The organism is Streptomyces sp. NPDC048671 (assembly GCF_055587045.1).
On record NZ_JBVJHB010000018.1, the window covers coordinates 113,516 to 170,556 of the forward strand.

A 57,041-nucleotide genomic window follows, 5' to 3' on the forward strand; every position below is an offset into this window, starting at 1 on the left:
GTTCCTCTTCTGCCGCGTAGAGGCGGCCGTCGACGATCAAGGCGGCGGCGGTGTCGTGGTGGAAGTTCAGCCCGAGGACTGCGGGCATGGTCGTGTACCTCCGGTCTGGAGTCATGCGGTCGGAATGCGGGCAGGCAGGAGAGCGGCGCCCGAGTCGGTGTACTCGTGGCAGCGAAGGCAGAACCGGAAGTGATGGCCTCGGGGAGCGAACACTTTGGCTGCGAAGTCCTCGTCCCAGATGCTGAATTCGCTGTCGACCTTCGCCATGGCGTTGAAGCAGCGGTAGCAGGAGCCGTCCATCTCGATCATCAGGTGCTGGTCGAGGTAGCGGTCGCAGATGCCGCGCAGCTCGTTCGCCGGCTGGCCGACGTCGACGTGGTGCACGTGGTTGGTGACGTGGATTGCGCCGTACGTGTCGCACAGCCTCGCGAGCTCCACGAGACGGGAGGAACTGATGCCTTCCAGCACGCTGTTGACGACCACGGTCTTGCCGGCTTCGCGGAGACGGGGCACGACGGCGTGCACTTCGGCGTAGTTCTCGTGCTCGTCGTCGCAGCCGATGAGGATCTGGTCGTACGAGCGGAGCGTGGCCTCCATGATCCGCAGGTTGCGGGCCAGCGTGATGGCGTTCGTGCCCAGAACCATGACCTTGTCCGGCAGGCGTGTCCGGGCGGCTTCGCTGAGAGCGGGGAAGTCCCGGTGCACGGTGGGTTCGCCGCCGTTGATGTGCAACTGCTGGAAAGGGATGGTCTCCAGCCGGGTCAGGATGGTGGAGAACAGCTCTGGGGCCATGTTCTCGCCTTGGGCGCCGTCGGCGAAGATACAGAAGTTGCAGGAACGGTTGCATTTCGTCGTGATCTTGATCTTCGCCGTCTTCAGGGCGCGGGGCTGGGACGCACGCGCGGGCATGGCGGGGCTCCTTGTGTCAGGGGTGGATGGCACTGGGCGGGAGGCTCAGGAATTCCTGCACCGTGGACTTCTGCCGGTGCCAGAGCGCGAGGGTGGTGCGCAGGGTGTCGGGGGTCGTCGGTCCGGTGGGGATCAGCCCGGCCATTCGGGCGGCCAGGCGTTGGGCGGGAGTGGCCCCGTCCTCCGCGAGCGCGTTCAGGGTCTGTGCGGCGGAACGGAGTTCCTTCGCCTCCCGCCGGATCAGGTACTCGGTCGCGACACCGGGCGGTGGATCGAGGTAGTACAGCCAGCGGGCGACACGTACGCGGAGCATTCCGGCGGTCATTGCCCAGTCGGTTGCAGCGGACTCCTTGCCCTGGTCAGGAGGGTGGTTTGCCTGCGGAATGCGGCGCATGGCCGCTTCCAGGGAGACGTGTGCCGATCGGAGCAGGTGGCGCGGGCTGCGGAGTCGCCCGTCGGGTCCGTCTTCGGAGTGCCGGAGAAACAGCTCGGCGTACGCGTCCAGCCCGTCCGGGCGCCACTGGGTGAGCGCGGCGGTCTTGCCGGGGCAGCGCGTCCGTGTCGCGAGTGCGGCGGCGGCGAACCAGCAGGGGGCGAGGTAGTGCCAGGCCACGCAGTGACGCCGGTACGCGGTGATGTCCTCGACCACGTTGTCCGTACTGTCTGCCGCGAGCTGGTACCGGCCTCCGAGCCTCGACTGGAGGATTGCCCGGTAGAAGCGTTCGTCGATCTCGCACCAGGGGGCCATCTGGGCCCGGGACCTCCAGCGTTGCAAGTCCCGGGCGCTACCGCTGATCAGCGACCAGGTCGCCAGCTCAGGTGCGCAGACGAGCCGTCCGTCCGCTTCGGGCACGGTGAATGCGAACCCGGGAGGATGCTCCAGAAGCCGCCCGTGGGAGACCTCCCGGCGGACCGCGGACTTGTGCGCGGCGGCCAGACGGTGATTCCACTCCTCCCAGTTCGCGGGTGCCTCGGGAAGGAGGACACGCACGTCGATGTCGGAGTGGGGAGCCAGCAGATCGGCCGGCTGCCACTTGTGCGTGAGCATCACGGCCCCGACCCCGTGGGCGTTCAGCTCGTGTTCGTACAGCGTTCCGAGACCCGGGTAGAGCGGCGGCGCTTCGGCCTCGACCATCATCGCTCCCCGGTGGAGGATCGGGTGCACGAGGGCTGCGCCGCGTCCGAGGGGAGGACGGGGAGCAGAGGCAGCAGGACCGGGGTGCCCTCGGGACGCTCCATCCGGTCCCAGCGAAGGTCGTAGTCGACGTAATGGAAGCCCTGCCAGGCGTCGTTCGTGTTGCGGTCGAGCATGGCCTGGAAGAGGTGGGCGAAGGCATCTCCGAGGGTGCTGTCGGCGAGGTGGGGCTTCAGGGGGATGTCACGGTTGTGGAGGATGCAAGGGCGGGCCACACCGGTGGGCGTGATCTTGATGCGATTGGCGTCGGAGCACGTGGCACAGCTGGAGTTGGAGATGAAGCCGATCGAGCCTGCCCAGCCGTCCGGACGGAGATACTGCCCGGGGCTACGGACCCCGAGCTGTTCACGAGAGACCTCCCCCGCACCCGCGAACCATTCGTGGAGACGATCACGGACGTCCGCCTCGTTGATGAACTCGGTGTCGAACAGCGCCTGTGCGGGCCCGATGTTCTGGAGTTCGATCAGACGGACGGCGACAGGTAGGTCGCGGGCCAGCTCGGCCACGGCGAAGGCGTCGTCCAGGTAGGTGCGCTGGAGGACGCAGTTGATCTTCACCCGCATTCCGAGGGAGAGGGCCTCGTCGAGGGTGCGCATAGTCGTGCGCGGATCGCCGCCGCCCATGATCGTGGCGGATCGCGTCGGGTCGAGGCTGTGGAGGCTGAGGTTGAGGTACGTCAGTCCGGCGCGGTGCAGCTTCTCCACGCTCAGCCCGCGGCGTAGGTTGCCGTGGCTCGTCATGCCGATCGCGGCGTCGGACCCGAGGCCGTCGGCGAGGCCCTCGATCACGTCGAGGATGTCCGCCCGCAGGGTCGGTTCGCCGCCGGAGCAGTGCGCCTTCCGGATCTTCCAAACCCCGGCTTCGGCGGCGATGGCCGCGTAGTCGGCGGTGGTCAGGGGGCGGTCTTTGTGCCCGTAGTCCGGCATGCAGCGGGGCTTGCAGAACACGCAGTCCAGGTTGCACAACGAGTTCAGGGTGAAGGCCAGGTAGGGGTGGTTGCGGCCGGTAGCCGCGAAGGCGGCAGCCAAGTCACGGTGGCGGGTGGTGGGCATCGGTCAGTCTCCTGCGAGAGGGGAATGGGCGTCGGGTACTTCGGCCAGGCCGTTGAGCGGCTGGCCAGCAAGAAATCGGCGCAGGTTGTCGGCGAAGAACGCGACCGCCCCGTCCATGTACGTGTGGCAGAGCGTCGAACTCTTCGGCGTGAGCACGACCCGGGGGTGGAGCCGCAGCGGATGGCGAGGGGGCAGGGGCCTCGGGTCGGATACGTCCAGCGCGGCGCCCCGCAGGTGGCCGGTATTGAGGGCGGCCAGGAGGGCCGACTGGTCGACGGTTGTCGCACGGCCGAGGTTGAGGAAGACGGCTCCCGGCTTACAGGACGCGAAGAGGCCGTGGTCGAAGAGATGGTTCGTGGCCCGGGTGGCCGGCAGCAGGTCGACCACCACATCGCTGACGGCAACGGCCTGGTGCACCGCCGAGGCGTGCATCCAGGTGATCCCGTCCCGCGCTGCCACAGGCGGCGTCCGGCGTACTCCGATCACGTCCATACCGAAGGCGCGGGCGGTGCGGGCGAGGTGGCCTCCGATGCTGCCGCAGCCGACGATGGTCATCGTCGACCCGGCCAGGTCGAAGAACTCCTCGGCGAGGTCGTCCTTCCACCAGGTCCGGTTCCGCTGAACGCGCTGGCTCGTGAACAACCCGCGAGAGAAGCCCAGGATCAGCCCCATGGCGTGCTCGGCCATGGGACGGCCGTGGAACCCGTACGAGCGGGTCAGGGCCACCCCGGCGGAGTGCGCCTCGGCAACGGGCAGATGGTCGGTGCCGGCGGCCGGGGATGCGATCCAGTTCAGATGCGGCGCGCCGACCAGCCACGATGGTTCGAACCGCCAGCCGAAGTAGATGCTGACTTCCGCCATCCGGTACGGCACGTCCTCCTCGGCGGCCGTACGGAAATCCACACCCGGGAAGGAAGCACGTAGGAAACGCTCGTGCTCGGCGGACAACCGCCAGAAGGAGTGCGGGGATTCCAGGCTGATGAGTACCACCGTCCGGCTCATCGGCCCCTGCATTCCTCGGTGGACGACGGGGCCAAAGCCCATGGGGCGATGCGGCCGATGGCGGAGCCGATGTTGGCCTCGTAGTCGTGGCGTGAACGCACCAGAGCCGCACCGGCGTTCCGGAGCCGCTCGCGCTCTCTGGGCAGGGTGGTCAGGGCTCGGTGCAGGGCGGACGCCAGGGACTGGGAGTCCCTGGGCGCGGCGGTGAATCCGGTCTCGCCTTCGATGACGGTCTGGGCCAGTCCGCCGGCGCTGGTCGCGACGACCGGCCCCGCCCCCGCCGCGAACGCTTCCAGAGGTATCCGTCCGAAAGGCTCCTCGCGCGAGGGAACGACGACCGCGTGCAGCGCGGGGCTATGCAGCCAGGAGCGGATGGAGGGGGTGAAGCGGGTGATCAGCGTCGCGTCCAAGCCGTAGGCGCGGATACCTGCTGCCAGGTGCCTCTGGTACGAGCTCAGGTGCTCGTGATCACCCGACGTGACCGCCGCCAGGAGTAGATGTGGCAGGCGGACCCCTCGTTCCTTCAGAACGTGCAGTGCCTCCAGGAGGTCTTCGAACCCCTTGGTGGGCACCGCGCGCCCCATCGCCAGCAGGAAGCCGGCTCGGGCTTTGAAGGGCAGGGGCCGAACATGCGTCGGCCTGGCCATCTCCTCTCGGATCAGCCCGTTCGGGATGTTCACGATGCCCGCCCGCGGGATGGCACAGTTCGTGACGAGGTGGGTTTGCATGTGGGTGGAGATGGCTCCGATACGACCGCCCTGGGCGGTCGCCGCCCGCAGGGCCTCACGTTCCCAGCGGATTCGGGACAGGTCTCCAGGCCGCGTCAGGGCCGCTGCGGAGCGGGGGATGAGCAGCAGGTCTGTGGTCGGTGGCGTGTAAGCCGCGAGGCCGAGGAAGGGAACGTCGAGGCCGACGAACAGGCAGCGGCTCGTGCGATCGGCGACGCGTGCGGCAGCCTTCCCCGCCAGGGCGCACAGGTGCATGGAGCCGCGGACCGAATCCGGGGGCATCTGGACCTCGGGAATCGTGATCACCTCGGCCTCCGCCTCGTCCAGCATCAGCTGGACCTCGCGGATCCACCGCCGATCGTGTGCGACCGCTGTTTCAGAGACGGGTGGGGAGATCACGGAGAGGCGGCCCGTCGGTAGGAGGCGGGCGAGCGCCGTGAGGAAGGCACGGTTACTGAAGCCGGTGCCCGACTCGGCGCCGTACAGGCCCTCGTGAAGGGCGACGACTACGCACGGATAGCGAACGGCCGTCGCCACTTCAGCGGACGGGGACGGCGGGGTCGCATGGTCGATGCGCACCGTGTGGTGCCTCCTTCGAAGACAGGATCTTGCAGGCGCGGGCATCAGAGCGTTCTCGCAGGCGAAGAGCTGGACGCGCGCGTCAGCCGGCACCAGGCGCGGGTACCGTCGGCGCCGGTCGTCAGGGACCAGGCGTCGGCCAGTGCCTCGACGAGGACCAGGCCCCGCCCCGATTCGGCCTGCTCCTCGGGCGCCGGGTGAGAGGTAGGCCCGGGTCGAAGGCAGCCACCGTCGGTCACGGTGATTTCGACCTCCAGGCCACCGACGACCGGGCTCCTGCGGTCCACGCACAGGACCAGAGGCGGGATCCCTGAGGCGAACGCATTCGTTGCGAGTTCCGACCCGATCAGTCGGGCGTCGTCGAGCAGGTCCGCCTCGGTGCCGAGGAGCGCCACGGCGACGGCTTCCCGAGCGACCGCAGCCGCCCTCGGCCCGTACGGCAGGTCCGTGATCAGCGTGGTCGTACCGCCGCCATCGGCGTACCCGTGTGACGGCGCGGAGACCGGTCGCTCGGTGGCGCGCTCCAGCACACTGCCCGGACGGTCTCGGGAGGTGCTCGTGTGGTTTCTCAAAGCCCACCTCTTTCTCCGCCGGCGTCGAAGGCGGCGCCTTCCGCCGTGACTCAAGAACACCGGAGGAGGCCGCTCGTGCAGCACCCGATCAGTCGGTCAACTCGGTCAACTTCCTTGATAGGCAGGAGATTCGGCAGCTTCCTGCCCCACCATGGGGAGCGCGAATTGGTCGACGAACCCCTGGGACGCGAGGTGGTCGCACGTGGCACAGCAGGCAGGGGGACCGAACGCCGTGCTGTCGGGCTGCCTCGACGAACTCGGATGGAGCCCCAAGGCGCTTGCTCGCAAGCTCAACAGGGTGTTCGGAGCGGGCACCGTCGCCGAGTCGGCGCCGTACCACTGGAGGGACGGCGGTTCCCTTCCGCGTTCGCCGTTGCCGATGATGGCTGCCTACGTGCTTTCCCAGGAGTTGGGCAGAGCCATCTCGGTGGCCGAACTGTGGCAAGGCCGCGCGGGCGACTCCTCGGCTCTCGTCCCTGCGGACACGGATCTCGCACGGCCCTGGACCGTGCAGGGCATGGAGGCGATCGTGGAGGACTGGGTGATGGGAGGGCTCGTCGACCGGCGCCGATTCCTCGCGATTTCAGGCGCGGGACTCCTCGCGATCGTCGCCCAGTACCTTGACGGAACGGCCGGGCGAGGCCAGTACGCGCCCCGGATAGCTCCGTCGAACGGCGCCGATCCACTTGTCGACCAGGTCGAGCAGCACCTGCCCATGCTCCAGTTGCTTGACGACGAGCACGGAGGAGCGCGACATCTCCCATACGTAGGTGCACAGTTCCGTGCGGTGGGGCTACTCATTCACGATGGTGGTCACTCGCCCGTCGTGACGAGCAGGCTTATCCGCGCGCTCGCGGAGATCGGCCAGCTGGCCGGCTGGATGGCCTTCGACGCCGCCGATCACGGCCTGGCGCAGCGCTACTTCGCCACGGCGCTGAGAGCCGCGCATCAGGCCAACGACCTGCCCCTGTGCGCGCACATCCTGGGCGACCTGTCCTTCCAGGCAGCGAGCCGAGGACACCCAGCGGACGCAATCGCCCTCGGCGAGGCCGCCCGCCGCGCCAGCGAAGCCGCTCCGCCCGCCGCCCGGGCATCCGTCCTTTCCCGGCTCGCCTACGCGTATGCCGCCGCCGGCCGTGACAACGACTTCGCACATACCCGTGGCTCTGCCCGAGAACTGATCGCAAGTCGGGACGGCAGCCAGGAGGAGCCCCGGTGGATGTACTTCCTGACCGACAACCACCTGGACTGCCAGGCCGGCTACGGCTTCATTCAGATGGGGCGCGCGCGGCAGAAGGCGGACGGCGGCACGAACGCCCGACGATTCCTTGCGCAGGGGACCGAGATGCTCCGGTCCGGGGCATACGACGTTCCGCGTGGCGATCCCAGCCAACGTAGGGCCATGTTCGAGGGTGCCTGGCTGGCCTTGGGGCACAGCGCTCACGGAGACCTGGAGGCGGCCTGCGAAGTCGGACAGATCGCGGCTGACCGCCTTGACGCTGTGCGTTCACCGAGGAGCGCGGCCCTACTGCACCAGCTTGCTGCGGACCTCCGCCGCCGCCAGCGCAACCCACACGTCCGCAGCTTCCTGCCGGTCCTCGAAGACGCCCTCGCCCGACATGCTCCATCCACGCCACCCGGCCGTTAATGTCGAGATCATGAACGCAGGGGAGCGCGTTGTCGTTGTCGGGGCTGGGGTGGCAGGACTGACCACCGCCGTCATTCTCGCCGAGGCCGGGGCATTGGTGCGAGTGATCGCCGAGCAGGTGCCCGGTGTCACCTCGCTGGCCGCCGGGGCGATGTGGGGCCCGTACTTGGTGGAGCCGAAGGACAAGGTCGACCGGTGGGGGCAGCGGTCCCTGGAGGTATTCCGGGAGCTGGCCGAGGACCAGGCTACGGGTGTCCGGCTCACCAGCGGCATCGAGGCATCGCGTACGGCCGAGTCTCCGCCGGACTGGGCTACGACCCTCCCGGGGTTCCGGCCGTGCGAGCCGACCGAACTTCCGACCGGGTTCACCGCCGGGTACCGGTTCACAGTGCCGCTGATCGACATGCCCAGGTATCTCGACTACCTCCTGCGCCGGCTGCATGCAGCGAGCGGCACGGTTGAGCAGCGACGTCTGGCCTCGTTCGCGGATGTCAGTCCGGCCACCGTGATCGTCAACTGCGCGGGCATGGGGGCCCGCGGCCTGGTCCTGGATCCAGAACTGCGGCCGATCCGCGGCCAGCACGTAGTCGTCACCAACCCGGGGCTCACCGAGTTCTTCTCCGAGGACACCGGTACGTCACCGGATCTGCTGTGCTTCTACCCGCATGGAGAGACCGTCGTGCTGGGCGGCACAGCCATTGACGGCGAAGGCGGCCTCGCCCCAGACGACAAGGCGGCGTCTGACATTCTCGCTCGATGTGGCAAGGTCGAACCCCGCCTCGCCCGCGCCCGTGTCCTGGAGCACCGGATCGGCGCTCGGCCAACCCGATCCACGGTTTGCGTGGAGGCGGAGCGGAGGGAGGGCGGTGCGCTGGTCGTGCACAACTACGGTCACGGGGGTGCCGGTGTCACTCTGTCGTGGGGGTGTGCCGAGGAGGTCTGGGATCTGCTTGCTCGGAACTGACTCGGGGTCTACGACCGCCAGACGGAGAGCAGCACTCAGCTCACGGAGGCTTCCGTCCAGCAGGCGCTCGGCAAAGCGGTTGGTGCGGCGGGTGCGCTCGACAGAGTCGAGCCGTACCTCAAGGTTGGCCGCATGGTGGCCCCCTCCACGGCGACTTCGTTTACGGAGTGCCACCGCGCTTATAGCCGACCCACAGCCGACCGCCGACCTGCTCCAGCGCTTCGTCCACGACTTCCACGAGCGGCTCAATCCGCCTCGCCAGTACGTCTCGAAGGCCGTCGTGAAGGCGCATGCTGAGGTCCGGCGCCGTGGTCTCAAGACGGCGCGCCAGCCACTTCCCGCCTCCGTTCCAAGATCCGCCGATGGTCAGCGCCAACTCGCCGGTGCGTCGTACCAATTCGGTCGCAATGAACAACCGTTCGCTCTGATCTTCGTTCCCCTGAAGGTCGTCGAGAAGGTCAGTGATCGCATAGCGGCGATCATCGATCTCTTCTGCCGACACCGTGGGCGGTCCCGCCGCGGTCAGCTTCCGGGCCTCAGCGGCGACGTAGGCGCCGACCCCGTCGTGGTCGAAGAGCAGGATTCCGTCGGCGCACATCCAGAGCAGCGGTGATCTGCGCTTTCGTACTTCCCGTTCGACGAATGCGTGCCACGTTGCCTCGGTGTGCACGAACATCTCCACGGGCCACTCACCGTGTTGGACGCTTGCCCGGTACGGGGCTGGGGATCCATGAAGGAGCACCACGATGTCGAGGTCCGACATCGCCGTGCGGCGGTCCGTCACGACGCTGCCTCCGAGGAAGGCGGCCCGGGCATCAGGGTGGTGCTCCTTGATAGCGGCACGTGCGGCGTCGATCGCATCCATGCAGTAACTATTCAGCACTCTGTCTGTCGTGCGCACCGGGTTTCTATGGGGATACGGCAGGGCTGTCCCCAGGGACCGACTGCTGCTCCTTCTGGCATGTCTCCAGACCAGCGGGCACGTGCCTGGGGTGAGAAGTCGGCGATTGGTCTCGGGTTGTGGCCTTGGCCTCCGTCTGTGCTGACATTGACGCGGGATGGGGTTGACGGCCCCTACGCGGCGCCTCCGGCGACGTACGAGCGTCGCCCGTGTCCCAGTTGTCCTCTGACATGGAATGCAGTCGTTTGACAGCGAACCCAGTCGTGCGAGGTGAGCACGCTCCTGCATGCAGGAGCGTTGCCCGCGACGCTACATTGTTGAAGACGCAGACCGACGAGAATCTCACACGATCTGGTCCGATGTTGTTGAGTTGAGGACGAAGGGAGTAATCGCTGCAGCAGTGAGCGGGGAGGACAAGTACGCTCCGAGGGTGTGGAAGTCGATACGGCCAATCGAGGTGTCGGCGTGCTGGTCAACGGGGAATCGGTCGCCGAGCCGGCGGGGAATCGCCACAAGGTCACCTGTGTCGGCGAGGTTCACCCAGTATCGGACCCCGGCAGGTCGGGCGCCCTGATCGGCGATGGGTGCGGGCACCAGGTGATCAAAGATCCCGCCTGGCAGGCCCAGGGGGGAGCCCAGGGTTACGAAGCAGTCCACGGTCAGTTCGGGGTGTGCATGGAGGGCCTCGTACGCGACGACGGAGCCGAGGGAGTGTGCCAGCACCACGCGGGGGCACACTCGTCGGATCGACTCGGCTACGGCGGATCGGGCGGCATCCCGTACCTGCGGAACGTGGAGGTAGCGGCGGACCTCGCCCGCCAGCTGGACGGCGAGCCGGATGACCGTCCCGATGGGGATGTTGCGGCGTCGGGAAACCCAGGACAGGACCTGCCGCAGCGGTGCAGTAATCAGTCCCTGCCGTTCCTGGAGGGTGGGCGAACCCAAAGCCAGCGCCCAGGCGATGACCACAGACTGTTCTCGTTCATCGATGGCAAGCACATCCGGCACGACAGCCTGCCGCTCCCCGCCGTGGGTGTGATGAGCGTAGTACGCGACGTGGAGGGCGGGGAGTTGGGAGGCGCCCAGTCCGGCGGCCGTGAAGCCATGCTGAAGTTTGGGCCGCCACTGCCCTGCTAGTTCGGTGGCTGCCTGTTCCGGCGAGCGTCCGTTCAGGTGGTTGCCAATACCGTGCACTGCGACGATCGTCACTGCTCTGATCCTTCCTCCGAGTAACAGTGAACGGAGTACGCCGGAAATCGCCACGGACCGCCGGCGGTCACGCCGTCGACCTTGCTGATCTCGTACATGTGCGCCTCCAGTCGAACGACCTCAAATCCATCGGGCGTCAGTACGTCGACGAGAGCATCGTAGATTTGGGCAGTCGTCGCAGCGATGGAGCGGTTGCAGACCAGGCCGGACGAAGGCGGCAGTCCTCTCTCCCATTCGTCGACGGTGTGCAACTCCCATCCGTCTGCGCGGGCATCGCCACATAGCAGTTCGCCCGGCAACCATGCCAGGACGTGGGTGACGCGGACGGTCGGCCGCGTCGGACGGAGCCTCGGCGCCGTTGCGGAGCAGGTCCAGCCGAGGGCCGTGACATGGCCGGCCTTGCTGCCTACCAGCACGCCGTTCTCGTAGGGGGAGATCGTGTGTACCCGATCCGGGACTGGGGCCGGCGGTCCAAGGAGAGCGCCGGATTCGACATCCCACGCCTGTACCTCCGCCTCGCTGACAGCGGCCACGAGTACCGGCCTGCCGTTCACTTGGCTGACAGCCATCACCCGCGGGTCGGCCACCGGGACGGAGCCCACGAGCGAGGCCGTCACAAGGTCCCAGACCCGCACCTGATCGTCGTCCGACGATTGCTCGGCAGCGAAAAGGCGCTCGCCCTGCATTGCGACCGCTCCGATCCGGTCCAGCGTGATCGCGTGCCGCAGGGTGCTGTCAGCCAGCGACCAGAGACGAACTCTGTGTTCATTGTGGACGCTGATCAGGAGCGTCTCGCCGCCAACGGCGCCTGCGACCAGCTCTGTGACCGGCCCTTCCACGCTGGCGAAGAGATGGGAAGGCGATTCCTTGATCGTGTCCCAGACATGGATACTGCCGTCGGCACCGCCGACCACGGCCCACACCGAATCGCCGTGCGGCACAGCGGCCAACGCGGTGGCCGGGGCGGGGAGGCAGACCGTCGATTCCAGGGCATCCTCACGGACATTCCAGGTGTCGAGCTCATTCTCCGCGGTCACCGTGACGATGTAGGACGCGTCGCTGGCCGTCACGGTGGCGGCATGTCTGAGCCTGCCCAGGTCGGTCAATTCTCGATCCTCGGAGCCGGTGTTCAGGTCCCAAGCCTTGATCGTGCCGGACTCGAGTTCGGCGCTGAGTGCGATCTCCGAGCTGCCGAGCCGGATGGTGCCCAGCATTGTGGCGGGGTGCCAATGGTTTTGGCCGTGACCGAAGCGTGGGCAAACGTCAAGGTCCCACACTCGCATGTTGCCGTCGCGATGGGCGGTCAGCGCGAGCTGAAAGCGGTCAATGCGGCGGATATCCCCTAGCGCCAGCCTTCTGTCCTCTGGGCGCGTGACGACCTGGACGGTGTCACCGTTCGCCCGGACCGCGTACATGCTGGCGGTGTAGGCGACGAGGGAGAACAGCGGGGCCGGCTCGTTGGTGCGCTGGATCCGCACTGCTTGGAGCTCGCCGGCCGATGTGAGGCAGACGGGCCGCCCGTCCAGTTTGCGCAGCACCCTCGGCCCGTCATCTTGAGGTGCGGCGCAAACATAGTGGATCGCGAGGGAACCGTCCGCAGCCTCCACTGCGAGTATCGAGGAGATGGCGGTGTTCCCGGCGTTGACGGTGTCCAGGGTCTTGCCGAACGACTCATCCAGCAGGCCGATCTGGCTGATGTCTCCATTGACCCGACCAACTACAAGGACGGTTTCGTCCCCAGTGTCGGCGACCGCCAAGGCAGAGATCCCGGCGCCGTCGAGGTACGCATCGGCAACGAGCGCACCCGTGGCGAGATCGTGCAGTCGCAGTACGTTCTGGTCAGTCACCATGGCAATGACCGCCCGCTCCTCCAGATCCATGATCACCATGTGAGTGATGGCATGTCTGTCTTTCCAGTGCGTCGAGGAATACCGGAGGACGGCGCCGGTTCGGCGCGGTGTGATGTCCCACGCTTGGAGGGAGCCGTCGGTGCCGCCGAACACAGCGAAGAGCCGTCGATGGGCAGCTCCCAGGGCCAGGGCCGACACCGTGGTGCCCAACTCGTCCTTGGTGATGACGTGCAGCAGGGACTCCTCAGGCAAGCCCGTACTCCAGCGCGTGCAGAGCACTGCCTGTTCGTCTTGGAGATGGCGCGCCAGTCCGGCCGCCCGGTAGGTCACAAGGCTCTGCTGAAGCCTCGCACGCCGTGTCTCCAGCAATCCGTCCTCTCCAAAGAGGCTGCCACGACCGAATGCCTTGTGGTAAGCGGCTCCGGCTCGCCGCGCCGTGGGCGCTTGCGCCCTGTGAACGGCTCCCCAGATGCTGTTGCGGTCGGCGCGGACTAGGTACTCCGGGTGCAGGAACATCTGGTCGACTGCGGAGCCGCCCGGCACAGCGGCGGCATGATCCATAAGGTGCCGTAGCAGATAGGGTGCAGCGAGGTCCCACCGAGGCCCCTCCGCACCCCACCATCCGGGGACAGCCGACAGTAGCTCGTGGAAGAGCTTGTCGGTGAGCCCGTCGAGTTCGGCCCCGGCGTCACGGAAGTGTTCGGTGATCGTCTCGTGGAAGAACCGGTAGAGCTGACGCCCGTCCGAGTCGATGTTCGTCCGTAGATAGAAACGGGCGGTGGCCAGCTTCTCGCGGGCCTCACCCGGTGTCAGGGGGCGAAGCCCTTGACCTGCGGCCATGGCGGCAGCGGTGGCCGCTGCCGCCACAAGCTCCAGTGGCATACCCTGACCCCGCGCTTGTGCCAGCCCCACCATTACGTGCCGCATCCACGGGTCACCGTCCAGCGTGGTCCGCAAGTGCAGTTCGAGTAGGTGCGGCAGCGTCTGCGGCAGCTGGGCGACCGCCTCGGCAGGTTCCAGGGGTACACCGGCCCGCAGGAAGTCGGCGAAGAGTGCTGCCACGAGGAAGGTGCTGCGCCCGCGGCTATGAGCAATCGGAGTGGCAACCGCACGGGCTACGGACTCGCGGAGGGCCTGGTTGCTGTAGCCGGGTGCGCTGTACAGGATGTCGGCGATGTAGGTTGTGAGGTCGTTCGCAAGGGTCTCGATGCTGGAAGAGGTGTCCAGGTTAAGCACCACCCCGCGGGGGCCGGGCGCTCGCCAGAACCGCTGGCTGTCCGTCTGCGGTGGGCGCATTCCTACGAGTGCTCGGAAGGCGGGGCGACCGTCGGGGCGGAGCGTGCACAGGAGCTCGGGTAGCAGATCGCGGGTGATGCGGTCGCTCTCCAGGGCTTCGTCAACGGCATCGAGGATGAGTATTACCGGTTCTGGTAGGTCCTGGGCGATGCGTTTGAGCTGGTCGAGAACTGGCTCACAGCTAGCGGCGGCCTGCTCCGTGTCCTCGGGAGTCAGTTGGGCCATGATCGAAGCAATCACCTCGGCCATGCTCCGGTGCCGGGCATGGACCGCGACAAGAGTCGGGTAACGACGCTCCGGGCGGAACTGAGCAGGAATGCGGCCAACCAGCCCGGCGCTCAGCTCGGCGAGCTGGTTGTGCGACAGGAAGACCGTTACCCCCAGCAGTGCCGACTTTCCGACCCCAGGGCTTCCGGTGACCAGCAACAGGGTTTCGTCGCTCGCCAGCCAGGAGCGAATCTGGGCCAGCTCACGGCTTCGCCCAGTGAATAGGCAGGCCATGATCGCAGCCGCATCGTCCAGGCGGCCGGACGCCCGGGTGAGGAAGTGGACCGGGTCCAGACCGGGGTCGAACTCCGTCGCTAGTTCCCGGACTGCAAATCGCAGTCGGCTCCGAAGACGTTGCCAGCCGTCTGTACTGAACGCCGGATTGGCGAAGAACTCCGGTACTGGCAACGAGGCGGCTCGGCGCGGCGAGTGCACCACGGTCTGCGGATATCCCTCACCGAGGCGGACCAGCTCCCGTGCGATCTCGTCGGCGACAGCCTCCACCGGCACGTGGGACAAAGTCGGAGAAATGTCCCAGTGTCCCAAACGGAGCCGCTCAAACGCTTGGGCCGTGGCCTTGGTGAACCGTGCGTCAAAGGCGCTCTCGTCCGCCGTGCAGGCCGCGATCACCCAGGTCCTGCGATCGCCCTCGGGGACGTCCTGGAACAGCTGATAGTCCGTCGCGGCCCCTGCACCACAAACATCGAGCAGGAACAGGACAGGAGACTGGTTGGATCCGTGCTCGACCTCGTTCAGCCATCGACCTACATCGATCGCCGACTCCGGGAGGTCGGTCGGACGGCTCTCGTGCACGGGCAAGTACAAGACCCGGCGGCGAAGAGCCCCGTGACCAGCAAAGTGAACGATACGCGGCCGGCTCGCCGAATCGTGCCGTAGTTGCCGCCAGCTCTCCTCAGTGCTGACCCGGTCCGCGTTGATCACCGGTTCACCGACGTTCAGCCCGTCGAAGCGCGAAAGCACCGCGGCGAGTTCACGCACCTGCGGTTCAACCGACGGCAGCGGACGGAACCCCTCCGACATGGGGTTCCACTCGCCGTTGACCACGCTCTCAAAGGTCCCAACCCCGAGCAAAAGTGCTCGAACCATCATCCCCCCGTGCCCGTACGCGTCGGTCTCCAGGCTATCGGGATCGAGGCTGGTCACCCCTCACGACGAGATTCACTGTCAGAAAGCCCAGACGACTGCATTTGCTGTCAAACGACTCGATTGGATGACGAAGGACACCAGTTCGCCGGGGGCAGACAGGAAAGAGCCGCGAAAGACTGGCCAGCGAGGGCACAGAGATGTCAACGTAGACGACCCGCCAGAACCCCAGGTCAGAGTGCTGATCGGTGCGCCTGCGGCTCCCTCTGGCCGCAGCTTCTTCACTCGTCTACCTAGCTGGCGGCGCGACGCCGACAGCGGGCTCGGGCGCCTGCCGCCCGAGGTCGCCGTCGCTATGAACCGGCAGGCTCCCGTCCAGGCGCTGCCGCGCCGCGTTGCCGGCGCCCAGTACACCCGAACCCGGCTCTTGGAGGCACTCCTGAATCCGCGCTACCCGTTCGATCCCTCTTTCGCGGCTGGCGCTCTTCCCGCGTACTGGGTCAGCCCCCGACACCTGGCTGGCGATGACGGTCGTCTCTGCGATGTCGTCGCGGACAGCCTCGCAGGTCTGGGCTGGACGAGTCTGACAGCCGTGCGAGGACGGCGAGACTTCGATGAGCTGGGAGATCACCAGGTGGTGCGCAGCACCGTCCTGCACATCAGTCCCGACGCTCTTCGGTGGGCACAGTGGGTGCTGGCGGACGAGCCGTTCCACCTCGGTGGCCTGCCGGTCGCGTGGCAGGTCTCGGCCCGCTCGGACACCACCAGTTCGCTCGCGGACTGGTCCGCCTATTTCACCCCAGGCGTACCGGGAGAGGCCATCACCGAGTTTCTCCTGGCGCTCGACCAATGCAGCCAGCCCACCACCTTGTACGACGGTCCCGAATTGGTCCTCGCTGCGGCCGCCGGGCACGGTTGGCTCCGCGACGCCGACCAACCGCACGCAGCGGCGATGCACCCCACCTTCACCGCCCGCCTCAGCCTCGGCGAGGTGCCGCCCCTCATTCAGGATGCCGACCCCAGCGTCCTGACCGCCGAGGGGGACGGGCAGGTGGCGATGGGCTGGCAGGCGTGGGCTGAGCCTGCAATGGGGGCTCCGTACCTGTGGGCCGCCTCATTCAGCGCGAGCGTGCCGCACCGTTTGGTCGCCGCGTTCGCCTCCTCGCTCAGCTCCACGGCACCGGTACTGCGCCGGGTGCTGCCGGAAAGTACGCGGGACCAGATCCTGTGTGCTCCCGCCAACTGAGAAGCGTCCCACTCCGCGTAACAAAGCCGGGCCTCCCGTCTGGGCGGCCCGGCTTTGTGCTGCTCTAGCAGGTCTTGTGTGCAGCGGACTCGTGGCTGCTGGGGCGGGACTGTGTCAACACTGGGTGCTATGTCCCGCTTGCTGGCACCGCTGAGCGACGGTGCCTATCTGATCTCTCGTCGCTCCGATCGCTGAGGCTGGCAGACACGCCGGCCAGGCCGATTCCTCGCCCTGGTCGAACAACGACGCGGCCCTTCGTCAGTAGGTGTTGGCGGTGAAGGGGCGCGGGGGTGTGGCTACGAGGCCGAGCAGGCGGTTGAACTCCGTCCGGTCCTCTTCGCTCATGAGCTCGTGGGCGTTGCCGAGGTTCTTCACGGTGAGCTGCTGCATGAACGGGGCGAGGAAGCGCTGCAGTGCTTCCGAGGCGTCAGCCCATGCCTGCCGGTGCTTCACGAAGCGCTTGAACTGCGCGTCAAAATCGAGGAACTCGCTGCGAGTCGCTGTGAGGACATGAGCCTGTTCCTCCTTGCTGAACGGCCGTCCATCGCGATGGCTCCACGTGTTGGTGTCGGCTCGGTACTTGAAGTCCGCGTCGGCGAGGAGGGCGATGATGTCGGGTCGGGATGAGGTTGCGGTCATACGGGTGTGACGCTCCTTTTGGGATTGGATGGGGAGCATCAATCGTCTGGAGAATCGCCGGTTGGGCTAACCGGCGATCGTCGGCTATGTTGCGCCCGTTTCCCCGGGTCAGTGCCGGCGGCTGGAGTGGTTCGACGCCTGAGCCGCGGGCGGTGTGGCGGAGGCCGGTGTCGGGATGTGCCGGCCGTCTCGGGTGCCTGCGGTCTGGAGGTGCTCGGGTGCTGCCGCGGGCAGGTGGGCGATGCGGCGTAGGCGCCAGACGAGGACATCGCTGATGGAGTCGGCGCTGCCTAGCTCGCGTCGCCGGGCGGCGTCGGCGAGCAGTGCGCCGGGGTCGTGGCCCGCTTGGCGGGCGTCGGTGAGGGTGGCGGCCAGGGCGGGCCAGCCGGGCTCGGCCTGGATCCGTTCGGCGAGCTCTGGCAGTGCCTGGTGCAGGAGATCGGCTTGCCGCTCTCGAATACGCGGTGCCATCCGCTGGCCTCGCTGGCGGAGGGCGGCGATGGGGTGGGCCGCAGCAGCCTGGTAGGCGGTGCGTAGGTGTTCGGCGGCTTGCTGGGCTGCGGCTGCCTGCTGGCTGTGGTGCCTTTTGGCGTGCCAGTTCGCTGCGGCGATGGCGAGGAAGATGGCCATGTCGATGACCATCGCCGTGGTGGCTCCGTCTTCGCCGCGGCCGAGTGCGGGGCCACTGTGGACGAGATCGTGTGCGGCCTGCCGCAGGGCGTGGTCATGCCCGCGTGCAGCGCGGATATGGGAGCGGCTGGCCCGCTCGAACACGAACGCCGCCTCCCGGAGTTGTGCACGGGTGTGGGCCGCGGAGGTCTTGGCGAGCGCGTCCAGGACCTCACTCGCTGCGGCGATCTGTGCCGCCGCCATTCCGTCGTCGCCGTGGTCGATGATCAGTAGGGCCTGCCAGCTGGCAGCCGCAGCCCTGCGTCGAGCGAACGCGGGATGGGTCACCTGCGGCAGGGCGGGCTGCACCGGCTCGGAACCGCCCTCGGTGTCTGCTTCTGCTTGGAGGGACCAGCGTTCGCGGATGCGGGGCAGGGACAGGTCGGGTGCGAGGGTGGAGCCGGCATAGAAGACCGGCTCGTTGTCCTTGTTGCGGTCACCGGGCAGCGCGACCTTGTAGCCGAGCAGATCGCCCGAGGGTGCGATCCGCTTGCGGATCAGGAGGCCGTCGGCAGCCAGACGGTCGAAGAACTCATCTGTGGAGGCGGCGCCGGCCGACGCGCCGCGCACGGTCTCGCGCAGCTCCTCCCGCACTGTGCGCTCTCGCCCTTGGCGTTCGGCTTTGTGACGCTCGGCGCTGGTGGGCCGCATGGCCGCGGTGCCGTCGCCCGGGGCAACGCGGTACAGGTCGTAGTCGGCTTCGATGAGCCGGGCTTCGGCCTGGGCGCGCTGGCCGGAGCGGTGGTGGTCGGGGCGGCGGCCGTCCTCGCGTACGAGGGTGGCGATGACGTGGATGTGGTCGTCGGCGTGGCGGACGGCGGCCCACCGGCACCCGGCGTCGTCTGGGCCGCCGGAGTCGATGCCGGTGGCGGCCACGATTCGGCGGGCAATGTCGCCCCACTCCTCGTCGCTCAGGATGCGGTCGGTGCGAGCTGCGCGGACGGAGCAGTGCCACACGTGCTGGTCGGGCCGCTGGTCTGTGTCAAGGAGGTGCAGTGGCTGGTCGAGAAGCCGCTGGAGGTCTTCCTTCGTCGCGGAGGGGTCGCGGCCGGGGTCAGGCGCCATGTCGTCGAAGGAGGCGACCAGGTGCGGGTCGACGTGCTCTTCGCGGGTGCCCTTGCCGTAGAGGTAGTTGAGCAGGCCGCGGGTGCTGCTGCCTTGCTTGTGGATGCGGGGAATCAAGCGGCCTCGTCCATCTGGCGGTTGTTGATCCGCTCAACGGCCGCCCTGGTGGCGGTGGCCGCGCGGCGGACGTAGGTGAGGGTTTCCTCGATGCGGGCGCTGTCGATGTCGCCGCCCGAGTTGAGGGTCATGGTCATCTGATTGAGGTTGCTGCCGGCCCAGCCGAGCTTGCGGCCGGTGGCGAAGAGCTCGGTGAGGACGTCGTGGTCGGCGGCGATGGTGGCGGCGGTGCGGGTCTGGTCACGGGCGGCGGCCAGGGCGGAGTGGGCGAGGAATCCGGCGATACTCATGCCGACGGCATCGGCGCCGGCCTGGATGAGGGTGCGTTCACGTTCGTTGAGTCGGACGCTGTGGGCGGGACGCTGCTTCTTGTCGCGCGGGCGGGATTTCCCCTTGCTCAGGCGCATGTGGCTGGCCGTACTTGGCTGCGAACCGCCCTCGGTCGCAGCCCTCCCGTCCCGCGCCCCCTGGCGCTGGTCGGGCCCCGCCACCCCTGGGGCGGGGCCGGGTTCGGACGCTCCCCCTGCGGGGGAGTGTCCGAACCTCCAACTTGCTTCGCTTTGGGCTGGCGTGGCTTGGTTCTCTTTTTGATGCTCTGGGCTGTTGGTGCACGAATCCTGCATGGAGAGCAGCTCCTGGTTGAGGGGAGAGGGCAGCGGACGAGGTCGACGTACGGGCAGCGTCCGTCCCCAACGCCCGCTGGTTCGAGCGGTGAGTCGCGAGGGAGGACCGTGCGTGCCTGGTCAAGCGGCGCGAATGGGGCGGGGCCGTGGGACCAGACGGGGTGCTGGTCCCACGGCCCCCGTTCGACGTTCAGGGCTGACCGGATATCCGGTCAACCCGTGGGGACGGCGGTTTCGCAACCCTGTTCTGCCGCCAGGAGGGCCTTGAGTTCGGTGAGCCGGTCCTCGGAGATGGGGAGGTCGGCCTCGCGGATGGCGTTCCGTAGCACGGCGCGGGTGGCTGTTCCGTGCATGGCGATGGCCGCGCGGCCGATTGCGAGGAGTTCGTCCATCTCGGCACCGGGAGGACGTCCGTAGCGTTGCGCCGCAGGGACGTCGTCCTCGTGGGACGGCTCGGTGGTCTCGCGGGTGGGGACCGAATCGTGCAGGGGAAGTTGGTTCTGCACGGATCGAGGAGGCAGGGACTCAAGACGAGGGTGGGAGTCGGCGTGCTCCTCGGCTTCCTCGCTCGTCAAGTCGAAACCTGCACCCGATCGGCTGCGCGGCGGAGTCGTCTCGACGTGGCGCATGGCGCCTTCGTTTGGAGTGAAGGCGTTCCAAGGCGATGGCAGTTCGATCGTGGCCAGCTCTGTCGCGTGGCGGCGGACGGCAAGCTGGTGCAGCAGCACTTCGCGCTGGCGCTGGTTGATTCCCACAGACGCTTGGGCGACGGCGCGGGAAAGCCGTCGCGCGGTTCGCCGGCCTCGCCAGCTGGCCCGCTGATTCGGGGTTCGCTCCGCAAGGTGCGCGGCCAGGGCGACGGCCCTGCGGGTGGCACGGTCGCGGCTGATCTGCGCGGCGTCACGATCGTGTTCGGCGACCCCAAGGCGCGAGAGGCCGCGTTCGCGTGCTTCGCGCCCTATCCGGGCGAGGAGGCTGTGGGAGGCCGCCTCGGGCGTGCGGATGCGTAGTTCGATGCCCATGGCCTGGTGCCAGAGCAGTGCGGCCATGATCGGTCCCACGAAGGCCCGCACCGTGCCGCCGACCACACCTGACTCGGCGTACGCGGGGATCACCTGTACAGCGGTGATCACCCAGGTCAGGACGCCGGGCAGGCCGGGTGCTTGCTTCGGGCCGTGCAGGTTCTGTCGCGCCAGCAGGGCCGTGGCGAAGAGGGCGAGTTCCGCGGCGGCGAACATCGCGGTGCGCTCGGTGGTGCCGCTCATGTCGAGGTAGTCGGCGGCGAACCGCCAGCTGGTGTCGGCGCTGTAGGCAGTGCATCCGACCGCGGCCAGTGCGGCGACCCTGACCGCGGGTGTTCCGGGCTGTCGCTTGGCGTGGTTTCGGGGAGCGCGTCGGTGGATCAGCCAGCTGACCAGCAGCACTGTGCAGGTGGCCAGGAGGGCGGCGAGCGCGATAGGTATCGCGTTCCAGTGCCCGAGTGCGGGCATGGCAAGTTCCGTCATGCAGGGGTCTCCAAAGGGCCCGCCGCGCCGTGTGGGCAGGCGTGGGCGCGGACGGGCGGTGTGGTAAAGGTGAGCTGGTGCGGGGCGGCGCCGTGCGGTCAGGCGGCGAGCTGGCGTCTGCGGTCGGCGCCGGTGAGGACGACGGTGGTGGTCATCTCGGCGAGACGGGAGGCGACGCGGTCGCCGACGGCGTCGCGGAGCGCGGCGGTCGGCAGGTTGGTCGTGAGGAGGGTGGGGAGCAGGTCGGTGTAGCGGCGGTTGATCAGCCGGTACGTGATCTCCTCGGTCCACTCCGACTGCTTGGCTGCGCCGAGGTCGTCCAGGATCAGCAGCGGGCAGGTGCTGAGGGTGGCGAGGTCGCGCTCGGCGTCGTGGCCGGGGCGTGGGCGCAAGCGGGCGTACAGGTCGGCTGTGGTGGCTGCCTCCCACCGCAGCCGTACCCCGGCGGTCAGCAGCGAGCGCACCGCGCCGTACGCCTGGTGTGTCTTGCCGGTGCCGGTGGGCCCGGCGATTAGCAGGGACGGTCCCAGTGCGATGCCCCGGGTGCCGCTCGGGCCGGGCCGTGCGGCGAGGGCCACCTCGTCGACCCAGGCGGCAACCTGCTGGTGGCCGGCGAGCGCGTGGCGGTAGCGGGGTGGGATGCGGGCCGCGGCCAGTTCCAGCGCGGTCACCCGTTCCGAAGGGGCCTCGGCAGGTGACGTAGTTGGATCGATGCCCCGTTCGGCGAGGATCGTGCCGAGGCGGGCGGCGAGGGTGTTCATGCGCTGCGGCTCCCGGCTGGTGGTGGCTGTGGTCACAGCTGCCCTCCGTAGGCCGCCTCGACGTCAGCGGGCGCCGGGTTGGTCCATGCTCGGTGCGGGGCGGCAGCTGCCCGTGGAGCGTTCATGGCCTCGTCGACCAGGCTCGGCAGCAGCCCAGCGGACAGCCCCTTGGTACGCATGCGGTCCATCCCGGCCCTGATGTGGTCGGGGGACACCCCCTCGCCGAGCAGTTTGCTGACCACCTTGCCGAGGCGGCCGAGGACGTCGCTGGGCGGGCGGTGTTGGCATGCGGCGACGTGCTCGGCGACCAGGTCCTTGGCCGAGACCGAACCCGAGACGGCAGGGGGCGTGGGGGCGCTTGCGCTCCCCACCGGAGGTGATCCTAGATCCAGGATCCTAGGTCCTAGATCCGGACCCTGAGTCCTCACCGCAGTCTCCCAGCGTTGTGGTGAGGGCTCACTGAAATTGCCCTGACCTGCGGTTTCCCGGTTCACGGAGGGCTCGCTGCGTCCGCGTGACGCATCAGGGCGTCCACCGTGAGGGCTCACGGCCTGTTCATGGAGGGCTCCGTGAACAGGTGAGGCCGCCTCGTCCGACCGGCTGCCCTGGTGGCGCGGGCAGGCCGGGCAGCGGCTGCCGCTGGGCCGGTTGATCTTCTGGTGACGGGCCCAGGTGACGATGTGCAGGTACCGCTTGCCGTCGTCGCCTTCGTACCGGCAGATCAGACCCGCACTGTCGAGCTGCGTGAGGTCGTCCTCGACCTCCAGCGGGCCGTGCTCGGGGCGCAGGGACCAGAGGGCGCCGGCGATGACAGCGGCCTGGTCGCGGAAGCGGCCGTGGTCGTCCGCCTGCGTAAGCAGGCCGAAGAAGGTCCGCTCGGCATGGACGCTCACCGCGGCCAGCGACTCGGAGATGAAGGCTTCCGGCTTGATGGTGCGTATCCGCGCCATGTCTATCGCCCCGCCTTCGTGGGCCGAGCAGACGAGTTCGGCGACGGGGATGCGACTACGGCCACGAAGGCAGTAGCTTGTTGGGGCATGCACAGTTCCTCACCCGGTGGCGTTATGACCGCCACCGTCTTGATCGTTCAGGTACGGGCGATATCGGTAGGGACTTCTTGGCCCCCGGCGTTGGCCCGCCGGGGGCTTTTTCATGTGCTCGGAACCGCAGGGGTTTCCGGGCGCATGGCCAAGACAGCCACATCTTCCCCGCACAAGTCCAGCATTCCGCCGGGAAAGCAAACAGCTCTCGGCGAACGTGTCGTGCGCGGCTTCCTTAAAACGGTAGACCCGAATCGCCGGTTGACCAAGAAGTTGCATAAATCGGGCAGTTGGCAAGCGAATCCGTGGGCGGCGCTGGTGAGCGCGCGATGCAAGATGCCCACGTCGAGGCCACGTAGGTGCTACCAGCATGAGGGCAGCAGGTGATTTGGTCATCCGCCAATTCCGGTCTATGTTGCGCCGCTCGCAAGGAGCCTGGGGGCCAGATCTGACAAAAAAGATGCGAAACATAGCAGCACATTGCCGGTTACCCAAACCGGCAATGCAGAGCTACAACTGACCCATGCCTGAGAGTCCTTTGGGAATTGGTCCGGCTGGCGTGCTGACCGCCCGCGCCATTACCCGTGCCCGCACAGCGCGCGGATTCGCCCAGCGCCAGCTGGCCGAACGTGTCACCGCGCTCGGCCGGCCCATGACCATCACGATGCTGTCCCGCATCGAATGCAGACAGCGCCGCTGCGATGTCGACGACCTCGTCGCCATCGCAGCCGCTCTCGGCCTCTCCCCGCTCGCCCTGCTCGCCGAGACGAGTTAGCCGAACGAGCCCCAACAGCGCTCCCTGGGTGGGCCAACACCCGGCAGCCGCTACGCACATCACCTCGCCCGTACCTGAAACACCAAGGCCGGCGTACCCGTCTCCGCACGGCCGCGCCAGAGAAGGAACCTCCTTGCGCCGAGAGGCCATTCCCCCTGCCCCGTTGCCGTTCCGCCTCCGTACCGCGAAGGAGGCGATCTCGCATGGCTGAGCAGTCAGGCACCGGCGTAGCGCCGCCCCGCCTCTACCGTCCCGAGGACATCGCTGCTGTTCTCGGCTGCTCTGCCTGGTGGGTCAAGGACAGGGCCCGCCGGCGGCTGATCCCCTTCACTCGGGTCGGCCGCGCGTACCGCTTCACCGCAGAACACCTCGCAGAGATCATCCGCCTCCACGAGGAACGGCCCGCACGGGCACACCAGCCAGTCACAGCTCGGACCGTCGCCAAGACCGACGCCCAGCAGGCGGAAGCGCCCCAGCGTGCCGCGCCCACAACCCGCCTGCGGGCGCGGCCTCCGGCCCGCGCCAGGCAGAGCCAGTTCAGCACCGTCGCCTGACACGACCGCGTACCAAGGGAGAGGAGGAGCGTGGGTTTCGCGGAGAAGCGCGCGAACTACTGGCGCGGCCGGTACAAGACCGGACCTGGGAAGCACCTCACGGTCGTCGACGAGCAGGGCAAGGCGATCAAGTTCGCCACCAAGGGCGAGGCTCAGCGCGCCGCGAGCGAGGCCGAGAACAAATACCGGCGCGGCGACTGGCGTGACCCGGCACTCGGCCAGGAGACGTTCGGCGAGTACGCGAGCCGCTGGTACGAGGCCCAGGACCTGGCCGCATCGACCATGCAGAACTACAAGCGCCACATCGAGGAGCACCTGCTTCCCGACTTCGGGGACCATGCGCTCGCCGGCATCCTGCGCTCGGACGTCGACCGGTGGGAGAAGAAGGAAAGGGCTCTGTACGCGGCCTCCAGCGTCAAGACCTGGCGCTCGACGTTCCACCTGATCTACGAGGACGCGATCGACGAAGGACTGATCACGTCGAACCCGGCGACCAGGCGGCGTGGGCGGGGCAAGCGCGCGGGCCGCTCCCGTGACCGAGGCCCGGAGAAGGTCGTCACCGATCCGCTCGGCATCCTGTTGATCGCCGAACGAGCAGCACTGCTGTCCGGCCGAGATGACGAGTTCGTCGCCGTCGTCCTCAAGGGATACACCGGCATGCGCTGGGGCGAAATAGTCGGCCTGGAGACCGAGTTCACTCGACCTGGCTCCGTCCGTGTCGAATGGCAGCTGTACGAACTCGACTCGGGCGAGATGGTGCGCTGCCCGCCCAAGGACGACAGCTATCGCACCCTCGACTCGATGGACTGGCTGTCCGCCCTGGTCGCCAATCACATCGCCCGCACGAAGCCGACGCCCTGCCCCTGCCACGGTAGGACCTACATCTTCCGCGGGCAGGGCACGGCTCGTACGGGCGGCCACCACGGTGCGAAACTCGTCGACGTCGCACGCCGTGCCGAAATCTCCACGGGGACGGTATCCAACGTCCTCAACCACCCCGATCGCGTCGCTGAGGCGACGCGAATGCGGGTGGAGGAGGCCATCACGGACCTCGGGTTCGTACGAGGCGGCGCGGTGGTGGAGCCTGCGGCCCACTGGCGCAGGAACGGTTTCGCGACGTGGCTGTTCACCCCGGCGGTATCGGGCTGGTACCCGAAGAAGGCCCCGCAGGAGGCACGACCCGTGCCGCTACTCGGCGAGCCGTGGCCAGGAGTCCCCGCGCGAGGGCGGGGCGCCGGCCAACGAGCTGACGCCTGCTGGCTCCCGATCGCCAAGGGCCTCACGCCTCACGGACTGCGCCACGCCCATAGGACCGTGATGGAGGGCCTCGGCACCGAGAAGGTCCTCATGGACCAGCGCATGGGACACATCGACGGCTCCGTCTCGGCGCGCTATGCCCATGTCACCCCTGGCATGCGAAAGCGCCTCATGCTCGGCCTGACCGAGCAGTGGGAGGCAGCACTCGCTGCCCGCCTGGCGATGTGTCCCACGTCGCCCGTGCACGTGCTCGACGCCCTCCTGCGTGCACGGAGGTAGCACAGGCCGAGGCGAAGCCTGGGCGGTGAGAGCACCTGGACTTCGCTGTTCGCAGGGGTGACGCCGGTCCGGAGTGCGGCCCTGCTGGGAGAGGGGTCTTGGATCGTATGAATCACCCCTCCAGTACCGAAAGGCAGGGGCGGCGTTGCACACCCTGTGGTCGGCGGGCAACTCCTACCTGGAGGAGAAGGCCCCCTGGCTGGAGATCAAGACCGACCCGGAGGGCGCTGCCCTGACTCTGCGTACGGCGATGAACCTGATCCACCTCTACGCGGTTGTCTCCGAGCCGTTCATCCCGGCCTCGGCCGCCGCCATGCGCGGTGCCTTCGCTCTGGAAGGCGACACTGCGACCTGGGTGACCGCCGAGCAGGCCAAGTCCCTGGACGCCGTTCCGGCCGGTACGGCCTTCACCGTGCCGCCGGTGCTCTTCGCGAAGATCTCGGAGGAGGACTTGGAGTCCTACCGCGAGCGCTTCGGCGGAGCCGACGCCTGAGTCGTCCTGCCCCGCTGGTACCGGCATGGCTTTACAGGGCGTTATGGCTGAGCTGCGGAGCCCGGAAGCTGATGGTCCCGGATGATGCGCGACGCCTGTGCCTCACGCGGTCGCCGTGAGGCACAGGCGCATCATGTACCGGCAGCCTCAACTGCCTGGGGTCAGACGGCGAAGGCTTGGCCGCATACGAGACAGTGGTACGGGCCTGAGGCGTTTTCGGGAACCTTCACGGGCTCGAACGAGTGGCAGGGGGATGTCACGATGACCATGTCGTCAGGCTCGGTCAGCGGCGAAGGCACTTCTGGAGACTCCACGCCGTCCTTGACGCTGACCTTTACGTACTTGCTGCGGGTCCGCTTGAAGACGTTCTTCAGCTCGTCCTCCACCATGCGCGCTGCGGCAGGAGCCATCACGCCCCTGGTGTAGTCGATCTGCTCCTGCGTCCACCAGGAGTCCAGCCCCGCCGGCTGACCACAAAGAGGGCAGTAGTAGGCGGTGGGCGACGACTGCTGCTCGGCCTCTTCGTTCGCCGGCCCGTGGTGCCACTTGAACTGGCTGATGCAGTGAGGACACTCCCGACGCACGAAACCGTCGTGGTCGAGAGGCAGGCTCATCGGAATCTCCATGTCAGGCCCCGTCCACGAACTCTTCAACCCTGATCGGCACCCCATCGGCGGTCTTGCCCGTCAGGACTACGTTGAAATACGAGCTTGCCCCCATCCCCATGGAGCGGGCGCTCATCACGCGCACCGACTTACCGGCGGGCAACTTCGGCACCGGGAACTCACCCTCGTTGCGTGTGACCAGCTCGGCCGACTCTTCGGCTTCCACATCAAGGTCGTAGACGTCCCCGGGTCCGTGGTTGGTGATCACGACCGTCCCCATTTTCCTCGGCCCATTGTCGACGTATCGGGCACTCAGCCTGGGGGCGCCGGCCGCCTGCGACGACGGCAGCTTCCGCCCCAGCGGAAGCCCGCCGCCTGGCGGCACTGGGGGAGTGAGGTCGCCGACGTCATGCCAGTCCGTGCCGGTCAGGCGCACAGCACACCCAGCCGTCTGCAGACGCATCGCGAGGTCCTGACGCTTTCTCGTGGAGTTGTCGAGGCGGATCACATGCCGGCCGTGAATGTCGCTGAAGACCTTCATCTGCCCGAGCTCCACGATGACGGTGCGGTTCTCGTCCCGGCCCATGGCCATGCCCGCCTCGAACAGGACGTTCGGCCGGGGCTGCATCTGCGGGCTGCACTCGGGGTCGGCGGCGTAGGTGAGGCTCTCGTGCAGGTAGGTGACGTCGTCGGGGGTCTGGAGGACGACCACCGCTTGCGCGTTTGAGAAGGCTGTGTCCAGGACCTCGCCGATGTATGGGGAGCCCTTGCCGGTCATTTGGATGGCCTCGGACCACTCGATGGGATCGAGCCCCAGCGCCCGCAGGAACTCGAAGAGCCCTTTGCGTGCGAGTTCGTTTCGTCCGTGGATCACGAACACCTTGCGAGGATCTGCGCTGTCCTCGGCCACTCGGTCTGCCATGCCTTGCTCACCACTCACGGTCGAGGGGGAACTGTCCCCAGTGACGGTAGTGGCGGGCACTGACAACGGGGGCCCCGATACGGGAGCCGGAATCCGAAGTCGGCTCCCAAACGGCTCCCAAGACGCCCCCGGAAACCACTCAGGGGCCTGATCCACTAAGTGGATCAGGCCCCTGACCTGGTCTTACGGCTGTCGGGGTGGCGGGATTTGAACCCACGACCTCTTCGTCCCGAACGAAGCGCGCTGCCAAGCTGCGCTACACCCCGATCGTCGTCGGTGTCCCGGCGACATCGATTACTTTAGCCCACCGGCGGCCGGAGACGAAATCCGGTTTTTGTGCCGATCGGGGTGCGGGTGAGAGATACCGGGGCGGGGTACGTGCGAAGGGTGCGGGCGAGGGGTACGTGCGAGGGGTATGTGCGAGGAGGGGGTGCGCAGGGTTCGCGCGAGGGGTGTTGTGCGGGGGCTATGCGTCCCGGGCCGTCAAGGTCAGCAGGGTGGCCTCCGGGGGGCAGGCGAAGCGGACCGGGGTGTAGCGGTTGGTGCCGCAGCCGGCCGAGACGTGGAGGTAGGCGCGGTTGCCGTCGACCGAGTGGGAGGAGAGGCCCTTCACGCGGTCCGTGTCCAGGTCGCAGTTGGTGACCAGGGCCCCGTAGAAGGGGATGCAGAGCTGGCCGCCGTGGGTGTGGCCGGCCAGGATGAGCGGGTAGCCGTCCGAGGTGAAGGCGTCCAGGGAGCGCAGGTAGGGGGCGTGGACCACGCCGATGGAGAGGTCGGCGCCCGACTCGGGGCCGCCCGAGACCTCCGCGTAGCGGTCGCGCTTGATGTGCGGGTCGTCCAGGCCGGTGAAGGCGAGCTCCAGGCCGTCGAGCTTGAGGCGGCCGCGGGTGTTGGACAGGTTCAGCCAGCCCGCCTCGTCGAAGGCGTCCCGCATCGGTTCCCACGGGTTGTGGACGACGCCGACCGCCGGGGCGTTCCCGTTGAGGCCGTGCTTGCCCGCGGTCTTCTCGAAGAGGTAGCGGGCGGGGTTGCGGAGCTTGGGGCCGTAGTAGTCGTTCGAGCCGAACACGTACACACCCGGGAGCTCCATCAGCGGTCCGAGCGCGTCGAGCAGCTCCGGTACGGCCTCCGGGTCCGAGAGGTTGTCGCCGGTGTTCACGACGAAGTCCGGGCGCAGCCCGGCCAGGGACTGCAGCCAGGCGCGCTTCTTGCGCTGGCCGCTCACCATGTGCACGTCGGAGATCTGGAGGACGCGCAACGGACGTGCTCCGTGCGGGAGTACGGGGACAGTGACCCTTCGCAGGCGGAACGAGCGGGCCTCGAATCCGGCCGCGTAGGCGAGGCCGACGGCGCCGGCCGCGGCGGTGACCGCCGTGATTTTCAGGGGTACTCCGTAGCGTGCGCGCATGCGCCCATCGTCGCAGACAGTGCGTGCGGACAGGAAAACCGGCGGGCGGCGGGCGCCCCGCACCTGCCACAATCACCCCATGACCACGCTCAAGTCCAAGCTCAAGGAAGACCTCACCACGGCCATGAAGGCGCGCGACGAGCTGACCTCGTCCACGCTCCGGCTGACGCTCACCGCGATCACCAAGGAGGAGGTCAGCGGCAAGTCGGCCCGCGAACTCTCCGACGACGAGGTGCAGAAGGTGATCGCCAGGGAGGCGAAGAAGCGCCGCGAGGCGGCCGAGGCCTTTTCCCAGGGCGGCCGGACCGAGCAGGCCGAGCGGGAGAAGAAGGAGGGCGAGCTGCTCGACGCCTACCTCCCGCAGCAGCTGGGCGACGACGAGCTGGCCGCCATCGTGGCGTCCGCCGTCGACGAGGCGAAGGCCGCCGGCGCCGAGGGGCCCCGTGCGATGGGCGCCGTGATGAAGATCGTGAACCCGAAGGTCACGGGGCGTGCGGAGGGTGGCCGGGTGGCCGCCCTCGTCAAGAAGCTGCTCGCGGGCTGAGGCGGCCGCGGAAGGCCGGTACATACGAAGGTGGGGCGCACCCGGTACGGGTGCGCCCCACCTTCATGTCCACGGCGGTGACAGGTCAGGGACCCTGAGACCCGCCGTTGTCCTGACCGCGGGCGTGGCCGTTGTTCCCGCCGACCAGGCCCGGCGGGATGCTGATGCCGGGGAAGGGGTCGTCGTCACCGGGCTTGTTGTCGCCGTCGCCCGGCTTGTTCTTGTCCTTGTTCTTGTCCTTGTCTGCCTTCGGCTTGGCCCGCGGTACGTCGACCGCGTTGAAGGCAGGGGTCTCCGAGACGCTCAGGGAGCCGGTCATCGCCGTCTTCCAGATCGGGCCGGGCAGACAGCCACCGCAGACGTCGGCGTAGTACTGGCCGCCGATGGTGATGTTGCTCATCGGGAGCTGCTTGGCGCCGTCGCTGCCGACCCAGACCGCCGTGGACAGGTTCGGTGTGTAGCCGACGAACCAGGCGTTCTTGCGCTCGTCGGTGGTACCGGTCTTGCCCGCGTTGTCACGGTCCTTGAGACCGGCCTGCTGTCCGGTTCCGTCCGCCACGACGCCCTTGAGCATCTGGTTGATGGTGTCCGCCGTGTGCTCGCTCATGGCCTGCGTGCACTTCGACTTCGGTACGTCGATCTGCTTGCCGTCCGGCTTGGTCACCGAGAGGATCGCGATCGGGGAGCAGTACTTGCCGCGGTTGGCGAAGGTGGCGTACACCGACGCCATCGCCAGCGGTGTCGACTCCTGGCCGCCGAGGGTGGTGGCGGGGGCCTGCTTCAGCGGCTTGTTGTCGCCGCGGATGTAGCCGACCTTCTTCGCCATCGAGAGGGTCTCGCAGAGGCCTGTCTTCTCCTCCAGCTTGGCGAAGTAGGTGTTGACCGACTTGCCCAGCGCGCTGGTCATGTCGAAGGTGCCCTTCTCCGACTCCAGCTCGTTCTCCACGCTCCACGGGATGGTGTCCGCGGGCTGGTTGTCGCAGGTGCGGAAGGCGTCGGCGGGCAGGCTGATCTGGTGGTCCGTGGTGAAGCTCTGCGCCGGGCTGATGCCCTTCTCCAGTGCCGCAGCCGCGGTGATCGGCTTGAAGGTCGAACCCACCTGGAAGCCGAAGTTGGTGCCGCCCGACTTGTGGTCGACGTTGAGGTTCAGCACGGTCTGGTGCTTGGAAGCGTCCAGCCCGTACGGGCGGGACTGGGCCATCGCCAAGATCTGGCCCGTGCCGGGCTTCACCTGCACGACCGCGTCGGCGATCGCGTCGTCCTTGTTGACCCGGGACGTGGCGGCCTCGTTGGAGGCGGCCTGCGAGCGCGGGTCCAGCGTCGTCTTGATGGTGAGCCCGCCGACCGCCCAGAGCTTGGCGCGGTCCTGCGCGGTCTTACCGAAGGCGGGGTCGCCCGTGACGATCTGCCGGACGTAGTCGCAGAAGAAGCCGGAGCCGCTGACGGCGGTGATGCAGCCGTTCTGCGGCCGCTTGACCTTCAGCTTGATCGGGGTCGCCTGGGCCTTGGTCGCCTCGCTCTTCGAGATGTCCCCGACATCCGCCATCCGCTGGAGCACGGTGTTGCGGCGCTTGGTCGCCTCCTCCGTGTCGTTGACGGGGTCGTAGCGGCTGGGCGACTGCACGATGCCGGCCAGCAGCGCCGCCTCCTCCACCTTCAGGTCCTTCGCCGACTTCGAGAAGTAGCGTTGCGAGGCCGCCTCGACCCCGTACGCCTGCTGTCCGAAGAAGGTGATGTTGAGGTAGTTCTCCAGGATCTTCTTCTTGCCGAGCTCTTCCTCGACCTGGATCGCGTACTTCAGCTCCTGGACCTTGCGGCCGAGCGTCTGCTGGGTGGCCTCGGCGACCTTGGCCGGGTCGTCGCCCGCCTCCTCGACGAAGACGTTCTTCACGTACTGCTGGGTGAGGGTCGACGCCCCCTGTGCGGTCCCTCCTGACTGAACGTTCCGGTTCATCGCGCGCAGGATGCCCTTGAGGTCGACCGCGCCGTGTTCGTAGAACCGGGCGTCCTCGATCGCGATGATCGCCTTCTGCATGTACGGGGAGATGGCCTTGAGCGGCACCACGGTGCGGTCACGCGAGTAGACCGTGGCGATCTGGCCACCCTGGTTGTCCAGGATCGTGGTTCGCTGGCTCAGCGGCGGAGTCTTCAGATTGGCCGGGATCTCGTCGAATCCGTCGACCGTTCCCTTGGCGGCGAGACCCAGTGCTCCGGCGGCCGGCAGCGCGATGCCCGCCAGGACCACTCCGGAGAGTGCGGCGACACCGAGGAACTTGGCGGCCTGCTGGGTCGTCGTGAGACCCCCGCCCGAGCGCTTCTTTGGCATGGGGGCAGCCTACGTTCTCATTCGCCGGACACACGTATATGCCTTGGCCTAAGCTGCTCTCAACTGTCACAGCAGTCCGGTTTCGTATCAACCCCCCTGCATGAGCCTGTGCACGACCCGGCCACGATTCAGGCGCTCCCGAAATCGCCTCGTGTGTCATCGAACGTCCGTTGTGGCTCAGATGGTCTGTCCCGATTCTGACGGGATAGTCGTGCATGTCCTCACATCACTCCCCTGGGTGATCTGCCGCATACGCATAGTCCGTTCGGGCCATTCAAGATTGGGCCCGAAGGGGGTGTTGTGCTGTCGCCACCTTCCGTAACGTCCTCAACTGGCAACGGTGAATATGCCGCTGTCGCCGTGGGGGAGCCTCGATTCGGGAGAGGACGGCGCCGGGATGGGCTGGGTAACCGACTGGAGTGCGCAGGCAGCCTGCCGCACTACCGATCCGGATGAACTGTTCGTACAAGGGGCAGCGCAGAACAGAGCCAAGGCGGTGTGCACCGGATGTCCGGTGCGGACCGAGTGCCTGGCCGATGCGCTGGACAATCGCGTCGAGTTCGGCGTGTGGGGCGGAATGACGGAGCGGGAGCGCCGCGCATTGCTGCGCAGGCGCCCGACCGTCACGTCCTGGCGCCGGCTGCTGGAGACCGCACGCAGCGAGTACGAGCGGTCCACGGGCATCCTGCCCGTGGCGATCGGGCTGGAGGACGACGAACTGCACGAGACGTTCGCCGCCGTGGGGTAGCCCCGGGCGGTGGACGGCGGTCCGGTCCGGTCCCGCGAAGGGCGGACCACGCGGTACGGACGTCCTGAGACGTACTAGACGTCCTGAGGCGTACTACGGGTTACGGATACGGATCACGGGATGGCTACGCAGCTCCGGCCGGGGTGGAACCGGTCGCGAGCCGGTCCCCGATGACCCGCAGCCCTGCGAGGTCATGGACATCTCCGGGCAGCGCGGCCACCGCGGTCACGGCCACCTCGGGATGCAGCGCGGTGAACCCGTCACGTGTGTGCTGTTCGCGCGCGACCACCTGCATCCTTTCGGCGTGCAGATGCAGCAGACCGGCAGTCAGCTGCTCGACGGAGGTCGGTTCGTGTTCCGAGGCATGCTCAGATTCCGAGGCATGCTCCGATTCTGAGGCATGATCCGAGGGGTCGGCGGGGGCGGCTCCGGCGGACGGGTCGGGGGTGGTGGCTCCAGCGGTGTTCGTGGTCTGTGCGGTCCCGGCCTCGGGGGAGTCGGCGGGCTCACGAAGTCCAGCCTTCCCGGCCGCCTGATCCACAATGCCGGTCGCATCAAGATTTTCTGCGGCGGCCAGCGCGCGCTCGGCCGAGAGCCGGGCGGCCTCACTGCCGTGCACCCGGTTGAGGACCAGACCCGCCAGCGGCATGTTTTCCGAGGCCAGCCGCTCCACGAAGTACGCCGCCTCGCGGAGCGCGTCCCGCTCCGGCGTGGCGACGACGAGGAACGCCGTACCGGGCGCCTGGAGAAGCTTGTACGTGGCATCGGCACGGGTGCGGAATCCCCCGAACATGGTGTCCATCGCGGCGACGAAGGTCTGTACGTCCTTCAGGAACTGGCCGCCGAGCAGCTTGCCGAGCGTCCCGGTCATCATCGACATGCCCACGTTGAGGAATTTCATCCCGGCCCGGCCGCCCATTTTCGCGGGGGCCATCAGCAGCTTGATGAACTTCCCGTCCAGGAACGAGCCGAGCCGCTTCGGCGCGTCCAGGAAATCGAGGGCGGAACGCGACGGCGGGGTGTCGACGACGATCAGGTCCCACTCCTCGCGCGCCCGGAGCTGACCGAGCTTCTCCATCGCCATGTACTCCTGCGTGCCCGCGAAACCGGCCGACAGGGACTGGTAGAAGGGGTTCTCCAGAATCGCGCGGGCCCGCTCGCCGTCCGCGTGCGCCTCGACGATCTCGTCGAAGGTCCGCTTCATGTCGAGCATCATCGCGTGCAGCTCGCCGGTGCCCCGTGTCTCGATGCCCTTGACCCGGCGGGGGATGTTGTCCAGCGTCTCGATGCCCATGGACTGGGCGAGCCTGCGGGCCGGATCGATGGTGAGGACGACGACCTTGCGACCGCGCTCGGCCGCGCGCACGCCGAGCGCCGCGGCGGTGGTGGTCTTGCCGACTCCGCCCGAACCGCAGCACACGATGATCCGGATGCCCGGGTCGTCGAGGAGAGCGTCGGTGTCCAGGGCGGGGACAGCGGTGGGGGCGGGGGTGAGGGTGGTTGCGGGGTCGGGTTCGGGGGTCGGGGTGGTTGCGGTTGTCGTCGCGTTTTCGTCCACGTCCACGTCCGCGCCCACGTCTTCGTCGTCCACGTCTACGTCCGCGTCCGCGTCTCTGTCTGCATCAGCTGTCATGAACCCATCCCTTGTCCCGCCGGTCCTTCGCCCGCGCCTTGCTTACGGAGCTCCATCGCCAGCTCGTACAGTCCGGCCGGGTCCACGCCCTCGCCGATCAGCGGGAGCTCGTAACCCGGCAGTCCGAGGTCTGCCAGCACGGCGCGCTGTTCCCGCTCCAGCTCGACCCGCTGGGCGTGCTCGGCGGCCTGTTCGACCAACGGGCGCACGAGGCCCGCGGCGCCGGTCACGCCGGCCCGGGTCAGCGTCTTGGCGATCTCCCTGCGGCGGCCGCCCGCGGCGGTGCGCAGCGCGTCCTCGTCCAGCAGATGCGGGCGCACCATGTTCACGATGACCCGGCCCACCGGCAGTTCGGCCGCCCGGAGCTCGGCGATGCCGTCGGCGGTCTCCTGGACCGGCATCTCCTCCAGCAGGGTCACCAGATGGACCGCGGTCTCCGGGGACTTCAGCACCCGCATCACGGCCTGGGCCTGATTGTGTATCGGGCCTATCCGGGCCAGCCCCGCCACCTCGTCGTTCACGTTGAGGAAGCGGGTGATGCGGCCGGTCGGCGGGGCGTCCATGATCACGTAGTCGTAGACGAACCGGTTCTGCTTGTCCTTGCGGCGCACGGCCTCGCACGCCTTGCCGGTCAGCAGGACGTCCCGGACGCCGGGCGCGATCGTGGTGGCGAAGTCGATCGCGCCGAGCTTCTTGAGCGCCCGGCCCGCGCTGCCGAGTTTGTAGAACATCTGGAGGTAGTCGAGGAGGGCCCGCTCGGCGTCGATCGCCAGGGCGTACACCTCCCCGCCGCCCGGTGCGACGGCGATCTTGCGCTCCTCGTAGGGGAGGGAGTCCGCCTCGAAGAGCTGGGCGATGCCCTGTCTGCCCTCGACCTCGACGAGGAGGGTGCGCCTGCCCTCGGTCGCGAGGGCGAGCGCGAGGGCGGCGGCAACCGTGGTCTTACCGGTACCGCCCTTGCCGCTGACGACCTGGAACCTGCTCACGTATTCGAGCCTAACCAGTCGTACCGCAGGCTACGCACGAGGCTGCGCGTCCCGTGGATTGCACAGGCATTACAGTCGGGCCATGACCAAGTGGGAATACGCGACCGTGCCCCTTCTCGTGCACGCGACCAAGCAGATTCTGGACACCTGGGGCGAGGACGGCTGGGAGCTGGTCCAGGTCGTTCCCGGCCCGAACAACCCCGAGCAGCTCGTGGCCTACCTGAAGCGGGAGAAGCAGTAGTGGCGGGCGCCGTCGAGGCGAAGCTCGCCGAGCTCGGGCTGGCCCTGCCGGACGTCGTGCCGCCGCTGGCCTCGTACCAGCCGGCCGTGCGGTCCGGGGTGTACGTGTACACCTCGGGCCAGCTGCCGATGGTGGACGGCAAGCTGGCCGTCACCGGCAAGGTCGGCGCGGAGGTCACGCCCGACGAGGCCAAGGAGCTGGCGAAGACCTGCGCGCTCAACGCGCTCGCCGCGGTGAAGTCGGTCGCGGGCGACCTGGACCGGATCGCACGCGTCGTGAAGGTCGTCGGCTTCGTCGCCTCGGCCACCGACTTCACCGGCCAGCCCGCCGTGATCAACGGCGCGAGCGAACTGCTCGGTGCGGTGCTCGGCGACAAGGGCGTGCACGCGCGCAGTGCCGTGGGCGTCGCGGTGCTGCCGCTGGACGCACCCGTCGAGGTCGAGGTCCAGGTCGAACTCACCGGGGCCTGAGCCGGCTCCTCGCCGCCGCCCCTCCTGATCCCGTCCGGTCACGACGACCGGGCGGGATCTTCTGTGTGCCGGAGCGGATCAACGGCGCGGCGGACTGATCGCACGGCGGATCATCTGTGTGCGGACTGATCGCACGGCGGATCATCTGTGTACAGGGCATGTACGGATCACCGACCCCCTCGAACATCGTGACGGTTCCGGATAGCCTCCGGCCATGTCCAATGGTCAGTGGTACCCACCGGAATGGCCCGACCGGATCCGGGCCCTCGCCACCGGCGAACTGACGGCCGCGACCCCCAGGCGGGCCGCCACCGTGATGCTGCTCCGGGACGCCGCCGAGGGTACCGGGGGCGGACCCACTGTCCACATGCTGCGCCGGCGCACCTCGATGGCCTTTGCCGGAGGGGCGTACGCCTATCCGGGTGGCGGGGTCGACCCGCGCGACGACGACCGGCTCGTCGGCTGGGCCGGACCCGCGCTGGAGAGCTGGGCGCAGCGGCTCGGTGTCGCCACGGCCGCCGAGGCGCAGGCGATCGTCTGCGCGGCGGTCCGCGAGACGTACGAGGAGGCGGGCGTCCTGCTCGCGGGCCCGACCGCGGACACCGTCGTCACGGACACCACCGGCGCGGACTGGGAGGCCGACCGCGAGGCGCTCGTCGCACGGGATCTGTCGTTCGCCGGGTTCCTGGAGCGCCGGGGACTGGTCCTGCGCTCGGACCTGCTCGGCGCGTGGGCGCGCTGGATCACTCCGGAGTTCGAACCGCGCCGTTACGACACCTGGTTCTTCGTGGCCGCGCTCCCCGCCGGCCAGCGCACCCGCAACGCCTCCACGGAGGCCGACCGCACGGTGTGGATCCGCCCGGGAGAGGCGGCCGACGGCTACGACCGCGGCGACCTGCTGATGATGCCGCCGACCGTCTCGACGCTGCGCGCGCTCAGGGCCCACGCCACCGCCGCGCAGGCCCTGGAGGCGGCATCGGCCCAGGACCTCGCCCCCGTACTCGCACAGGCGCGCCTGGAGGGCGACGAGCTGGTGCTGAGCTGGCCGGGGCACGCGGAGTTCACCAAACACATCCCGGCGGGCGGCGCGGGCGGTGGGGCGGCATGAGCGACGCGGCAGCGCTGCCCGGACAGCCGCGCGGCGGGGTGCTGTCCGGCCCCGCCACCACCCGTGCGGTCAACGTCCTCGCGCCCAACGCGTCGCCGATGACGCTGGACGGCACCAACACCTGGATCGTCGCCGAGCCCGACTCCGATCTCGCGGTGGTCATCGACCCGGGACCGCTGGACGACGTCCACCTGCGGGCCGTCATCGACACCGCCGAGCGGGCGGGCCGCCGGATCGCGCTCACGCTCCTCACCCATGGCCACCCCGACCACGCCGAGGGCGCGGCACGGTTCGCCGAGCTGACCCGTACGAAGGTGCGCGCGCTCGACCCCGCGCTGCGCCTCGGTGACGAGGGCCTGGGCGTGGGTGACGTGATCACGACCGGGGGGCTGGAGATGTACGTGGTGCCGACCCCGGGTCACACCGCGGATTCGCTCTCGTTCCATCTGCCCGCCGACCGCGCGGTGCTGACGGGGGACACGATCCTCGGCCGCGGGACGACGCTGGTCGCGCATCCGGACGGGCGGCTGGGGGACTACCTCGACTCGCTGCGGCGGCTGCGCTCGCTGACGGTCGACGACGGGGTGCACACGGTGCTGCCGGGGCACGGTCCGGTGCTGGACGACGCGCAGGGCGCGGTCGAGTTCTACCTGGCGCACCGCGCGAACCGGCTGGCCCAGGTGGAGACGGCGGTGGAGGCGGGGTACCGGACGTCGTCGGAGGTGGTGGCGCACGTGTACGCGGACGTGGACCGGTCACTGTGGCCGGCGGCGGAGCTCTCGGTGCTGGCGCAGCTGGAGTACCTGGACGAGCACGGCCTGATCTGACTCCCGGCCTGATCTGAGACCGGTCTGATCTGACTCCCGGCCTGATCTGACTCCCGGCCTGATCGGAGATCGGCTTGCTGAGCACCGCCCGATCTGAGACCGGCTTGCGTCATGCGTGAGGGGCCCCGCCGGGTCTTGAGTTCTAGTGGTCGGCGGGGCCCCTGGACGCTGGGTACGACGGGGTCAGCGGGACCGCTTGGCCAGCCGCTCCACGTCGAGAAGGATCACCGCACGGGCCTCCAGCCGCAGCCAGCCGCGGCCGGCGAAGTCGGCGAGGGCCTTGTTGACCGTCTCGCGGGAGGCGCCGACCAGCTGGGCCAGCTCCTCCTGCGTCAGGTCGTGCACGACGTGGATGCCCTCCTCGGACTGCACGCCGAAGCGGCGCGACAGGTCGAGGAGCGCACGGGCCACCCGGCCCGGCACGTCGGAGAAGACCAGGTCGGACATCTGGTCGTTGGTCTTGCGCAGGCGCCGGGCGACGGCGCGCAGCAGAGCTGTGGCCACCTCGGGGCGTACGTTCAGCCAGGGCTGGAGGTCGCCGTGGCCGAGGCCGAGGAGCTTCACCTCGGTCAGCGCGGTCGCGGTGGCGGTACGCGGGCCCGGGTCGAAGAGCGACAGCTCACCGATCAGCTCGCCGGGACCGAGGACGGCCAGCATGTTCTCGCGGCCGTCGGGGGAGGTGCGGTGGAGCTTCACCTTGCCCTCGGTGACCACATAGAGGCGGTCGCCCGGGTCACCCTCGTGGAACAGCGCGTCGCCGCGCGCGAGGGTCACCTCACTCATCGAGGCGCGGAGCTCCGCGGCCTGCTCATCATCGAGCGCCGCGAAAAGCGGGGCGCGCCGCAGAACGTCGTCCACGAGTTCTCTCCTTGTCGGCCTGTTCAGGGAACCGTGGTCCCCATCATGCCGGACGGTAAAACAGTGCGATCAATCACAAACCAGTTTGACGCACGCGCGTCCCGGAACGTACGGCAGGGGGCCGATTGGGGGTGGATCGGCAGTGACCGGGGCGGATGTCAGTGGCTGGCTCTAGGCTGGCCGGGTGTCGGGAACGCCGGTGAGAGCGCAGGCCAAGGGGGTTGATGGGGTGTCGGAAGGCCGTAATTCCGCTGTGGGCGAACAGGCTGCAAGCGAACCGAAAAATGCGACAAAAAGCCCGGCGGAGCGGATGAAACGGGTGGGATCTGAGGGTGGCCGTAGCCCCGGCTCGGCGACGAAGCCGAACGCCAAGGCCAAGGCCAAGCCGAATCCCAACGCCAAGGCCAAGCCGGAATCCCACCTGGCCATGGTCCGCAGGGCTCGCCGGATCAACCGTGAGCTCGCCGAGCTCTACCCGTATGCCCACCCGGAGCTGGACTTCAGGAACGCCTTCGAGCTCCTCGTCGCCACGGTCCTCTCCGCCCAGACCACCGACCTGAGGGTCAACCAGACCACCCCCGCGCTCTTCGCCGCCTACCCCACCCCCGAGGACATGGCCGCGGCCGTCCCGGAGGAAATGGAAGAGATCATCCGGCCGACCGGCTTCTTCCGCGCCAAGACCAAGTCGCTGCTCGGCCTCTCCGCCGCCATCCGGGACAACTTCGACGGCGAGGTGCCCGGACGGCTGGAGGATCTCGTGACGCTGCCGGGCGTCGGGCGCAAGACCGCCAACGTGGTCTTGGGCAACGCTTTCGGAGTGCCTGGAATTACTGTCGACACCCACTTCGGACGGCTGGTGCGCCGCTGGAAGTGGACCGAGCAGGAGGATCCGGTGAAGGTCGAGGCGGAGGTCGCGGCGATCTTCCCCAAGAGCGAGTGGACGATGCTCTCGCACCGCGTCGTCTTCCACGGACGCCGCATCTGCCACGCCCGCAAGCCCGCCTGCGGTGCCTGTCCGATCGCCCCGCTCTGTCCCTCGTACGGCGAGGGCGAGACGGACCCCGAGAAGGCCCGCAAGCTTCTGAAGTACGAGATGGGGGGCTGGCCGGGGCAGCGGCTGAGCCCGCCGCCGGAGTACCCGGGCGCCCCCGCCCCCGCCCTGGGCGCCGGCTGACCCCGAGCGCCGCTCCGGAACGAAATGCGTGACGACAGGCGTTGTGAGACGAGGGGTGCCCATGAAGACGCATCAACACAGCACGGACGCGGCGGCCGCCGCCGCGTCGGCCGCGCCCGGGTCGGCCGCGCCCGGGTCGGGTGCCGGCCGAGAGGCCTCGATCACCGTCACCACCGAGGGCCTGCCCGGCTGGCTGGACCCTGTCGCCCATGCCGCGCGCACCGTCGAGCCGCAGCAGCTCAGCCGGTTCCTGCCGCCCGAGAGCGGGGCGGGGCGGCAGTCGGCCGTTCTCGTCCTGTTCGGCGAGGGTGCGCGCGGTCCCGAACTGCTCCTGATGGAGCGCGCCGGAAGCCTGCGGTCGCACCCCGGGCAGCCCTCCTTCCCCGGCGGCTCCCTGGACCCCGGGGACGGTGACCAGGCGACGACGGGTCCGCTCAGGGCCGCGCTGCGGGAGGCCGAGGAGGAGACCGGCCTCGATCCGCACGGTGTGCAGCTGTTCGGCGTGCTGCCCCGCCTCTACATCCCGGTGAGCAGCTTCGTGGTGACGCCGGTCCTCGGCTGGTGGCGTTCGCCCAGTCCGGTCGGAGTCGTCGACCCGGGGGAGACCGCGCGGGTCTTCACGGTCCCCGTGGCGGATCTCACGGACCCGGCCAACCGGGCGACAGCCGTCCATCCCAGCGGTCACCGCGGCCCGGCATTTCTGGTCGAATCCGCACTCGTATGGGGGTTCACGGCCGGCGTGATCGACCGGATTCTGCACTTCGCGGGCTGGGAGCGCCCCTGGGACAGAGCCAAGCAGGTGCCGCTCGACTGGCGCGCATGACAGGCTGACTTCCGTGCTCCACTGCTCCGGGCCCGCCCGGACCCAGAGAGACGTACGGGCCCGGTGACGAATCTGTGAGGCTATAGACGGTGAACGTGCTGGACATCCTGCTGCTGGCCGGCGCCGTGTGGTTCGCTGTCATCGGATACCGCCAGGGGTTCGTCGTCGGCATTCTGTCGGTGATCGGGTTCCTGGGCGGCGGTCTCGTCGCCGTCTATCTGCTGCCGGTCCTGTGGGACCAGGTGACGGACGGATCCGAGGTCTCGTCGACGGCCGCCGTCGTCGCGGTCGTCATCGTGATCGTGTGCGCCTCGGTGGGCCAGGCCTTCACCACCCACCTGGGGAACAAGCTCCGCCGGTACATCACATGGTCGCCCGCGCGTGCCGTCGACGCGACGGGCGGTGCGCTGGTCAACGTCGTGGCGATGCTGCTGGTGTCCTGGCTGATCGGCTCCGCGCTGGCCGGCACCTCGCTGCCGACGCTGGGCAAGGAGGTGCGCAGCTCCTCCGTGCTGCTCGGCATCTCCCGGGTGATGCCGCCCCAGGCCTCCACCTGGTTCACGGACTTCTCCTCGGTCCTCGCGCAGAACGGCTTCCCGCAGGTGTTCAGCCCGTTCGCCAATGAGCCGATCACCGAAGTCAGGGCCCCCGACCCGGCCCTGGTGGGCAGCCCGGTCGCCGCCCGCGCCCAGAAGTCCATCGTCAAGGTCGTCGGTACGGCCCCGAGCTGCGGCAAGGTCCTCGAAGGCACCGGCTTCGTCTTCTCCGACCGCCGGGTGATGACCAACGCCCACGTCGTCGGCGGCGTCGACGAGCCGACCGTCCAGATCGGCGGCCAGGGACGGCTGTACGACGCGAAGGTCGTCCTCTACGACTGGCGGCGCGACATCGCCGTACTCGACGTCCCGGATCTCGACGCGAAGCCGCTCCGTTTCACCGACACCGACCACGACGCCGCGACCGGCAACAGCGCGATCGTGGCGGGCTTCCCGGAGAACGGCGCGTACGACGTACGCGCCGCGCGGGTCCGCGCCCGTATCGACGCCAACGGCCCGGACATCTACCACCGGGGCACCGTCCGCCGCGATGTGTACTCACTCTTCACGACGGTCCGTCAGGGGAACTCCGGCGGACCGCTGCTGACCCCCGACGGCAAGGTGTACGGAGTCGTCTTCGCCAAGTCGCTCGACGACCCCAACACCGGTTACGCGCTGACGGCCGACGAGATCCGCCAGGACATCACGCAGGGCCGCACCGCCAACCAGCAGGTCGACAGTCAGGCGTGTGCGCTGTAGGCCGCGTCCGTCCCGCCTACCCGCAGCGGCGCACCCGCGTGACCACCTACCCGTGAGCCACCTACCCGTGACCCACCTACTCGTGAGCCAGGGAGCGAGCGAATGGTTCAGCGCGTGAGGGCGGTGGGTGACCGGGAGGCCGTCCGCGGAGGCAGGGAGGCCGTCCGCTCAGATCGGGAGGTCATCCACGCGGGTGGCGCAGCCGAGCCGAGACCCAGCGGGCCCGGCGGCGGAGGATGCGCGGAATGCCGAGCCGGGGATCATGCAGAACATGCATAGCGTGCACCCGGCCCTGGAGGCCGCCCCCCTCATGAGTGCCCGGACCCGCCGTGGCGGTCGAGCGACGATTGCGTGCTGCGTCACCGAAGTCGTGCGTCCAGCCCATACCCCGACGTCTGCCCGTGGCTCATGGTCGGTAACCGCCCATCCGTCAGCCAATTGGCCTATGCGTCAGGCAAGTGGCTGTTCGTAGGACTCGTGTGCCCATCGGTCAACGGTCGGGCTCGGAATCCTTGAGCCAGCTGATGAGTTCGGCCGAGAATCCGGCCGGATCCTCCTCGTGGGGGAAGTGCCCCAGACCGTCGAAAAGTCGCCAACGGTACGGTGCCTCGACGTACTGGCCCGACCCCGCCGAACTCCGGGTGCGTACCGCCGGATCGAGTGAACCGTGCAGGTGCAGCGTGGGCACCCGTACCGGCCGCTTCATGCGCCGGTTGAACTGGATGCCGTCCGGGCGGGCCAGCGAGCGCACCATCCAGCGGTACGGCTCGATCGCGCAGTGCGCCGTCGACGGGATGGACATGGCGCGCCGGTAGACGTCCACGGTCGCGTCGTCGGGGAAGTCCGCGGTCCGCGGCCCCGTCCAGTCATGGATCAGCCGCCCCACCAACGCCGCGTCGTCCGCCACGAGCTGACGCTCCGGCACCCACGGCCGCTGGAAGCCCCAGATGTACGAGCCCGCGCGGGACTGCGCGAAATCGGAGAGCATCGAGGAGCGCCACCGCCGCGGATGCGGCATCGAGGAGACCACCAGCCGGCGCACCAGCTTCGGGCGCATCACCGCGGCCGTCCAGGCGAGGTAGCCGCCCATGTCGTGGCCGACCAGGGCGGCATCCGGCTCGCCGAGCGAGCGGATCACGCCGGTGATGTCCAACGCCAGGTTGGCCGGGTCGTAACCCCGGGGCGTACGGTCGCTGCCGCCCACGCCGCGCAGGTCCATCGCCACCGCGCGGAACCCCGCGTCGGCGAGCGCGGGCAACTGGTGGCGCCAGGTCCACCAGAACTGCGGGAAGCCGTGCAGGAGCAGGACCAGTGGCCCCTCACCCATTTCGGCGATGTGGAAGCGGGCGCCGTTGGCGGCGACGTCGCGGTGCGTCCAGGGGCCGTCCAGACGGACGGGGCCACCGGACCCGGCCGCGGGGCCCAGCGGGCCGGTGAAAGGCGCTGAGGCCGAGGCCGGGGGCGGTGGCAGAGATGGCGGTGTGGCGGAAGGGTCTGCCGGGGGACCGGCCGGCCCTTCGTGGCCCGCCCGGTCGTCCGGGCCCACTGGGCCGAATGCGCTGGAATCGGGGACCGTCATGTGGATGAGCGTGCCACAGCTGACGCCTTGTCCTGGACCGGACGGTTCTCGATGGCCTTGTCCGCAACTGTGCTGCCGCCCGCCGGAAGGATCGCGTCCGCGCCGATGCCCGGACGCGGGTGCGGCTTGACGCCCTGGAGGACGGCGGCGGTCTGCTTCGCCGACGCGATGGACTTCTCCGGCGGCTTGACCTTCTTGAACTTGGCGTAGCCGAACAGCGCGAGCAGGATCCCCAGCAGGATGAACGCGCCGCCCACGATCAGGAACGACCAGGCGAGGCCCAGCCCCAGATTGTGGATTCCGTACGCGGCCGCGAAGCTCAGCACCGGGATCGCGAACAGGATCAGCACACCCGTCACGATGAACGCCACGCTGCCGATGACGCCACGCTTGACGTCCTGTCGCACCTCGGCCTTGGCCAGGGCAATCTCGTCGTGTACCAGCGCCGACAGTTCGGCCGTCGCCGAGGCGACCAGCTGGCCGAGACTACGGTCGGCGCTGCCCGCGTAATTGCCGGGGTCGCTCATGCCTGACTCCCTCTCCTGTTCAACACATCCGATGTCAGATCATGCCGGACTGTCCGGCTTGTTGCTCGCTGCCTCCGCCAGTCGGGCAAGGCGGCGGTGCTCGGCCGCCTTCCTCTCGTGGATCGCGGCCATCCGAAGGTGGTACTCCGGATCGTCCTGTTCATAGACGTCAGGTACCCCGGACTCGTCCTCGTCGAGCTCCTCCGCGTCCGTGAGCGCCCGGTATCTGCGTACCCGGAGTTTGAGCAGTACACCGGAGAGTACGGCGGCGATCAGGGAGCCGAGCAGAACCGACGCCTTGATCTCGTTGATCATGTCGTCGTCACCGGTGAAGGCGAGCTCGCCGATCAGCAGCGAGACGGTGAACCCGATGCCGGCGAGCGAGGCGACCGCGAAGACATCGGCCCAGGCCAGCTCCTTGTTCAGCTCCGCCTTGGTGAACCGGGTGGCCAGCCACGTACCGCCGAAGATCCCCAGCGTCTTGCCGACGACCAGTCCCAGCACGACACCGAGCGTTTCGGGCCGGGTGAACACGCCGGCCAGCGCGCCGCCGGAGAGCGAGACCCCGGCCGAGAAGAGTGCGAACAGCGGTACGGCGAAACCTGCCGACAGCGGGCGGATCAGGTGCTCGACGCGTTCGCCGGGGGAGCGCTCCTCGCCGTCGCGCCTGGTGCACCGCAGCATCAGGCCCATCGCGACACCGGCGATGGTGGCGTGGATGCCGCTGTTGTACATCAGCCCCCAGATGACCAGGGCGAGCGGTACGTAGATGTACCAGCCGCGGACGTTGAGGCGCAGCAGCAGGTAGAAGACGGCCAGGCCGACGAAGGCGCCGATGAGCGCGACGAAGTCGATGTTCTCGGTGAAGAAGACGGCGATGATCAGGATCGCGAAGAGGTCGTCGACGACGGCGAGGGTCAGCAGGAACGCACGGAGCGCGGACGGCAGCGAGGTGCCGATGACCGCGAGGACGGCGAGCGCGAAGGCGATGTCGGTGGCCGTGGGGACGGCCCAGCCGCTGGTGGAACCGTCGCCGAGCACCGTCACCAGGGTGTAGACGAGCGCGGGCACGGCCATGCCGCAGAGCGCGGCGACGACCGGGAGGGCGGCGGCCTTCGGGTCGCGCAGTTCACCTGCGACGAGTTCGCGTTTGAGCTCGACCCCCGCGACGAAGAAGAAGATCGCGAGCAGTCCGTCGGCCGCCCAGTGCGCCACGGAGAGATGCAGACCGAGCGCCTCGGGTCCGAAGTGGAGGTGGCTGACGGTCGTGTAGCTCGATCCGAAGGTGTTCGCCCAGATCAGCGCGGCCACCGCGGCGACCAGCAGGATGACTCCGCCGACGGTTTCGGTACGCAGCGCGTCGGTGAGGAAGTTCCGCTCCGGGAGCGACTGGCGTCCCAGGAAGGTGCGGCGGGGGGAGGGGGGTGCGGGGGTGGGCGCGGCCACGAGAGAGGACCTCCGGGTGGGTACGGCAGCGACGGCATGGCTGATGCACTTGCCGACCAGACTTCCCGGCACACCCTTTGAGATTTCTTATCGTGTTATTGACCAGCTGCCACTGTACCCGGGGTGTGCGGGGCCGCGAGCGGTGATCTTCACCCTAAATGCCCGAGGGGCATCCGGCGCGCTGCCGGATGCCCTTCGGGGAGCTCAGCTCAGCTCTGCTGTCGCTCTCAGCTGTGGCTCTCTACTGTCGCTTCTACTGTCGTTTCCTTGGAGGAAGGCCTCAGTCCTCGGAGGCGGACGACGGAAGCTGGGTCTGGATGAGATCCATGACCGAGGAGTCGGTCAGCGTCGTGACGTCCCCCAGCTCCCTGTTCTCCGCGACGTCCCGCAGCAGACGCCGCATGATCTTGCCGGATCGGGTCTTCGGCAGCTCGGCCACGGGCAGGACCCGCTTCGGCTTGGCGATGGGGCCGAGCACGGTGCCGACGTGGTTGCGCAGCTCCGCGACGAGGTCGTCGGAGGCGGTCGCCGTACCGCGCAGGATCACGAACGCGACGATGGCCTGACCGGTCGTCTCGTCGGCGGCACCGACCACGGCCGCCTCGGCGACCGACGGGTGCGACACGAGCGCCGATTCGACCTCGGTGGTCGAGATGTTGTGCCCGGACACCAGCATCACGTCGTCGACCCGGCCGAGCAGCCAGATGTCGCCGTCCTCGTCCTTCTTGGCACCGTCGCCCGCGAAGTACTTGCCCTCGAAGCGCGACCAGTAGGTGTCGAGGAACCGCTGGTCGTCGCCCCAGATGGTGCGGAGCATCGACGGCCACGGCTCGGTGAGGACGAGATAGCCGCCCCCGCCGTCCGGGACCTCACGGGCCTCGTCGTCGACGACCGTGGCGGAGATGCCCGGCAGTGCGCGCTGGGCGCTGCCCGGCTTGGTCGCCGTGACACCGGGAAGCGGCGAGATCATCATCGCGCCGGTCTCGGTCTGCCACCAGGTGTCCACGATCGGGCACGTGTCGGCGCCGATGTGCTTGCGGTACCACATCCATGCTTCGGGGTTGATCGGCTCACCGACCGACCCGAGCACGCGCAGCGACGACAGGTCGAACTTGGCGGGGATGTCGTCACCCCACTTCATGAACGTACGGATCGCCGTCGGCGCGGTGTAGAGGATCGTGACGCCGTACTTCTGGACGATCTCCCAGAAGCGCCCCTGGTGCGGGGTGTCGGGCGTGCCCTCGTACATGACCTGCGTCGCGCCGTTGGCCAGCGGGCCGTAGACGATGTACGAGTGTCCGGTCACCCAGCCGATGTCGGCGGTGCACCAGTAGACGTCGCTCGCGGGCTTGAGGTCGAAGACCGCGTGGTGCGTGTACGCCGCCTGCGTGAGGTAGCCGCCGGAGGTGTGCAGGATGCCCTTCGGCTTCCCCGTCGTGCCCGAGGTGTAGAGGATGAAGAGCGGCTGCTCCGCCTCGAACGCCTCAGGGGTGTGCTCGGTGGACTGGCGGCCGGTGATCTCGTGCCACCAGACGTCGCGGCCCTCGGTCCACGCGGTGTCCTGTCCCGTACGCCGGACGACGAGGACGTGCTCGACGCTCTCGATACGGGCGACGGCGTCGTCGACCGCGGGCTTGAGCGCGGAGGGCTTGCCGCGGCGGTATCCGCCGTCGGAGGTGATGACGACCTTCGCGTCCGCGTCCTGGATGCGGGTGGCGATGGCATCGGCGGAGAAGCCGCCGAAGACCACTGAGTGCGCCGCACCGATCCGGGCGCACGCCAGCATGGCGATGGCGGCCTCGGGGATCATCGGCAGATAGACGGCGACCCGGTCGCCCTTGCCGACACCGAGCTCGGTGAGGGCGTTGGCGGCGCGGGAGACCTCGTCCTTCAGTTCCGCGTAGGTGATGGCACGGCTGTCGCCGGGCTCACCCTCGAAGTGGATGGCGACCCGGTCGCCGTTGCCCGCCTCGACGTGGCGGTCCACGCAGTTGTACGCGACATTGAGCTTGCCGTCCGCGAACCACTTCGCGAAGGGCGGATTGCTCCAGTCGAGCGTCTCGGTCGGCTCCGTGGCCCAAGTCAGGCGGCGGGCCTGCTCGGCCCAGAAGCCCAGCCGGTCCGCATCGGCCTGTTCGTACGCCTCGGCTGTGACGTTGGCGTTCGCGGCCAGATCGGCAGGCGGTGCGAACCGCCGCTCCTCTTTGAGCAGGTTGGCCAGGCTTTCGTTGCTCACGACATCTCCCATTCCCAGGGTGTCCGTTGTGTCCCGGGGCATAGCTCATCAGGCCAAAGGCCGGGTGACAAGTGTCTGCCGGGAATTGGTTTAGACCTGTGTTTCGTGTATGGAGGCACGGTCCCGTCCCCGCGGCGGGGTGGAGCAGAGTGCCGAGGCGCCCTGCGCTGGTGCAGGGTGTACGGCGCTGCGGAGGCGGGACCCACACGGTCTCACGGACCCGAGGCGTACCCGGTTCAGGCGCCGGTACGCGCCAACTCGGCCGGTTCATAGGGATCGTACGGGGCGGAGGGGCCGACCCGGTCGAAGACCTCGTCGAGCCCGTGGCCGGCGCCGATGCCTTCGGTCAGCAGATACGACTGGGCCTCAGCCACGTGGAAGTACATGCCGTGCAGCTGGAGTGTGCCTTCCGCGAGGCGTCGCGCCACCGATCCATGGGCCCGCAGATGGTCCAGCTGCTGGACCACATTGGTGAGGCAGAGCTGTTCCACCTCATCGGCGGGCAGCCGGCCGGAGATCCGGGCCCAGGCGTGGCGTCTGGAGGCCATCCGCTTCAGGCTCGGCACACCGTGCCGCAGCCAGCGCCACAGAGGTGTGTCCGGGGTGTCGGGTCCGGCGCCGAGCAGTGCGTTCATGGCGCCGCAGCCGGAGTGCCCACAGATGGTGATGGACTCCACCCCCAGCACGTCCACCGCGTACTCGATCGCCGCGCCCACCGAGTCGTCACCTCTCTCGGAATGCGGCGGCGGCACCAGGTTCCCGATGTTCCGGACGGTGAACAGGTCGCCCGGGCCGCTTGCCGTGATCATGCTCGTCACCAGGCGGGAATCCGCACAGGTGATGAACAGCTGCGAGGGGCGCTGCCCCTCCCTGGCCAGCCTCGCCAGCTCCGCACGCACCAGGGGCGCCGTATTGCGCTGGAACGAGCTGAGGCCGCTGACCAGCCGCTGCCCCCCGGTCCGGCGTGGTGGGGCGGCGTGGTGGTCAGGTGCGTAATTGGGCGCGTAATCGGGCGCGTAATCGGGCGCGTAGTCGGGTGCGTAATCGGTTGAACGGCCGGGGGATTGCTGGGCGTCTGCGGGGGTGAGCCCATCGGGGGTGGTGCGGGGGGTGTTGGTGACGCCCGCCGGGGGCGGGGGTGTGTGCGTGGGTGTGGGTGTGGGTGGGACGGAAGTGGGCGAGGGGGTGGGCGAAGGGGTGGGCGCGGGGTGGAGGGGGGCTGGGGCGGGGCTGTCCGGCGTGCCCGGTGCGTCGGTCGCGTCCGCCGCGTCCGCCGCTTTCGTCGTGGGGGCGGTGGTCACGGCGGTGGTCACGGCAGCGGTGGCGACCTTGGCGATGGCGCCTGAGGCGCGGCGGTCGCGGCTGAAGCCGGTGAGGGGTACGTGCTCGGGCCGGTCGTGGCAGTGATGGTTGCGCCACGGTGTCCAGGGGCGGCAGCAGGCGTGTGCTGCCGACGCGGGCTCGGCGATCCGGCCACCGGACCTGCCGGCGAAGGCGACCCGGCCGCCGTGGGCGATATGAGCATTGCTCCAGTCCTGGAACATTTCGTACGCCGCGTGATCGATGAAGAAGCCGTCCAGCTCGACGACCACGTCCGCGTCCTGGGGCAGCCGGCTCAGCGTCCGGTTGAGCCGGGGCACGGCCAGGAACGTCAACTGTCCCCGTACGACGACCAGATGCTGACCGCTCTGTTCGCTCATGGTGATCCTGGTACGCGCCAGCCGGTGCAGGGCGACGGCCACTGCCACCGCGATCCCGATCGCCACGCCCTTGAGGACGCCGAAGAGCAGTACCCCGGTGATCGTCGCTCCGTACACCAGGAATTCCCGATGCCTGTGGACGTTACGGATGTGGGCGAAGCTCACCATCTGGATGCCGACCACCATCACGAGCGCGCCCAGGGCGGCCAGTGGGATCCACTCCAGCACGGTGACCAGCAGACCGGTGGCGAGCAGCACCCAGACGCCATGCAGCACGGTGGAGGCACGGCCGGTCGCTCCGGCCCGTACGTTCGCCGAACTGCGCACCGCACCGCCGGAGACCGCCAGCCCGCCCAGCAGCCCCGACACCGTGTTGGCGATGCCTTGCGCGCGTAGTTCCCGGTCGAGGTCGGAGCGTCTGACAGGGGGCGGGGCCGGGCCGGAACCGGGCTCGGGGAGCTCGGCCGGGTGTGCGGACGTACCCTCGCCCGCCTGATCACCGTCCTGCGCGACGGCCGTTCCGGCCGACCGCTCGCTGCTCCGGTCGGCGGCCAGCCTGTCCACGGCGACGGCGGCGAGCAGGGATTCCAGGCTTGCCACCAGCATCATCGTGAACACGGCTGTGGCCAGGCCTAGTACGGGTCCCTGCGGTATTTCGGGCAGGGCGTGCGAACGCCAGGACGGCAGATCGACCCGCGCGATCGACGGTGCCGCGAAGGCCGCTACGGCAGTGGCGACGGCTACGGACACCAGGGCCGCCGGAATCCGCCGCATCATGCGGCCGGGCCGCCCCGGAATCCGGGGCCACAGCACCAGAATCGCGATGGTCAGACCGCCGATCAGCGGTGCGGCCGGGCCCGCCTGTGTCAACCGGGCGGGCAGCGTAAGGGCGTTGGAGACGGCCGAGCTCTCCGGTGAGCCGCCCAGCACGATGTGCAGCTGAGCGAGCGCGATGGCCACTCCGATGCCGGCGAGCGTGCCGTGCACGATGGCGGGGCTGACGGCGAGCGCGCTGCGAGCGGCCCGCAGTGAACCCAGCAGGAGTTGCAGCAGGCCCGCTCCGATGGTGATCGCGCAGGTGGTGCGCCAGCCGTAGACCTGGATCAACTCGGCGGTCACCACGGTCAGCCCGGCGGACGGCCCGGAGACCTGGAGCGGGGTGCCGCCGAGCAGGCCGGCCACGATGCCGCCGACTGCGGCGGAGATGAGACCGGCTTCCAGCGGGGCATCCATGGCGACGGCCAGGCCGAGCGACATGGGGATGGCGAGAAGGAAGACAGTGATCGATGCGGACAGATCGGCGCCCGCGATGCGGAATCGCCCGCCGCGATGCGGCGGTGGCGGGCTGTGAGGTCGCTTGACCCCCGTTGACCGGGGAGGTCGCGAACTGCGGGATGAGTGGTCATGACGAATGGGGACGCAGGCAGACATGTTTCCCGTCTCCTCCGGGGCAGCGCTGTCGCGGAAACGTGGGACGCGGCCGTGGATCACGGCGTACAGCGGCGGGATATCTCAACTCTCGGTAAACAGATCGTAATGGAGAGTAAAGATTCGTGTCCATGATTGAGGGCAAATGGGCTATCTAACCACCCATTCCAGTGAATAGGCAGCTTTTCATTCGGCCTGTCGCACGGATTTGTGTGCAGTGCGTGCGACCTTGACCGCGCCGTGTCGGCACTTCAGCGCAATCAAACCTGCAAGGAAGAGGGTGGGCGGATGATGACCGCCACGAAGAGGATCGCCTTGGGCGTCATGACCGTTGCGCTGGTCGCGGGAGTGGCCGGCTGCTCCGGGTCGACTCCCGGCTCGGGCGAATCCGGGTCCGGTGCGGCGAGTGATGCGGCGAGCGGAGCCGCGAACGGTGCGGCCGGGGCGAAGAAGAAGGCCGTCGGCGAAGCGCCCAAGAGTGCGTTCCGGCTCATCGGCGACGGTTCCACGGCCTTCACCGGTGCCCAGCCGAAGCAGCCCGCGGTGCAGCGGCTGGCCCCCGGTCAGAAGCCCCCGCAGTTCGTGGTGTTCTCGTGGGACGGTGCGGGGGAGGACAGCCAGAAGCTCTTCTCGCACTTCCGCGAGGTGGGCAAGAAGTACGACGCGAACATGTCGTACTTCCTCAGCGGTGTGTACCTGCTGCCGGAAGCGAAGAAGAAGCTCTACGACCCGCCCAAGCACAACGCCGGCAGTTCCGACATCGGCTTCAACGACACCAAGGGGATCCGGGACACCCTCGCTCAGGTCCGCGGTGCCTGGCTGGACGGAAACGAGATCGGCACCCACTTCAACGGCCACTTCTGCGGCAAGGACGGTGGCGTCGGCACCTGGTCCGTTGCCGAGTGGAAGAGCGAGATCAACCAGGCGAAGTCCTTCGTGAAGGGCTGGAAGTCGAACGATCCCGAGCTCAAGGGCATGAAGCCGCTGCCCTTCGACTACGACAAGGAGCTCATCGGCGGCCGCACCCCCTGCCTGGAGGGGCAGAAGAACATGGTGGAGGCCGCACGCTCGATGGGCTTCCGCTACGACTCCAGTGGCGTAAACGACCAGGTGTGGCCGGAGAAGAAGGGCGGCATCTGGGACCTCTCGATGCAGCTCGTTCCGGTACCGGGACGCGAATTCGAGACCCTCTCGATGGACTACAACTTCATGTTCAACCAGTCCGGTACGACGCAGGGCGACCCGGACCAGCACGAGTACTGGGGCAACCAGATGCGGGACGGCCTGCTCCAGGCCTTCGACCGCTCGTACGACGGAAACCGCGCCCCGCTGATCATCGGCAACCACTTCGAGTCCTGGAACGGCGGCACGTACATGCGCGCCATCGAGGAGACGATCGAGACCGTCTGCACCAAGCAGGGTGTGCGCTGCGTGTCCTTCAAGCAGCTGGCGGACTGGCTGGACGGCCAGGACCCGGCGACGCTCGCGAAGCTCGGCACGCTGAAGGTCGGAGAGGCACCCAAGAAGAGCTGGGCGTCCTTCCTCAGCGGAGCGGCGAGCCCCGGCAAGGGCAAGGAGTCGAGCCCCGGCAAGGGCAAGGAGTAGGGCAGGAGCGGGAGCAGGAGCAGAAGCAGAAGCCGGAGTAGAAGCCCGAGCAGAGGTCGGAGCAGGGCAAGGCTGTTGCGAAGGTGACCGTCCGGGTCGGCCGGGAAGCCCGCCGACCCGGACGGTCACAGGTGAGGATGCGCCTGGCTGATGGCGCCCGTACCCGAACTCGGGCAAGGCGCCGGCCGGTCAGGCCGGCTGGGCCGCCCCGGTCCGGGCTGAGTGCTCGTCGAGCACGAAGGCCGGGTCCACCTGAGCCGCCAGGTCGGCCCCTGTCTTCTCATTGCCCCAGCTCTCGGCGTTCTTCAGATGGAAATGCACCATCTGCCGCGTGTAGCGCTCCCAGTCGCGCTGCCCGTACGAGTCCTCCGCGGCGTTCTGCAGGGCCTGCAGAGCCATCCGGTTGTCCGCTTCCAGCAGCTCGAAGCGGGAGGGGCGGCCCTTCTCCATGGCCCGCACCCAGTCGGAATGGCCGACGGTGACCAGCAGGTCGTCGCCGACCTCGGCGCGCAGGAACTCCAGGTCGTCCTCGCCCTGCACCTTGTTGCCCACGACCTTCAACGCGACTCCGAAGTCACGCGCGTACTCCTTGTACTGGCGGTAGACCGACACTCCCTTGCGGGTCGGCTCCGCGACCAGGAACGTCATGTCGAAGCGGGTGAACATCCCCGAGGCGAAGGAGTCCGAGCCGGCGGTCATGTCGACCACGACGTACTCCTCGGGGCCGTCGACGAGATGGTTGAGGCAGAGCTCGACCGCGCCGACCTTGGAGTGGTAGCAGGCCACCCCCAGGTCCGACTCGGTGAACGGTCCGGTGGCCATCAGCCGGATGTCCCCGTCGTCGAGCCCGACCGTGCGGGCGCATGCGTCGTAGATCGGGTTGTCCTCGCGCACACGGAGCAGTCGCGAGCCCTCGCCGGGCGGCGTTGTCTTGATCATCGTTTCGACCGAAGCGATGCGGGGATTGCTGCCGCGCAGATACTCCTTGATCAGAGGCAGCTGCGCTCCCATGGCGGGCAGCGCTGCGGCCTCCTCCTCGTCGAGGCCGAGCGCGGCCCCGAGATGCTGGTTGATGTCGGCGTCCACCGCGACGACGTGGGCCTCATTGGCGGCAAGGTGGCGGATGAAGAGCGAGGACAGCGTGGTCTTGCCGCTGCCGCCCTTCCCTACGAAAGCGATCTTCATGTTCACCTAGGGTAGTGGCACGATCGCTATCCGTCGTCGGGCTTCGTGAAGATGACCACTCCGGGGCGGCAGGCGGGCGGGGTGCGCGTAGCCTCGCTACTTATGAGTACGACTTCCTCGGACCCGCTCGCCACCCTGGGTACCCTGCCGGGCGTGACGGATGCGGTGGACTCCGTGCGCAAGGCGGTCGACCGCGTCTACGGTCACCGTGTCATGCGGCGCCGCAGCAACGAGGTCACCTCGGAGGCGGCCCTGCGCGGCGCTCGCGGGTCGGCCGCGCTCTCCGGTGCCGACTGGAACCTGGAAGAGGTGCGCCGGCGCACCGACTTCACTGGGGACAGTGAGGCGCGTGTGGTCGGAGCCGCTCTGCGGTTGACCGCCGAGGCAGGCCAACTGCTCTCCATCTGGCGGCAGTCCCCGGTGCGTGTGCTGGCGAGGCTGCATCTGGTGGCGGCCGGTGGCGCGGCGCCCGAGGACGCCGTCGGCCGGCCCCGGCTGGCGGGTGAGCCGGTGGACGAGCCGCTGATCGAAGCGCCGCTGCCCGGCGCCGATGAGGTGGCGGGGCGGCTGGAAGGGCTCAGCGGGCTCATTCTTTCGGGGAGTGAGGCGCCCGCCCTGGTGACGGCCGCGGTCGTGCACGGCGAGTTGCTGGCCCTGCGTCCCTTCGGTTCGCACAACGGTCTGGTCGCGCGGACCGCCGAGCGGATCGTGCTGATCGGGAGCGGACTCGACCCGAAGTCGATCTGCCCGGCAGAGGTCGGCCATGCCGAGCAGGGGCGGGCGGCTTACACAGCGGCTTTCGAGGGATACCTGTCGGGAACGCCGGAGGGCATGGCGGCCTGGATCGCGCACTGCGGGCGCGCGGCGGAACTCGGCGCCAGGGAATCGACGGCGGTCTGCGAGGCGCTCCAGCGCGGCGCCGCGTAACGAGCGAATGCCGGGAGGTTCTCGGTGGTTCCGGCGCCGGGCGGGTAGTACCTGGTGAAAAGGGTTGCGGCGGTACCGACCTCGGTACCGCCGCTGGCATGTCCACCCAGTTACCAAGCGTCCTCGATATATGCCCATCAGGTCGGGTACTTTGCCCGTCCCTGGTGCGGCTGGCCCGTAATCGACGGGTCGACGTCGCGTGGGTGCCCGGCTTTCATGCGCGGTCCGTGGGGCCTTCTCTGCGTTACAGGTCATCCTCACGGATGTCCTTGGTCTCGCGGGCCGTTGACTCCTTTGTACTCCAGGGGCCGGGTGAGCGGTAGTGCTGGCGGCACTTCTTTACTTTTGGGTTCAATTACGGACGAGTCGGTTCAATTGGTTTCACGCGGAATTCGGGGTGCGGTGATGGCGGTCCGTAGCTGATTTCCGGGGTGTCCGGGGTGGTCCAGGTGGTCGGCGGGCCGGTTTGGCGGGGTGGGGCGTCCGGCGGTCGGGTGGCCGCCGGCGGGGCTGAGGGACGGCTGCGTCACGCGGATGCCGCGGCGGCACGCCGGCGGGCGGTGTACCAGACGAGTCCGGCGGTGAGAGCGGCCGCGCCCACCGCTGCCGCAGCCATGAGTGCCGGTCGCGGCGGCAGCGAGAAGTCGGGCAATCGCTGCTTGAGCCGGACCGGGCGGTCGAAGACGAGAATCGGCCACTCCCGGAGAGTCGCCTCGCGGCGCAGGGCGCGGTCCGGGTTGACCGCGTGCGGATGGCCGACGGACTCCAGCATCGGCACATCGGTCGCGGAGTCGCTGTAGGCGTAGCAGCGCGCGAGGTCGTAGCCCTCGGACACGGCGAGGGCCTTGATGGCCTCCGCCTTCGTCGGCCCGTACGCGTAGTACTCCACCTCGCCGGTGAAGCAGCCGTCGTCACCGACGACCATGCGCGTGGCGACGACACGGTCGGCCCCGAGCAGCTCACCGATCGGTTCGACGACTTCGGCGCCGGAGGTCGAGACGATGACCACATCGCGTCCCGCGGTGTGATGTTCCTCGATGAGCGTCGCCGCTTCGTCGTAGATGATCGGGTCGATCAGATCGTGAAGGGTCTCGGCGACAATTTCCTTCACCTGCTGGACGTTCCAGCCTTTGCAGAGCGCGGAGAGATACTCGCGCATCCGCTCCATCTGGTCGTGATCCGCGCCCCCGGCAAGGAACACGAACTGTGCGTACGCAGTGCGCAGTACGGCACGGCGGTTGATCAGCCCGCCTTGATAGAAGGACTTGCTGAAGGTCAGTGTCGAAGACTTCGCAATGACCGTCTTGTCCAGGTCAAAGAAGGCTGCTGTGCGCGGCAAGAAGCAGTTTTCCACAAGGCAGAGCATAGGGGCCCACCATTCGGCGTAAACTCCGGCGTGTGGGTTTGCCTGAGAAGGCGCTCGGGTACACCATGGAAGTCACGGATCGTTCGCGACCGTGCTAACCCGGTCCGGCTCCTCCCCCCCCGAGTCGGCCGTGGGGACGACCCCCGCTCTCCCCCCCGGCGGGGGTCGTCGCATGTCCGGATGCGTTCCTGTCGCTCGGAATCAAGCATCTCTCCTCCTTCTCGGCCGTGATGGCCCACGTCTGCGCTGAACTCACATCAGCATGCCTCGTCACGGTGCGTGATGGAAAGGCTGCTCTCCGGAAGTCGCCGGTTTGAGCTACGGGGATATTCACAACAGCGGAGTTGTCCACAGTTTTCGAGCAAGATCCACACGATTCCCTGAAGCCCTGCACCGTGATTCCACCCGTGAAGTCCGCGGGTTCCGGAATCACCGTTCTCGGAACGCTCCGAGATCGCCGCGAACCGCGGTGAAGGTGAGTGAAGAAGGGGGGCTGAGATCGTGGCTGAATCCAGCGCACGGGATCGTTTGCAGGCTGTCGGGTCCAGGCGGGGCGGGCCGTTGATCGTCACCGAGGATGTGGATCTGCTCGACGATCTGCTGAGGCTGTGTGCGGCCGCCGGCGCGGAGCCCGAGGTCCATCACACGCTGCCGGACCGGCGAGGGGGCTGGGAGCGGGCACCCATGGTTCTCGTCGGGGACGACGCGGCACCGCGGTGCCGTGGCGCGGCTCGCAGGCGGGGCGTGATGCTCGTGGGGCGTGACCAGGACGCGC

General features: G+C 68.5%; 49 protein-coding genes, 1 tRNA gene and 1 pseudogene (2 of these 51 running past the window's edge). 19 read left to right on the plus strand and 32 right to left on the minus strand.

Annotated features, from left to right (window positions below; all coding sequences use genetic code 11):
• The 7 genes in view from ACZ6S6_RS31695 to ACZ6S6_RS31725 are tightly spaced (at most 44 nt apart) and all read right to left on the minus strand, a layout consistent with a single transcriptional unit that may run on beyond the window.
• A protein-coding gene (locus ACZ6S6_RS31695; RefSeq protein WP_469708247.1) for a carbamoyltransferase C-terminal domain-containing protein crosses the window boundary here: on the minus strand, positions 1-88 show its 5' end (the start). The gene continues 1,637 nt to the left of window position 1, outside the view; 88 of the gene's 1,725 nt are visible here — the first part of the coding sequence; its start codon is at positions 86-88; its stop codon lies beyond the left edge, outside the window.
• A gap of 23 nt (positions 89-111) precedes the next feature.
• On the minus strand, positions 112-909 hold the full coding sequence (locus ACZ6S6_RS31700; protein WP_469708249.1) for a radical SAM protein: 798 nt from the start codon (positions 907-909) through the stop codon (positions 112-114).
• 16 nt (positions 910-925) lie between these two features.
• Positions 926-2,044, minus strand: coding sequence for a hypothetical protein (locus tag ACZ6S6_RS31705; RefSeq protein WP_469708318.1), 1,119 nt, complete (start codon positions 2,042-2,044; stop codon positions 926-928).
• A complete protein-coding gene (locus tag ACZ6S6_RS31710; protein WP_469708251.1) occupies positions 2,044-3,156 on the minus strand; it encodes a radical SAM protein in 1,113 nt (370 codons plus the stop codon). Before ACZ6S6_RS31710 ends, ACZ6S6_RS31705 begins: the two co-directional genes overlap by 1 nt.
• Before the next feature lie 3 nt (positions 3,157-3,159).
• The gene (locus ACZ6S6_RS31715; protein ID WP_350686888.1) at positions 3,160-4,158 is read right to left on the minus strand and encodes a D-2-hydroxyacid dehydrogenase; all 999 of its coding nucleotides are present in this window, start codon (positions 4,156-4,158) and stop codon (positions 3,160-3,162) included.
• Positions 4,155-5,465 carry a glycosyltransferase family 4 protein gene (locus ACZ6S6_RS31720; protein WP_469708320.1) on the minus strand — a complete coding sequence of 437 codons (1,311 nt, stop codon included), beginning with the start codon at positions 5,463-5,465 and terminating at the stop codon, positions 4,155-4,157. Before ACZ6S6_RS31720 ends, ACZ6S6_RS31715 begins: the two co-directional genes overlap by 4 nt.
• 44 nt (positions 5,466-5,509) lie before the next feature.
• A complete protein-coding gene (locus ACZ6S6_RS31725) occupies positions 5,510-6,037 on the minus strand; it encodes an ATP-binding protein (RefSeq protein WP_469708253.1) in 528 nt (175 codons plus the stop codon).
• 202 nt (positions 6,038-6,239) lie between these two features.
• On the opposite strand from ACZ6S6_RS31725, the gene ACZ6S6_RS31730 reads away from it, so the two are divergent.
• Entirely contained in the window at positions 6,240-7,685 is a 1,446-nt protein-coding gene (locus ACZ6S6_RS31730) for a carph-isopro domain-containing protein (protein ID WP_469708255.1), read from the plus strand.
• A 10-nt stretch (positions 7,686-7,695) separates the two neighbouring features.
• Positions 7,696-8,649: an FAD-dependent oxidoreductase gene (locus tag ACZ6S6_RS31735; protein WP_469708256.1), complete on the plus strand. Its 954-nt coding sequence runs from the start codon at positions 7,696-7,698 to the stop codon at positions 8,647-8,649.
• Positions 8,650-8,809: 160 nt separating this feature from the next.
• Here the strand turns inward: ACZ6S6_RS31735 and ACZ6S6_RS31740 are convergent, their stop codons facing one another.
• The 3 genes from ACZ6S6_RS31740 to ACZ6S6_RS31750 form a co-directional block, all read right to left on the minus strand.
• Positions 8,810-9,514 (minus strand): nucleotidyltransferase domain-containing protein, encoded by a 705-nt coding sequence (locus ACZ6S6_RS31740; RefSeq protein ID WP_469708258.1) that lies wholly within the window; start codon positions 9,512-9,514, stop codon positions 8,810-8,812.
• Positions 9,515-9,892: 378 nt separating this feature from the next.
• Entirely contained in the window at positions 9,893-10,759 is an 867-nt protein-coding gene (locus ACZ6S6_RS31745) for a serine peptidase (RefSeq protein WP_469708259.1), read from the minus strand.
• Entirely contained in the window at positions 10,756-15,336 is a 4,581-nt protein-coding gene (locus ACZ6S6_RS31750; protein WP_469708261.1) for an AAA family ATPase, read from the minus strand. Before ACZ6S6_RS31750 ends, ACZ6S6_RS31745 begins: the two co-directional genes overlap by 4 nt.
• A 367-nt stretch (positions 15,337-15,703) precedes the next feature.
• On the opposite strand from ACZ6S6_RS31750, the gene ACZ6S6_RS31755 reads away from it, so the two are divergent.
• Positions 15,704-16,522, plus strand: coding sequence for an SPDY domain-containing protein (locus tag ACZ6S6_RS31755; protein WP_469708321.1), 819 nt, complete (start codon positions 15,704-15,706; stop codon positions 16,520-16,522).
• Positions 16,523-16,780: 258 nt separating this feature from the next.
• Here the strand turns inward: ACZ6S6_RS31755 and ACZ6S6_RS31760 are convergent, their stop codons facing one another.
• From ACZ6S6_RS31760 to ACZ6S6_RS31785, 6 genes are all read right to left on the minus strand, one after another.
• Positions 16,781-17,161 (minus strand): hypothetical protein, encoded by a 381-nt coding sequence (locus ACZ6S6_RS31760; protein WP_364579165.1) that lies wholly within the window; start codon positions 17,159-17,161, stop codon positions 16,781-16,783.
• 108 nt (positions 17,162-17,269) lie between these two features.
• Entirely contained in the window at positions 17,270-19,012 is a 1,743-nt protein-coding gene (locus ACZ6S6_RS31765) for a mobilization protein (RefSeq protein ID WP_469708263.1), read from the minus strand.
• Entirely contained in the window at positions 19,009-19,419 is a 411-nt protein-coding gene (locus tag ACZ6S6_RS31770; RefSeq protein WP_362963743.1) for a mobilization protein, read from the minus strand. Before ACZ6S6_RS31770 ends, ACZ6S6_RS31765 begins: the two co-directional genes overlap by 4 nt.
• 428 nt (positions 19,420-19,847) lie before the next feature.
• The gene (locus ACZ6S6_RS31775; protein ID WP_469708266.1) at positions 19,848-21,140 is read right to left on the minus strand and encodes a hypothetical protein; all 1,293 of its coding nucleotides are present in this window, start codon (positions 21,138-21,140) and stop codon (positions 19,848-19,850) included.
• 98 nt (positions 21,141-21,238) lie between these two features.
• The gene (locus ACZ6S6_RS31780) at positions 21,239-21,937 is read right to left on the minus strand and encodes an ATP-binding protein (RefSeq protein WP_311656000.1); all 699 of its coding nucleotides are present in this window, start codon (positions 21,935-21,937) and stop codon (positions 21,239-21,241) included.
• On the minus strand, positions 21,934-22,851 hold the full coding sequence (locus ACZ6S6_RS31785; RefSeq protein ID WP_469708268.1) for a hypothetical protein: 918 nt from the start codon (positions 22,849-22,851) through the stop codon (positions 21,934-21,936). The genes ACZ6S6_RS31780 and ACZ6S6_RS31785 overlap by 4 nt, the downstream gene beginning before the upstream one ends.
• Before the next feature lie 613 nt (positions 22,852-23,464).
• Between ACZ6S6_RS31785 and ACZ6S6_RS31790 the strand changes: the two genes are divergently transcribed.
• The 4 genes and pseudogenes from ACZ6S6_RS31790 to ACZ6S6_RS31805 all read left to right on the plus strand — a co-directional run.
• Entirely contained in the window at positions 23,465-23,716 is a 252-nt protein-coding gene (locus ACZ6S6_RS31790) for a helix-turn-helix domain-containing protein (RefSeq protein WP_073733580.1), read from the plus strand.
• Positions 23,717-23,919: 203 nt separating this feature from the next.
• A complete protein-coding gene (locus ACZ6S6_RS31795) occupies positions 23,920-24,270 on the plus strand; it encodes a helix-turn-helix domain-containing protein (protein WP_362963737.1) in 351 nt (116 codons plus the stop codon).
• Positions 24,271-24,300: 30 nt separating this feature from the next.
• Complete coding sequence (locus ACZ6S6_RS31800; RefSeq protein WP_469708270.1) at positions 24,301-25,806, plus strand: LacI family DNA-binding transcriptional regulator; 1,506 nt, start codon at positions 24,301-24,303, stop codon at positions 25,804-25,806.
• Positions 25,807-25,924: 118 nt separating this feature from the next.
• Positions 25,925-26,299, plus strand: a pseudogene (locus ACZ6S6_RS31805) (methionine--tRNA ligase); the annotation flags it as partial.
• 161 nt (positions 26,300-26,460) lie between these two features.
• Here the strand turns inward: ACZ6S6_RS31805 and ACZ6S6_RS31810 are convergent.
• The 4 genes from ACZ6S6_RS31810 to ACZ6S6_RS31825 form a co-directional block, all read right to left on the minus strand.
• The gene (locus ACZ6S6_RS31810; protein WP_469708272.1) at positions 26,461-26,913 is read right to left on the minus strand and encodes a hypothetical protein; all 453 of its coding nucleotides are present in this window, start codon (positions 26,911-26,913) and stop codon (positions 26,461-26,463) included.
• 13 nt (positions 26,914-26,926) lie between these two features.
• Positions 26,927-27,826 (minus strand): TIR domain-containing protein, encoded by a 900-nt coding sequence (locus ACZ6S6_RS31815; protein WP_469708275.1) that lies wholly within the window; start codon positions 27,824-27,826, stop codon positions 26,927-26,929.
• Positions 27,827-28,018: 192 nt separating this feature from the next.
• A tRNA-Pro gene (locus ACZ6S6_RS31820) sits at positions 28,019-28,092 on the minus strand.
• A 200-nt stretch (positions 28,093-28,292) separates the two neighbouring features.
• Positions 28,293-29,234: a metallophosphoesterase gene (locus ACZ6S6_RS31825; protein ID WP_362963727.1), complete on the minus strand. Its 942-nt coding sequence runs from the start codon at positions 29,232-29,234 to the stop codon at positions 28,293-28,295.
• Between the two features lie 79 nt (positions 29,235-29,313).
• On the opposite strand from ACZ6S6_RS31825, the gene ACZ6S6_RS31830 reads away from it, so the two are divergent.
• Entirely contained in the window at positions 29,314-29,778 is a 465-nt protein-coding gene (locus tag ACZ6S6_RS31830) for a GatB/YqeY domain-containing protein (protein WP_469708277.1), read from the plus strand.
• Positions 29,779-29,863: 85 nt separating this feature from the next.
• Here the strand turns inward: ACZ6S6_RS31830 and ACZ6S6_RS31835 are convergent, their stop codons facing one another.
• Positions 29,864-32,104 (minus strand): transglycosylase domain-containing protein, encoded by a 2,241-nt coding sequence (locus tag ACZ6S6_RS31835; RefSeq protein ID WP_469708278.1) that lies wholly within the window; start codon positions 32,102-32,104, stop codon positions 29,864-29,866.
• A gap of 397 nt (positions 32,105-32,501) precedes the next feature.
• On the opposite strand from ACZ6S6_RS31835, the gene ACZ6S6_RS31840 reads away from it, so the two are divergent.
• A complete protein-coding gene (locus ACZ6S6_RS31840) occupies positions 32,502-32,852 on the plus strand; it encodes a WhiB family transcriptional regulator (protein ID WP_018551136.1) in 351 nt (116 codons plus the stop codon).
• A gap of 124 nt (positions 32,853-32,976) precedes the next feature.
• Here ACZ6S6_RS31840 and bagB read toward each other — a convergent pair whose 3' ends face one another.
• Positions 32,977-34,485, minus strand: coding sequence for an ATPase BagB (gene bagB / locus ACZ6S6_RS31845; RefSeq protein ID WP_469708280.1), 1,509 nt, complete (start codon positions 34,483-34,485; stop codon positions 32,977-32,979).
• Positions 34,482-35,471 (minus strand): ATPase BagA, encoded by a 990-nt coding sequence (bagA, locus tag ACZ6S6_RS31850; RefSeq protein ID WP_362967387.1) that lies wholly within the window; start codon positions 35,469-35,471, stop codon positions 34,482-34,484. The genes bagB and bagA overlap by 4 nt, the downstream gene beginning before the upstream one ends.
• Positions 35,472-35,553: 82 nt before the next feature.
• On the opposite strand from bagA, the gene ACZ6S6_RS31855 reads away from it, so the two are divergent.
• The 4 genes from ACZ6S6_RS31855 to ACZ6S6_RS31870 all read left to right on the plus strand — a co-directional run bounded on the left by ACZ6S6_RS31855 (position 35,554) and on the right by ACZ6S6_RS31870 (position 38,117).
• Complete coding sequence (locus tag ACZ6S6_RS31855) at positions 35,554-35,712, plus strand: DUF4177 domain-containing protein (RefSeq protein WP_003991873.1); 159 nt, start codon at positions 35,554-35,556, stop codon at positions 35,710-35,712.
• A complete protein-coding gene (locus tag ACZ6S6_RS31860; RefSeq protein WP_148019943.1) occupies positions 35,712-36,182 on the plus strand; it encodes a RidA family protein in 471 nt (156 codons plus the stop codon). Before ACZ6S6_RS31855 ends, ACZ6S6_RS31860 begins: the two co-directional genes overlap by 1 nt.
• A 214-nt stretch (positions 36,183-36,396) precedes the next feature.
• A complete protein-coding gene (locus ACZ6S6_RS31865) occupies positions 36,397-37,290 on the plus strand; it encodes an NUDIX hydrolase (RefSeq protein ID WP_469708283.1) in 894 nt (297 codons plus the stop codon).
• Complete coding sequence (locus tag ACZ6S6_RS31870) at positions 37,287-38,117, plus strand: MBL fold metallo-hydrolase (RefSeq protein WP_362967391.1); 831 nt, start codon at positions 37,287-37,289, stop codon at positions 38,115-38,117. The genes ACZ6S6_RS31865 and ACZ6S6_RS31870 overlap by 4 nt, the downstream gene beginning before the upstream one ends.
• Positions 38,118-38,300: 183 nt before the next feature.
• Here the strand turns inward: ACZ6S6_RS31870 and ACZ6S6_RS31875 are convergent, their stop codons facing one another.
• Positions 38,301-38,975: a Crp/Fnr family transcriptional regulator gene (locus tag ACZ6S6_RS31875; RefSeq protein ID WP_123460131.1), complete on the minus strand. Its 675-nt coding sequence runs from the start codon at positions 38,973-38,975 to the stop codon at positions 38,301-38,303.
• Between the two features lie 310 nt (positions 38,976-39,285).
• Between ACZ6S6_RS31875 and nth the strand changes: the two genes are divergently transcribed.
• From nth to ACZ6S6_RS31890, 3 genes are all read left to right on the plus strand, one after another.
• Positions 39,286-40,149 (plus strand): endonuclease III, encoded by an 864-nt coding sequence (gene nth, locus ACZ6S6_RS31880; protein ID WP_469708286.1) that lies wholly within the window; start codon positions 39,286-39,288, stop codon positions 40,147-40,149.
• Positions 40,150-40,210: 61 nt separating this feature from the next.
• The gene (locus tag ACZ6S6_RS31885; protein ID WP_469708288.1) at positions 40,211-40,972 is read left to right on the plus strand and encodes an NUDIX hydrolase; all 762 of its coding nucleotides are present in this window, start codon (positions 40,211-40,213) and stop codon (positions 40,970-40,972) included.
• Positions 40,973-41,061: 89 nt separating this feature from the next.
• A complete protein-coding gene (locus ACZ6S6_RS31890; protein WP_362965878.1) occupies positions 41,062-42,267 on the plus strand; it encodes a MarP family serine protease in 1,206 nt (401 codons plus the stop codon).
• 181 nt (positions 42,268-42,448) lie between these two features.
• Here ACZ6S6_RS31890 and ACZ6S6_RS31895 read toward each other — a convergent pair whose 3' ends face one another.
• The 6 genes from ACZ6S6_RS31895 to ACZ6S6_RS31920 all read right to left on the minus strand — a co-directional run bounded on the left by ACZ6S6_RS31895 (position 42,449) and on the right by ACZ6S6_RS31920 (position 51,186).
• Positions 42,449-42,652, minus strand: coding sequence for a hypothetical protein (locus ACZ6S6_RS31895; RefSeq protein WP_329615417.1), 204 nt, complete (start codon positions 42,650-42,652; stop codon positions 42,449-42,451).
• A 105-nt stretch (positions 42,653-42,757) separates the two neighbouring features.
• Positions 42,758-43,846, minus strand: a complete 1,089-nt coding sequence (locus ACZ6S6_RS31900) for an alpha/beta fold hydrolase (protein WP_469708291.1) — start codon at positions 43,844-43,846, stop codon at positions 42,758-42,760.
• Positions 43,843-44,373: a phage holin family protein gene (locus tag ACZ6S6_RS31905; protein WP_362965874.1), complete on the minus strand. Its 531-nt coding sequence runs from the start codon at positions 44,371-44,373 to the stop codon at positions 43,843-43,845. The genes ACZ6S6_RS31900 and ACZ6S6_RS31905 overlap by 4 nt, the downstream gene beginning before the upstream one ends.
• A gap of 39 nt (positions 44,374-44,412) precedes the next feature.
• Entirely contained in the window at positions 44,413-45,819 is a 1,407-nt protein-coding gene (nhaA, locus tag ACZ6S6_RS31910; protein ID WP_469708293.1) for a Na+/H+ antiporter NhaA, read from the minus strand.
• 280 nt (positions 45,820-46,099) lie between these two features.
• Entirely contained in the window at positions 46,100-48,097 is a 1,998-nt protein-coding gene (acs, locus tag ACZ6S6_RS31915) for an acetate--CoA ligase (RefSeq protein ID WP_362965870.1), read from the minus strand.
• Positions 48,098-48,291: 194 nt separating this feature from the next.
• Complete coding sequence (locus ACZ6S6_RS31920; RefSeq protein WP_469708295.1) at positions 48,292-51,186, minus strand: SulP family inorganic anion transporter; 2,895 nt, start codon at positions 51,184-51,186, stop codon at positions 48,292-48,294.
• A gap of 285 nt (positions 51,187-51,471) precedes the next feature.
• Between ACZ6S6_RS31920 and ACZ6S6_RS31925 the strand changes: the two genes are divergently transcribed.
• The gene (locus ACZ6S6_RS31925) at positions 51,472-52,788 is read left to right on the plus strand and encodes a polysaccharide deacetylase family protein (protein WP_469708296.1); all 1,317 of its coding nucleotides are present in this window, start codon (positions 51,472-51,474) and stop codon (positions 52,786-52,788) included.
• A 189-nt stretch (positions 52,789-52,977) separates the two neighbouring features.
• Here ACZ6S6_RS31925 and ACZ6S6_RS31930 read toward each other — a convergent pair whose 3' ends face one another.
• Entirely contained in the window at positions 52,978-53,973 is a 996-nt protein-coding gene (locus ACZ6S6_RS31930) for an ATP-binding protein (protein ID WP_362965864.1), read from the minus strand.
• A 102-nt stretch (positions 53,974-54,075) separates the two neighbouring features.
• On the opposite strand from ACZ6S6_RS31930, the gene ACZ6S6_RS31935 reads away from it, so the two are divergent.
• Positions 54,076-54,900, plus strand: coding sequence for a Fic family protein (locus ACZ6S6_RS31935; protein WP_469708298.1), 825 nt, complete (start codon positions 54,076-54,078; stop codon positions 54,898-54,900).
• Positions 54,901-55,426: 526 nt separating this feature from the next.
• Here ACZ6S6_RS31935 and ACZ6S6_RS31940 read toward each other — a convergent pair.
• Complete coding sequence (locus ACZ6S6_RS31940; protein ID WP_362965860.1) at positions 55,427-56,266, minus strand: HAD family hydrolase; 840 nt, start codon at positions 56,264-56,266, stop codon at positions 55,427-55,429.
• A gap of 528 nt (positions 56,267-56,794) precedes the next feature.
• On the opposite strand from ACZ6S6_RS31940, the gene ssd reads away from it, so the two are divergent.
• Positions 56,795-57,041 carry the 5' portion of a septum site-determining protein Ssd gene (ssd, locus tag ACZ6S6_RS31945; protein WP_362965884.1) on the plus strand. 839 nt of this gene lie beyond the right edge of the window, so only the first 247 of its 1,086 coding nucleotides appear in the window; the start codon lies at positions 56,795-56,797; its stop codon lies beyond the right edge, outside the window.

Excerpts from the sequence above, each read along its gene's own strand:
- ACZ6S6_RS31700 (WP_469708249.1), bottom strand. The coding sequence starts at position 909 with ATGCCCGCGCGTGCGTCCCAGCCCCGCGCCCTGAAGACGGCGAAGATC.
- ACZ6S6_RS31705 (WP_469708318.1), bottom strand. The coding sequence starts at position 2,044 with ATGGTCGAGGCCGAAGCGCCGCCGCTCTACCCGGGTCTCGGAACGCTG.
- ACZ6S6_RS31710 (WP_469708251.1), bottom strand. The coding sequence starts at position 3,156 with ATGCCCACCACCCGCCACCGTGACTTGGCTGCCGCCTTCGCGGCTACC.
- ACZ6S6_RS31715 (WP_350686888.1), bottom strand. The coding sequence starts at position 4,158 with ATGAGCCGGACGGTGGTACTCATCAGCCTGGAATCCCCGCACTCCTTC.
- ACZ6S6_RS31735 (WP_469708256.1), top strand. The coding sequence starts at position 7,696 with ATGAACGCAGGGGAGCGCGTTGTCGTTGTCGGGGCTGGGGTGGCAGGA.
- ACZ6S6_RS31740 (WP_469708258.1), bottom strand. The coding sequence starts at position 9,514 with ATGGATGCGATCGACGCCGCACGTGCCGCTATCAAGGAGCACCACCCT.
- ACZ6S6_RS31760 (WP_364579165.1), bottom strand. The coding sequence starts at position 17,161 with ATGACCGCAACCTCATCCCGACCCGACATCATCGCCCTCCTCGCCGAC.
- ACZ6S6_RS31770 (WP_362963743.1), bottom strand. The coding sequence starts at position 19,419 with ATGCGCCTGAGCAAGGGGAAATCCCGCCCGCGCGACAAGAAGCAGCGT.
- ACZ6S6_RS31775 (WP_469708266.1), bottom strand. The coding sequence starts at position 21,140 with ATGACGGAACTTGCCATGCCCGCACTCGGGCACTGGAACGCGATACCT.
- ACZ6S6_RS31785 (WP_469708268.1), bottom strand. The coding sequence starts at position 22,851 with ATGGCGCGGATACGCACCATCAAGCCGGAAGCCTTCATCTCCGAGTCG.
- ACZ6S6_RS31790 (WP_073733580.1), top strand. The coding sequence starts at position 23,465 with ATGCCTGAGAGTCCTTTGGGAATTGGTCCGGCTGGCGTGCTGACCGCC.
- ACZ6S6_RS31795 (WP_362963737.1), top strand. The coding sequence starts at position 23,920 with ATGGCTGAGCAGTCAGGCACCGGCGTAGCGCCGCCCCGCCTCTACCGT.
- ACZ6S6_RS31810 (WP_469708272.1), bottom strand. The coding sequence starts at position 26,913 with ATGAGCCTGCCTCTCGACCACGACGGTTTCGTGCGTCGGGAGTGTCCT.
- ACZ6S6_RS31815 (WP_469708275.1), bottom strand. The coding sequence starts at position 27,826 with ATGGCAGACCGAGTGGCCGAGGACAGCGCAGATCCTCGCAAGGTGTTC.
- ACZ6S6_RS31825 (WP_362963727.1), bottom strand. The coding sequence starts at position 29,234 with ATGCGCGCACGCTACGGAGTACCCCTGAAAATCACGGCGGTCACCGCC.
- ACZ6S6_RS31830 (WP_469708277.1), top strand. The coding sequence starts at position 29,314 with ATGACCACGCTCAAGTCCAAGCTCAAGGAAGACCTCACCACGGCCATG.
- ACZ6S6_RS31835 (WP_469708278.1), bottom strand. The coding sequence starts at position 32,104 with ATGCCAAAGAAGCGCTCGGGCGGGGGTCTCACGACGACCCAGCAGGCC.
- ACZ6S6_RS31840 (WP_018551136.1), top strand. The coding sequence starts at position 32,502 with ATGGGCTGGGTAACCGACTGGAGTGCGCAGGCAGCCTGCCGCACTACC.
- bagB (WP_469708280.1), bottom strand. The coding sequence starts at position 34,485 with ATGACAGCTGATGCAGACAGAGACGCGGACGCGGACGTAGACGTGGAC.
- ACZ6S6_RS31855 (WP_003991873.1), top strand. The coding sequence starts at position 35,554 with ATGACCAAGTGGGAATACGCGACCGTGCCCCTTCTCGTGCACGCGACC.
- ACZ6S6_RS31865 (WP_469708283.1), top strand. The coding sequence starts at position 36,397 with ATGTCCAATGGTCAGTGGTACCCACCGGAATGGCCCGACCGGATCCGG.
- ACZ6S6_RS31870 (WP_362967391.1), top strand. The coding sequence starts at position 37,287 with ATGAGCGACGCGGCAGCGCTGCCCGGACAGCCGCGCGGCGGGGTGCTG.
- nth (WP_469708286.1), top strand. The coding sequence starts at position 39,286 with ATGAAACGGGTGGGATCTGAGGGTGGCCGTAGCCCCGGCTCGGCGACG.
- ACZ6S6_RS31885 (WP_469708288.1), top strand. The coding sequence starts at position 40,211 with ATGAAGACGCATCAACACAGCACGGACGCGGCGGCCGCCGCCGCGTCG.
- ACZ6S6_RS31895 (WP_329615417.1), bottom strand. The coding sequence starts at position 42,652 with ATGGGCTGGACGCACGACTTCGGTGACGCAGCACGCAATCGTCGCTCG.
- ACZ6S6_RS31900 (WP_469708291.1), bottom strand. The coding sequence starts at position 43,846 with ATGACGGTCCCCGATTCCAGCGCATTCGGCCCAGTGGGCCCGGACGAC.
- ACZ6S6_RS31905 (WP_362965874.1), bottom strand. The coding sequence starts at position 44,373 with ATGAGCGACCCCGGCAATTACGCGGGCAGCGCCGACCGTAGTCTCGGC.
- acs (WP_362965870.1), bottom strand. The coding sequence starts at position 48,097 with ATGCCCCGGGACACAACGGACACCCTGGGAATGGGAGATGTCGTGAGC.
- ACZ6S6_RS31920 (WP_469708295.1), bottom strand. The coding sequence starts at position 51,186 with ATGTCTGCCTGCGTCCCCATTCGTCATGACCACTCATCCCGCAGTTCG.
- ACZ6S6_RS31925 (WP_469708296.1), top strand. The coding sequence starts at position 51,472 with ATGATGACCGCCACGAAGAGGATCGCCTTGGGCGTCATGACCGTTGCG.
- ACZ6S6_RS31930 (WP_362965864.1), bottom strand. The coding sequence starts at position 53,973 with ATGAAGATCGCTTTCGTAGGGAAGGGCGGCAGCGGCAAGACCACGCTG.
- ACZ6S6_RS31935 (WP_469708298.1), top strand. The coding sequence starts at position 54,076 with ATGAGTACGACTTCCTCGGACCCGCTCGCCACCCTGGGTACCCTGCCG.
- ACZ6S6_RS31940 (WP_362965860.1), bottom strand. The coding sequence starts at position 56,266 with ATGCTCTGCCTTGTGGAAAACTGCTTCTTGCCGCGCACAGCAGCCTTC.